The sequence below is a fragment of the Streptomyces alboflavus genome (assembly GCF_000716675.1).
GTDB lineage: Bacteria > Actinomycetota > Actinomycetes > Streptomycetales > Streptomycetaceae > Streptomyces > Streptomyces alboflavus.
Genome location: NZ_JNXT01000050.1, coordinates 1 through 57,097 on the forward strand (window position 1 = coordinate 1; position 57,097 = coordinate 57,097).

Annotated in this window: 55 protein-coding genes (1 of these 55 cut by a window edge); 14 read left to right on the forward strand and 41 right to left on the reverse strand. The window is 72.0% G+C overall.

The features are described 5' to 3' along the window. Positions 1–523: 523 nt before the first annotated feature. From trpM to hisI, 7 genes are all read right to left on the reverse strand, one after another. A complete protein-coding gene (gene trpM / locus OO63_RS47815) occupies positions 524–808 on the reverse strand; it encodes a tryptophan biosynthesis modulator TrpM (RefSeq protein ID WP_380834367.1) in 285 nt (94 codons plus the stop codon). 9 nt (positions 809–817) lie between these two features. Beyond that, positions 818–1,627: an indole-3-glycerol phosphate synthase TrpC gene (trpC, locus tag OO63_RS30465; RefSeq protein ID WP_030361627.1), complete on the reverse strand. Its 810-nt coding sequence runs from the start codon at positions 1,625–1,627 to the stop codon at positions 818–820. 200 nt (positions 1,628–1,827) lie between these two features. Next, complete coding sequence (locus OO63_RS30470) at positions 1,828–2,265, reverse strand: DUF2752 domain-containing protein (protein WP_030361628.1); 438 nt, start codon at positions 2,263–2,265, stop codon at positions 1,828–1,830. Between the two features lie 146 nt (positions 2,266–2,411). After that, complete coding sequence (locus OO63_RS30475) at positions 2,412–2,645, reverse strand: HGxxPAAW family protein (RefSeq protein WP_030361629.1); 234 nt, start codon at positions 2,643–2,645, stop codon at positions 2,412–2,414. Positions 2,646–2,802: 157 nt separating this feature from the next. After that, positions 2,803–3,480: a TIGR02234 family membrane protein gene (locus tag OO63_RS30480; RefSeq protein ID WP_030361630.1), complete on the reverse strand. Its 678-nt coding sequence runs from the start codon at positions 3,478–3,480 to the stop codon at positions 2,803–2,805. A 7-nt stretch (positions 3,481–3,487) separates the two neighbouring features. Beyond that, positions 3,488–5,011: an anthranilate synthase component I gene (locus OO63_RS30485; protein ID WP_030361631.1), complete on the reverse strand. Its 1,524-nt coding sequence runs from the start codon at positions 5,009–5,011 to the stop codon at positions 3,488–3,490. A gap of 11 nt (positions 5,012–5,022) precedes the next feature. Beyond that, complete coding sequence (gene hisI / locus OO63_RS30490; RefSeq protein WP_030361632.1) at positions 5,023–5,406, reverse strand: phosphoribosyl-AMP cyclohydrolase; 384 nt, start codon at positions 5,404–5,406, stop codon at positions 5,023–5,025. 81 nt (positions 5,407–5,487) lie between these two features. Here hisI and OO63_RS30495 point away from each other — a divergent pair, with 81 nt between their 5' ends. After that, on the forward strand, positions 5,488–6,123 hold the full coding sequence (locus OO63_RS30495) for a TIGR03085 family metal-binding protein (RefSeq protein WP_030361633.1): 636 nt from the start codon (positions 5,488–5,490) through the stop codon (positions 6,121–6,123). Between the two features lie 118 nt (positions 6,124–6,241). Here OO63_RS30495 and OO63_RS30500 read toward each other — a convergent pair whose 3' ends face one another. From OO63_RS30500 to hisD, 11 genes are all read right to left on the reverse strand, one after another. Beyond that, entirely contained in the window at positions 6,242–6,433 is a 192-nt protein-coding gene (locus OO63_RS30500) for an antitoxin (protein WP_030361634.1), read from the reverse strand. A gap of 77 nt (positions 6,434–6,510) precedes the next feature. Continuing rightward, the gene (locus OO63_RS30505; RefSeq protein ID WP_030361635.1) at positions 6,511–7,752 is read right to left on the reverse strand and encodes an MFS transporter; all 1,242 of its coding nucleotides are present in this window, start codon (positions 7,750–7,752) and stop codon (positions 6,511–6,513) included. A gap of 12 nt (positions 7,753–7,764) precedes the next feature. Continuing rightward, a complete protein-coding gene (locus tag OO63_RS30510; protein WP_078619472.1) occupies positions 7,765–8,409 on the reverse strand; it encodes an ArsR/SmtB family transcription factor in 645 nt (214 codons plus the stop codon). A gap of 121 nt (positions 8,410–8,530) precedes the next feature. Continuing rightward, positions 8,531–9,286, reverse strand: coding sequence for an imidazole glycerol phosphate synthase subunit HisF (hisF, locus tag OO63_RS30515; protein WP_030361637.1), 756 nt, complete (start codon positions 9,284–9,286; stop codon positions 8,531–8,533). After that, the gene (locus OO63_RS30520; RefSeq protein ID WP_030361638.1) at positions 9,283–9,693 is read right to left on the reverse strand and encodes a Rid family hydrolase; all 411 of its coding nucleotides are present in this window, start codon (positions 9,691–9,693) and stop codon (positions 9,283–9,285) included. The genes hisF and OO63_RS30520 overlap by 4 nt, the downstream gene beginning before the upstream one ends. Next, positions 9,690–10,418 (reverse strand): bifunctional 1-(5-phosphoribosyl)-5-((5-phosphoribosylamino)methylideneamino)imidazole-4-carboxamide isomerase/phosphoribosylanthranilate isomerase PriA, encoded by a 729-nt coding sequence (priA, locus tag OO63_RS30525; RefSeq protein ID WP_030361639.1) that lies wholly within the window; start codon positions 10,416–10,418, stop codon positions 9,690–9,692. Before priA ends, OO63_RS30520 begins: the two co-directional genes overlap by 4 nt. Then, positions 10,415–11,065 (reverse strand): imidazole glycerol phosphate synthase subunit HisH, encoded by a 651-nt coding sequence (gene hisH, locus OO63_RS30530; protein ID WP_380839713.1) that lies wholly within the window; start codon positions 11,063–11,065, stop codon positions 10,415–10,417. Before hisH ends, priA begins: the two co-directional genes overlap by 4 nt. Further along, positions 11,062–11,226, reverse strand: coding sequence for a hypothetical protein (locus OO63_RS46120; protein ID WP_030361641.1), 165 nt, complete (start codon positions 11,224–11,226; stop codon positions 11,062–11,064). The genes hisH and OO63_RS46120 overlap by 4 nt, the downstream gene beginning before the upstream one ends. A gap of 3 nt (positions 11,227–11,229) precedes the next feature. Continuing rightward, positions 11,230–11,823, reverse strand: coding sequence for an imidazoleglycerol-phosphate dehydratase HisB (gene hisB, locus OO63_RS30540; RefSeq protein ID WP_030361642.1), 594 nt, complete (start codon positions 11,821–11,823; stop codon positions 11,230–11,232). Next, on the reverse strand, positions 11,820–12,941 hold the full coding sequence (locus OO63_RS30545) for a histidinol-phosphate transaminase (RefSeq protein WP_030361643.1): 1,122 nt from the start codon (positions 12,939–12,941) through the stop codon (positions 11,820–11,822). Before OO63_RS30545 ends, hisB begins: the two co-directional genes overlap by 4 nt. Beyond that, positions 12,938–14,260 (reverse strand): histidinol dehydrogenase, encoded by a 1,323-nt coding sequence (gene hisD, locus OO63_RS30550; RefSeq protein ID WP_030361644.1) that lies wholly within the window; start codon positions 14,258–14,260, stop codon positions 12,938–12,940. Before hisD ends, OO63_RS30545 begins: the two co-directional genes overlap by 4 nt. Positions 14,261–14,518: 258 nt before the next feature. Between hisD and OO63_RS30555 the strand changes: the two genes are divergently transcribed. From OO63_RS30555 to ybaK, 4 genes are all read left to right on the forward strand, one after another. After that, positions 14,519–16,033: an oxidoreductase gene (locus tag OO63_RS30555; RefSeq protein ID WP_380839728.1), complete on the forward strand. Its 1,515-nt coding sequence runs from the start codon at positions 14,519–14,521 to the stop codon at positions 16,031–16,033. Positions 16,034–16,370: 337 nt separating this feature from the next. Further along, on the forward strand, positions 16,371–17,387 hold the full coding sequence (locus OO63_RS30560) for a hypothetical protein (protein WP_030361646.1): 1,017 nt from the start codon (positions 16,371–16,373) through the stop codon (positions 17,385–17,387). 11 nt (positions 17,388–17,398) lie between these two features. Then, the gene (locus OO63_RS30565) at positions 17,399–18,139 is read left to right on the forward strand and encodes an LON peptidase substrate-binding domain-containing protein (protein WP_030361647.1); all 741 of its coding nucleotides are present in this window, start codon (positions 17,399–17,401) and stop codon (positions 18,137–18,139) included. Positions 18,140–18,221: 82 nt separating this feature from the next. Then, positions 18,222–18,722 carry a Cys-tRNA(Pro) deacylase gene (gene ybaK / locus OO63_RS30570; protein ID WP_030361648.1) on the forward strand — a complete coding sequence of 167 codons (501 nt, stop codon included), beginning with the start codon at positions 18,222–18,224 and terminating at the stop codon, positions 18,720–18,722. A 268-nt stretch (positions 18,723–18,990) separates the two neighbouring features. Here the strand turns inward: ybaK and OO63_RS30575 are convergent, their stop codons facing one another. From OO63_RS30575 to OO63_RS30590, 4 genes are all read right to left on the reverse strand, one after another. Then, positions 18,991–19,665, reverse strand: coding sequence for an ABC transporter permease (locus OO63_RS30575; RefSeq protein ID WP_033264629.1), 675 nt, complete (start codon positions 19,663–19,665; stop codon positions 18,991–18,993). A gap of 55 nt (positions 19,666–19,720) precedes the next feature. Then, entirely contained in the window at positions 19,721–20,542 is an 822-nt protein-coding gene (locus OO63_RS30580; protein WP_030361650.1) for an ABC transporter permease, read from the reverse strand. A 151-nt stretch (positions 20,543–20,693) separates the two neighbouring features. Then, positions 20,694–21,731, reverse strand: a complete 1,038-nt coding sequence (locus OO63_RS30585) for an ABC transporter ATP-binding protein (protein WP_078619468.1) — start codon at positions 21,729–21,731, stop codon at positions 20,694–20,696. 127 nt (positions 21,732–21,858) lie between these two features. Further along, complete coding sequence (locus OO63_RS30590) at positions 21,859–23,073, reverse strand: NYN domain-containing protein (protein WP_030361652.1); 1,215 nt, start codon at positions 23,071–23,073, stop codon at positions 21,859–21,861. A gap of 333 nt (positions 23,074–23,406) precedes the next feature. Here OO63_RS30590 and OO63_RS30595 point away from each other — a divergent pair, with 333 nt between their 5' ends. Beyond that, positions 23,407–23,586, forward strand: a complete 180-nt coding sequence (locus tag OO63_RS30595; protein ID WP_030361653.1) for a hypothetical protein — start codon at positions 23,407–23,409, stop codon at positions 23,584–23,586. Positions 23,587–23,685: 99 nt separating this feature from the next. Here the strand turns inward: OO63_RS30595 and dnaE are convergent, their stop codons facing one another. Beyond that, positions 23,686–27,225, reverse strand: a complete 3,540-nt coding sequence (gene dnaE / locus OO63_RS30600; protein WP_030361654.1) for a DNA polymerase III subunit alpha — start codon at positions 27,223–27,225, stop codon at positions 23,686–23,688. A 217-nt stretch (positions 27,226–27,442) separates the two neighbouring features. On the opposite strand from dnaE, the gene OO63_RS30605 reads away from it, so the two are divergent. The 5 genes from OO63_RS30605 (at position 27,443) to OO63_RS30625 (ending at position 33,896) form a co-directional block, all read left to right on the forward strand. After that, complete coding sequence (locus tag OO63_RS30605; protein WP_030361655.1) at positions 27,443–28,771, forward strand: DUF2252 domain-containing protein; 1,329 nt, start codon at positions 27,443–27,445, stop codon at positions 28,769–28,771. Between the two features lie 72 nt (positions 28,772–28,843). Beyond that, a complete protein-coding gene (locus OO63_RS30610) occupies positions 28,844–29,530 on the forward strand; it encodes a hypothetical protein (protein WP_030361656.1) in 687 nt (228 codons plus the stop codon). Between the two features lie 42 nt (positions 29,531–29,572). After that, a complete protein-coding gene (locus OO63_RS30615; protein ID WP_030361657.1) occupies positions 29,573–30,391 on the forward strand; it encodes a thioredoxin domain-containing protein in 819 nt (272 codons plus the stop codon). A gap of 103 nt (positions 30,392–30,494) precedes the next feature. Beyond that, on the forward strand, positions 30,495–32,189 hold the full coding sequence (locus tag OO63_RS30620; RefSeq protein WP_030361658.1) for an alkaline phosphatase D family protein: 1,695 nt from the start codon (positions 30,495–30,497) through the stop codon (positions 32,187–32,189). A 54-nt stretch (positions 32,190–32,243) separates the two neighbouring features. Continuing rightward, positions 32,244–33,896 carry a serine/threonine-protein kinase gene (locus OO63_RS30625; protein ID WP_030361659.1) on the forward strand — a complete coding sequence of 551 codons (1,653 nt, stop codon included), beginning with the start codon at positions 32,244–32,246 and terminating at the stop codon, positions 33,894–33,896. A gap of 37 nt (positions 33,897–33,933) precedes the next feature. Here the strand turns inward: OO63_RS30625 and OO63_RS30630 are convergent, their stop codons facing one another. Then, a complete protein-coding gene (locus OO63_RS30630; RefSeq protein WP_030361660.1) occupies positions 33,934–34,503 on the reverse strand; it encodes a dienelactone hydrolase family protein in 570 nt (189 codons plus the stop codon). Positions 34,504–34,533: 30 nt separating this feature from the next. Between OO63_RS30630 and OO63_RS30635 the strand changes: the two genes are divergently transcribed. After that, a complete protein-coding gene (locus OO63_RS30635; protein WP_030361661.1) occupies positions 34,534–35,625 on the forward strand; it encodes a mechanosensitive ion channel family protein in 1,092 nt (363 codons plus the stop codon). Between the two features lie 30 nt (positions 35,626–35,655). On the opposite strand, the gene OO63_RS30640 is transcribed toward OO63_RS30635, so the two are convergent. From OO63_RS30640 to OO63_RS30660, 5 genes are all read right to left on the reverse strand, one after another. Beyond that, complete coding sequence (locus OO63_RS30640) at positions 35,656–37,242, reverse strand: Na+/H+ antiporter (RefSeq protein WP_030361662.1); 1,587 nt, start codon at positions 37,240–37,242, stop codon at positions 35,656–35,658. 194 nt (positions 37,243–37,436) lie between these two features. Continuing rightward, the gene (locus tag OO63_RS30645; protein ID WP_234311351.1) at positions 37,437–37,916 is read right to left on the reverse strand and encodes a GNAT family N-acetyltransferase; all 480 of its coding nucleotides are present in this window, start codon (positions 37,914–37,916) and stop codon (positions 37,437–37,439) included. Continuing rightward, positions 37,913–38,854: an RluA family pseudouridine synthase gene (locus OO63_RS30650; protein ID WP_030361664.1), complete on the reverse strand. Its 942-nt coding sequence runs from the start codon at positions 38,852–38,854 to the stop codon at positions 37,913–37,915. The genes OO63_RS30645 and OO63_RS30650 overlap by 4 nt, the downstream gene beginning before the upstream one ends. An 82-nt stretch (positions 38,855–38,936) precedes the next feature. After that, positions 38,937–39,647 (reverse strand): signal peptidase II, encoded by a 711-nt coding sequence (gene lspA / locus OO63_RS30655; RefSeq protein WP_030361665.1) that lies wholly within the window; start codon positions 39,645–39,647, stop codon positions 38,937–38,939. Between the two features lie 78 nt (positions 39,648–39,725). Beyond that, a complete protein-coding gene (locus tag OO63_RS30660; RefSeq protein WP_030361666.1) occupies positions 39,726–40,961 on the reverse strand; it encodes a TraR/DksA family transcriptional regulator in 1,236 nt (411 codons plus the stop codon). Positions 40,962–41,264: 303 nt separating this feature from the next. On the opposite strand from OO63_RS30660, the gene OO63_RS30665 reads away from it, so the two are divergent. Beyond that, a complete protein-coding gene (locus tag OO63_RS30665) occupies positions 41,265–41,456 on the forward strand; it encodes a DUF1059 domain-containing protein (RefSeq protein WP_016643644.1) in 192 nt (63 codons plus the stop codon). Positions 41,457–41,808: 352 nt separating this feature from the next. Next, complete coding sequence (gene ileS, locus OO63_RS30670; RefSeq protein WP_030361667.1) at positions 41,809–44,952, forward strand: isoleucine--tRNA ligase; 3,144 nt, start codon at positions 41,809–41,811, stop codon at positions 44,950–44,952. A gap of 337 nt (positions 44,953–45,289) precedes the next feature. On the opposite strand, the gene OO63_RS30675 is transcribed toward ileS, so the two are convergent. The 12 genes from OO63_RS30675 to OO63_RS30730 all read right to left on the reverse strand — a co-directional run. Then, positions 45,290–46,426 (reverse strand): DivIVA domain-containing protein, encoded by a 1,137-nt coding sequence (locus tag OO63_RS30675; RefSeq protein ID WP_030361668.1) that lies wholly within the window; start codon positions 46,424–46,426, stop codon positions 45,290–45,292. A 55-nt stretch (positions 46,427–46,481) separates the two neighbouring features. Continuing rightward, the gene (locus OO63_RS30680; protein WP_030361669.1) at positions 46,482–46,766 is read right to left on the reverse strand and encodes a YggT family protein; all 285 of its coding nucleotides are present in this window, start codon (positions 46,764–46,766) and stop codon (positions 46,482–46,484) included. Positions 46,767–46,846: 80 nt separating this feature from the next. Beyond that, complete coding sequence (locus OO63_RS30685; protein ID WP_030361670.1) at positions 46,847–47,494, reverse strand: cell division protein SepF; 648 nt, start codon at positions 47,492–47,494, stop codon at positions 46,847–46,849. Between the two features lie 128 nt (positions 47,495–47,622). Further along, complete coding sequence (locus tag OO63_RS30690) at positions 47,623–48,342, reverse strand: YggS family pyridoxal phosphate-dependent enzyme (protein ID WP_030361671.1); 720 nt, start codon at positions 48,340–48,342, stop codon at positions 47,623–47,625. Between the two features lie 6 nt (positions 48,343–48,348). Further along, positions 48,349–49,074, reverse strand: coding sequence for a peptidoglycan editing factor PgeF (pgeF, locus tag OO63_RS30695; RefSeq protein WP_106983467.1), 726 nt, complete (start codon positions 49,072–49,074; stop codon positions 48,349–48,351). Positions 49,075–49,085: 11 nt separating this feature from the next. Then, complete coding sequence (gene ftsZ / locus OO63_RS30700) at positions 49,086–50,312, reverse strand: cell division protein FtsZ (protein ID WP_030361673.1); 1,227 nt, start codon at positions 50,310–50,312, stop codon at positions 49,086–49,088. A 275-nt stretch (positions 50,313–50,587) separates the two neighbouring features. Beyond that, positions 50,588–51,409: a cell division protein FtsQ/DivIB gene (locus OO63_RS30705; protein WP_030361674.1), complete on the reverse strand. Its 822-nt coding sequence runs from the start codon at positions 51,407–51,409 to the stop codon at positions 50,588–50,590. 16 nt (positions 51,410–51,425) lie between these two features. Further along, entirely contained in the window at positions 51,426–52,520 is a 1,095-nt protein-coding gene (gene murG / locus OO63_RS30710) for an undecaprenyldiphospho-muramoylpentapeptide beta-N-acetylglucosaminyltransferase (RefSeq protein ID WP_030361675.1), read from the reverse strand. A 6-nt stretch (positions 52,521–52,526) separates the two neighbouring features. Then, positions 52,527–53,840, reverse strand: a complete 1,314-nt coding sequence (ftsW, locus tag OO63_RS30715; RefSeq protein ID WP_030361676.1) for a putative lipid II flippase FtsW — start codon at positions 53,838–53,840, stop codon at positions 52,527–52,529. 141 nt (positions 53,841–53,981) lie between these two features. Further along, the gene (murD, locus tag OO63_RS30720; protein ID WP_030361677.1) at positions 53,982–55,394 is read right to left on the reverse strand and encodes a UDP-N-acetylmuramoyl-L-alanine--D-glutamate ligase; all 1,413 of its coding nucleotides are present in this window, start codon (positions 55,392–55,394) and stop codon (positions 53,982–53,984) included. Next, positions 55,391–56,461: a phospho-N-acetylmuramoyl-pentapeptide-transferase gene (mraY, locus tag OO63_RS30725; RefSeq protein WP_030361678.1), complete on the reverse strand. Its 1,071-nt coding sequence runs from the start codon at positions 56,459–56,461 to the stop codon at positions 55,391–55,393. Before mraY ends, murD begins: the two co-directional genes overlap by 4 nt. Next, positions 56,458–57,097, reverse strand: the 3' portion of a protein-coding gene (locus tag OO63_RS30730; protein WP_030361679.1) for a UDP-N-acetylmuramoyl-tripeptide--D-alanyl-D-alanine ligase. Its footprint extends 791 nt past the window's final position; 640 of the gene's 1,431 nt are visible here — the last part of the coding sequence; the start codon falls outside the window, past its right edge; its stop codon occupies positions 56,458–56,460. The genes mraY and OO63_RS30730 overlap by 4 nt, the downstream gene beginning before the upstream one ends.

Consider the following 57,097-nt stretch of genomic DNA (forward strand, 5'->3'; position numbering starts at 1 on the left):
AGACGGCATACGAGATTCGCCTTAGTCTCGTGGGCTCGGAGATGTGTATAAGAGACAGGCCCCGGAGTACGGGGAAACCCGTACCCCTCGGCCGCACATACGGGTGCGGGAACAGGCCCACCTGCCCGCCCGTGAAGGTCGGCCCCGGCGTACGGGAAAACCCGTACCCCTCAGCCGCACACGCGGGAGCGGGAACAGGCCCACCCGCCCGCCCGTGCAGGTCGGCCCCGGGCTACGGGAAGACCCGTATCCCCGGCCGCACGCGCGGGTGCGGGAACAGGCACCCACCCGCCCCAGGGGCGAGGGCTCCCGCCCATCCCGGGGGTCCGGGGGCGGAGCACCCGGTTTCGGGAAGGGGCGGGGTTGGGGAAGAAAGATCCGCCGCCGCGGCGAGCAACCCGAACGGCGCGTCCCGGCGGTGCCGAAAGATCCGGTGCCGAAAGATCCGGTGCCGAAAGATCCGGAGCCCAAAGAACCGGTGCCGAAAGATCCGGTGCCGAAGCAACCGCCGCCGAAAGAACCGCTAGCCGTGCCGCAGGCAAAGGCGCGCGTCGTCGCGCGAGCGCCATCGCATGCCGTTCACCTGCCCGGGCTCGTCCCCGATGACGTACCGCACCCGCCGCCCGTGCACACGCCGAGCAGGCGCCCTGCACCCCCGCGGCCGACAGCCACGGGCAAGGCGGGCGTAAGGGTCACGGGCTCCCGAGGGGGCCGCAGGGCCCACCGGCGCCGCCGACCGCACGCACGCCCGCCCGCCGTCCGGGCGCGAGCCCGGCCGGTCGGCGGCGGCGAAGAGGTCGGCGGCCATGGTCGCGGGTCAGCTCCTGCCGTGCCGCAGCGCCGGGTGCGCCCCGGCGGCGACGAGGTCGGACACCGCACCCCGCGGGTCCCGGCCGGTGACGAGGGACTCGCCGACGAGCACGGCGTCGGCGCCGGCGTTGGCGTAGGCGATGAGGTCGTGCGGCCCGCGCACCCCGGACTCGGCGATCTTCACGACGGAGTCGGGCAGCTCGGGCGCGACCCGCTCGAAGGTGTCGCGGTCGACCTTGAGGGTCTTCAGGTCGCGCGCGTTGACGCCGATGACCCGAGCTCCCGCGTCGACGGCCCGCTCGGCCTCGTCCTCGTCGTGGACCTCCACGATCGGGGTGAGGCCGATGGACTCGGCGCGCTCGATCAGCGACTCCAGGGCGGGCTGGTCGAGGGCGGCGACGATCAGCAGGGCGAGGTCGGCGCCGTACGCCCGGGCCTCCCACAGCTGGTACGACGTGACGATGAAGTCCTTGCGGAGCACCGGGATGTCGACCTTGGCGCGGACGGCCTCCAGGTCGGCGAGCGAGCCGCCGAAGCGGCGCTCCTCGGTGAGCACGGAGATGGCGGCGGCGCCACCGGCCTCGTAGTCGGCGGCGAGCCCCGCGGGGTCGGCGATCGCGGCGAGCGCGCCCTTGGACGGGCTGGAGCGCTTGACCTCGCAGATGACCTTGACGCCGTCGCCGCGCAGCGCGGCGGCGGCGTCCTTGGCCGCCGGGGCCTTCGCCACCCGCTCCTTGAGTTCGTCGAGGCTGACGCGCGCCTGCCGCTGTGCGAGGTCGGCGCGGACTCCGTCGATGATCTCGTCGAGCACACTCACGCGAGCGGCCCCCTTCCAGGACAGTTGAATCTACGTTCAAGCAGGTTCAGAGCGGTGTTCAAGCAGTACAGCGCCATTCGGTCCGTCCTCGACGGGCTTTCCCATGGTCACTGCGATGGTATCCGCAGGAGGGCGAAGGGCCCGCATCCGGTTGACGCGGGTCCCACGACCTGGACGTTTGTCAGGCGTGCGGTGGAGCGCTATGGGTGCAGCGCACCGCCGAAAGGCAGGTTCCGTACGAGGGTGAACAGCGCCACCACGACGCCGACACCCCACAGCTGCGCGCGGCCGAGGTCGAGCCGCGGCGGCCTGCCGCGCGCCGTCCCCAGGGCCCAGACGCCCCACACCACCGCGAACAGGCCGAAGCCCACGACGGCCAGCGCGTTAGCGCCGAGGGCCGTCGACAGGTCACCGTGCGCGAAGGCGTGGGCGCTGCGCAGGCCGCCGCAGCCGGGGCAGAAGATGCCCGTGTAGTGCAGGAGCGGGCACGGCGGGTAGTGGCCGGGCTCGTTCGGGTCGACCGTGGCGACGTAGGCGAAGGCCGCGACGACCGAGCCGAGCAGCCCGAGCGGCACGGCCAGGCGCCGCAGCGCCCCGGCCGGGCCCGGGGGCGCGGTGGTCGGCGGTGGTGGGGTCACCCGGACATTGTCTCCCGCCCGAGGGCCGCGCGCCCGCGTGGTACGCCGTCGGAGGGGCGAAGTGGTCCGGCCGGGGGCCCGGGATGCGCGAAGGGGAGCCGGAACGTGTCCGGCTCCCCTTCGCGTACGGATGTCCGCCTGCGCGGTCAGCTCTCGGAGCTCGCCACCCGCGGCGCCCGCTGCGGCTTCTGGCCGAGGCCGGCCAGGCGCATGGCGCCGCCCACGACGCCGCCGACGAGGGTGAGGGCCATGCCCGCCCAGAAGCCGAGCGGGTTGTCCATCACCATGAAGGCGCCCGCGACACAGAAACCGATGAAGGCGATGATGACGCCGGTCCAGGCGGCCGGGGTGTGACCGTGTCCGTGGCTGCTGCCCGCCATGACTTGCTCCTCGTAGCTATGCGTGTGGGGTGGGCGCCGGTCCGGGCGGATCGCCGGTCCCGCGCCACCGTGAGTCGGACGCTCGGCTCCATTGTCCCGTACCCGCGCGTATGCCTTGAGCGCGGGGTCCCGACCCGCCCGGCCCGTCGGACAGGCCCTAGGCCTCGCGGGTGGGGTCCTCGCCGCGGTCGATGGCCTTCCACAGCTCCTCGGGCCGGTCCGGGTCGGGGGCCCGGCGGGGGGCGCGGGGGCGGGGGGAGCCGTCGCGTTCGTAACGGCCGGACATCGCGGGCCAGTTGCGGCCGCAGAACAGGGCGAGCAGTCCGGCGGCGAGGATCAGGGCGCCCGCGGCGACGGCCGCGTAGGGCCAGCCGGTGTGGCTGAGCCCGGCGATCCGGGACGCCGCGTCGCCGGAGGCCTCGGCGGCCTTCTCGTCCAGGGCGGCACTGTCGTTCGCGCCGAGCAGGGCGGCCACGACGATGCCGACGCCGCTGAGCGCGAGCACCAGGGACACGAGCAGACGGCCGGTGCGGCGCACGGCGAAGACGGCGACGAGCGCGGCCAGGCCCACTATCGCGAGGGCCGCGGGCACGCCCGTGACGTCGCCGCCCTTGGCCGTCAGCGGGAAGTCGCCGCCCGCCACGGCCGTGGTGCCGTGCGCCCAGGACTGCCGGGACGCGAGCAGCGCGAGGGCGGCCCCGGCGGCGCCGAGCAGCAGGGCGGCGGCGAGGCTGCGCCGACCGCCGCGGGGTGCGGGGTCGGCGGCCACCTGCGGCGCCCCGTCGGAAGCGGGCGACACGCCGTCGGTACGCGGTGTTGGCACTGCAGAAGTCACCCGTCCACTATCCCTCACGGCTCTCGGCGCCGTGCAGCCGGTTCGCGGTGTGGATGGCGCGCAGCACGGCGGCGGCCTTGTTGCGGCACTCGGTGTCCTCGGCGACGGGGTCGGAGTCGGCCACGACCCCGGCTCCGGCCTGCACGTACGCGGTGCCGTCGCGCAGGAGCGCGGTGCGGATGGCGATGGCGGTGTCGGAGTCGCCCGCGAAGTCCAGATAGCCGACGCAGCCGCCGTACAGGCCGCGCCGGGACGGCTCGAGTTCGTCGATGATCTGCATGGCGCGGGGCTTGGGGGCGCCGGAGAGGGTGCCCGCGGGGAAGCAGGCGGTGAGCACGTCGTAGGCGGTGCGGCCCTCGGCGACACGGCCGGTGACCGTCGAGACGATGTGCATGACGTGGGAGTACTTCTCGATGGACATGAAGTCCACGACCTCCACGGAGCCCGGCTCGCAGACCCGGCCGAGGTCGTTGCGGCCCAGGTCGACGAGCATCAGGTGCTCGGCGCGCTCCTTGGGGTCGGCGAGGAGTTCCTCGGCGAGCGCCTGGTCCTCCTGCGGGGTGGCGCCGCGCGGCCGGGTCCCGGCGATGGGGTGCACCATGGCGCGCCCGTCCTCGACCTTGACCAGCGCCTCCGGCGAGGACCCGACGACGTCGAACGCCTCCCCGTCCCCGTGGGGGAACCGGAACAGGTACATGTACGGCGACGGGTTGGTGGCCCGCAGCACGCGGTAGACGTCCAACGCGCTCGCCCGGCACGGGGTCTCGAAGCGCTGCGACGGCACGACCTGGAAGGCCTCGCCCGCGCGGATGCGCTCCTTGATGTCCTCGACGGCCTCCTGGTACTGCTCGCCGCCCCACAGCGCGGTGTACGGGGGCAGTTCGGAGGGCGGGAGCGCGGCCGGGGGCTGGGAGAGCGGCCGGGAGAGGTCGGCCTCCATGGCGTCGAGGCGGGCGACGGCGTCGGCGTGGGCCTCGTCGACGCCGGTGTCCTGGTCGTTGTGGTTGATGGCGTTGGCGATGAGCAGGACCGAGCCGTCCCAGTGGTCCAGGACGGCGAGGTCGCTGGTCAGGAGCATCGTCAGCTCGGGCAGGCGCAGGTCGTCCCGCTCCCCCGGGCCGATCTTCTCCAGGCGGCGCACGATGTCGTAGCCGAGGTAGCCGACCATGCCGCCGGTGAACGGCGGCAGGCCCTCCGCGCCGGTCAGGTCGCGCGGGGTGTGCAGGGCCTCGACGGTGGCGCGCAGCGCGGCCAGCGGGTCGCCGGAGGTGGGGACGCCGACGGGCGGGGCACCGAGCCAGTGCGCCTGGCCGTCGCGGACGGTCAGGGTGGCGGCGCTGCGGACGCCGACGAAGGAGTACCGGGACCACGAACGGCCGTTCTCCGCGGACTCCAGGAGGAACGTCCCGGGGCGCTCGGCGGCGAGCTTGCGGTAGAGCCCGACCGGTGTGTCGCCGTCCGCGAGGAGTCGGCGGCTGACGGGGATCACCCGGCGGTCGGTCGCGAGCTTGCGGAAGGTCTCCAGATCCATGGGTCCAGACCCTACTGACCCGGCGCCGGGGCGTCGGCCACGGCGAGCACGTCGGCGTCGAAGCAGGTGCGGGTGCCGGTGTGGCAGGCGGCGCCGACCTGGTCGACCTGGACGAGGACGGTGTCCGCGTCGCAGTCGAGGGCGACGGACTTCACGTGCTGGACGTGGCCTGAGGTGTCGCCCTTGACCCAGTACTCCTGGCGGCTGCGGGACCAGTACGTGCAGCGGCCCGTCGTCAGGGTGCGGTGCAGCGCCTCGTCGTCCATCCAGCCGAGCATCAGCACCTCACCGGTGTCGTACTGCTGGGCGATGGCGGGGACCAGGCCGTCGGCGCTGCGCTTGAGGCGCGCGGCGATCTCCGGGTCGAGGCTGCTGGGCTGCGGCGATGCGGTCATGGGGCCATTGTGCCGCCCGCTCGGCGCTCACCCGGCGGACGTCCACTGTCCGGACCGGGCACCCGGTCGTAGGCTGGCTCCATGTCGACCCATGCCAAGCGTGAACGACTCCTCCTCGCCGATCTGTTGGAAGCCGCCGGGCCGGACGCACCGACCCTCTGCGACGGCTGGAACACCCGCGACCTCGCGGCCCACGTGGTGGTGCGCGAGCGGCGGGCGGACGCGGCGGGCGGAATCCTGATCAAGCAGCTCGCCTCGCGCCTGGAGCGGGTGCAGGCGGAGTTCGCCGCGAAGCCGTACGAGGAGCTGATCCAGCTGATCCGTACGGGCCCGCCGCGGTTCTCGCCGTTCAACCTGAAGCAGGTCGACGAGGCCTCGAACGCCGTGGAGTTCTACGTCCACGCCGAGGACGTGCGGCGCGCGCAGCCCGACTGGACGCCGCGCGAACTCGACCCCGTCTTCGCCGAGGCCCTGTGGTCCCGCCTGGAGCGGATGGCGCGCGTCGTCGGCCGCAAGGCCCCGGTGGGCCTGGTCCTGCGCCGCCCCGACGGCCAGACCGCGGTGGCCCACCGCGGCACGCCCGTGGTGACGGCGACGGGTGAGCCCGCCGAGCTCCTGATGTTCGCCTTCGGCCGCCAGGAGGCGGCGGAGGTGGAGCTGGAGGGCGACAAGGACGCGATCGCGCGGCTGCACGAGACGAAGCAGCTCGGGCTCTGACCGTCAGGTCCCGGGTCCGGCGACCGTCAGGTCCGGCCCCTGATCCGGCCCGGAACCGGGACGGCCGCGGCAGGCGCTGTGAGCGACTGCCGCGGCCGTGGTCCCTGTCCGTCCCGCGTCACCGCTGGGGCGGTTCCTCCGGGCGGTCGGCGCCGAGCTGCTGCTTGAGCTTGTCCTGGGCCGTGTCGACCTGGCCGCTGTACTTGCCCTGGGTCTTGTCGTCGACAAAGTCACCGGCCTTGTCGACGCCCTGTCCAGCCTTGTCCTCGTGACCCTTGAGCATCTGCTTCAGCTTGTCCATTACAGACATAGCCGGCCTCCTCGCTTTCGTCGGTCACTTCCAGCATGGGCTCGGAATACGCAGCGCGCATCCGCAAGCTCCCGCAGTCACCTCGGCAGCTCGGCCCCGCGCAGCCACCGCAGCCCCACCGAGCCGCCCACGGCGGTCACCACGGCCCCCGCCACGAACACGGGAGCGACGCCCCACAGCCCGATGGCGACCCCGGTGAGCGGGTAGCACAGCGGCGGCACCCCGAGCGTGAGCAGGCTCGCCACCGACGTGACCCGCCCCAGGTACGCGGGCTCGGTGACCGTCTGCAGGAGCGCGCCGCCGAGGGCACCGCCGAGGCCGAGCAGCAGTCCGACCAGGAGTGCCGCGAGCACCGCCCCCGCGACCGACGGCACGAGCGCGAGGGCCGCGAGCGCCGCCGCCCCCGGCAGCGCCGTCCACGACAGGACGGCCCCGGCCCGCCGCACCCGCCCGCGCACGGCCACGCCGAGCGCCGCGAGCCCCGCCCCGACGCCGAAGCCGGAGACGATCCACCCCATGCCGGTGGCGCCCCAGCCGCGCTCGTCGGCGAGGAGCACGATGCCGACGTTGCCCGGCCCGGCGAAGCCCATCTCGGTCACCGCGACGACGACCATCAGCGGGGCGAGCACCTTGTGCCCGCGCACGTACCGCAGGCCGCCGATGAGCTGCCGCCCGGCGGGCTCCGCAGTGCCCGCCCGGTCGTCGGCGGGCAGTTCGCGCACCCGCACGGCAAGGAGGAGCGGCAGCGAGAGCGCGAACAGCAGCCCCGCCACGGCGAATCCCGCCGCGGGTCCGCCGAGCGCGACGGCCACGCCGCCCGCGGGGGCGGCCGTCACCGTCGCCACCCGCTGGGCGAGCACCTTCATCCCCTGTACCCGGGCCAGCTCCCCGGGCGCGGTGAGCCGCGGCGGCAGCGCCCCGACGCTCGGCAGGAACAGCGCGTCCACCACGCCGAAGAGCAGCGCCGCCACCACGAGCAGCCAGACCGCGGGCGTCGACGCCAGCAGGACCGCGGCCAGGGCGAGGGTCACCACGCACCGCGCGGCGTCGCTGCCGAGCACCACGCGGCGCGGCCCGAAGCGGTCGGCGACGACTCCCCCGCCGAGCATCAGGGCGGCGCGCGGCACGGCTCCCGCGGCGAGCACGAGGCCGGTCTGCGTGGCGTTGCCGCCGCGGGCGGCCGCCCAGGACAGGGCGGCGAAGTAGACGCTGTCGCCGATCATCGACGCGGTGTACGCGGCGAGCCAGCGCAGGACGTTGCCGTCGCGGTGGGCGGGTTTCCCGGTGGCCGGGGCGGTGCGCGTCCGTGTGACGGTCACGGGCCGCGCTCCTCAGGTCCGGAACGGGAAGCTGTAGAGGTGCAGCGCGACGTTCTCGCGCCCTTCGTCGTCGCCCGCCTCGTGCGCCGTGTTGCCGGAGGCGGCGTACTTCTGGACGACGGCGCGCAACTCGCCGGACAGCGCGGCGAGTTCGGCCGCGGTGAGCCGGAGCAGGAAGTCGGAGCCGTCGGCCGCGGCCTGCCACTCGGGGCTCCAGGCAGGCTGTTCGTCGAGGTAGCGCAGGTAGGCGTCGGTGCGCTGGTCGACGATCGCGCGGGCCACGGCAGTGTGCGCGGCGAGCTTCTCGGGGGCGTCCTCGAAGTCCCTGCGGTGCAGGCTCAGGCCCTGCTGTGCGGGCTGCCACCAGCGCTCCCTGCCGTCGCCGCGGGTGGCGCCGGGCGCCTCTTCGATGAGGCCGTGCTCGGCGAGTTTGCGCAGGTGGTAGCTGACCAGGGAGACGGCTCCGTCGACCTCTTCGGCGAGCTGTGAGGCCGTCGCCCTGCGGCGTACGTACAGCGAGCGGTACAGCTTCAGGCGCAGCGGGTGGCCGAAGGCCTTCAGCGTGCCGAGGTCGGTGATGCGGCGGTCCTCGGGCCGGTCGCCCGCGCTCCGCGGCTCCTGCTCGGGCCGGTCGTCCTGTTCGGGCTTGTCGCTCATGCTCGGCACGCTAGGCAGGAAAGGAAAGTTGCGCAATCATTTTTGCGCAACTTTCCTTTCGCATCTGTACGCGAGCAGGCCCCGGCCACCCTGAGGTGGACCGGGGCCTGGTGGCGCGGAGCTACCGGACGGGGTGTCCCGCCGACCGCAGCGTCTCCTTGACCTCGCCGATGCGCAGATCGCCGAAGTGGAAGACGGAGGCGGCGAGCACCGCGTCCGCGCCCGCCGCGACGGCGGGCGGGAAGTGCTCGAGGCGGCCCGCGCCGCCCGAGGCGATGACGGGGACGCTGACGTGCTTGCGGACCGCCTCGATCATCTCGATGTCGTAGCCGTCCTTCGTGCCGTCGGCGTCCATCGAGTTCAGCAGGATCTCGCCCGCGCCGAGCTCGGCCGCGCGGTGCGCCCACTCCACGGCGTCGATCCCGGCCGACTTGCGGCCGCCGTGGGTGGTGACCTCGAAGGAGCCCGACGCCGTGCGCCTGGCGTCCACGGACAGGACGAGCACCTGGCGCCCGAAGCGCTCGGCGATCTCGCGGATCAGGTCGGGCCGTGCGAGGGCGGCGGTGTTCACGCCGACCTTGTCCGCGCCGGCCCGCAGGAGCTTGTCGACGTCCTCGGCCGTCCGCACGCCGCCGCCGACGGTGAGCGGGATGAAGACCTGCTCGGCGGTGCGGCGGACCACGTCGTACGTCGTCTCGCGGTCGCCGGAGGACGCCGTGATGTCCAGGAACGTCAGCTCGTCGGCGCCCTCGGCGTCGTACACCTTGGCCATCTCGACGGGGTCGCCCGCGTCGCGCAGGTTCTGGAAGTTGACGCCCTTGACGACGCGGCCCTTGTCCACGTCCAGGCAGGGGATGACCCGTACGGCGAGCGTCATGCGGCGTCCCCCTCTCCGACGGGCCCGTACGCCTCCACCTCGACCTCGACGACCAGGCTCGGGTCGACGAAGCCGGCGACGACGAGCATGGACGCGGCCGGACGGACGGCGTCGAACAGCTGCTTGTGGGCGCGGCCGACGTCCTCCACGTCCCGGGCGTGCGTCAGGTACATCCGGGTGCGCACCACGTGCTCGGGGCCGAGGCCGACCTCCTTCAGGGCGTCGAGGGCGACCTGGAAGGCATTGAGCGCCTGCTGGTAGGGCGTGCCCGCTTCGATCGTGCCGTCCACCACGGACGCGCAGCCCGACACCAGGACCAGGCCGCCCGGCAGCGCGACGGCGCGCGAGGAGCCGATGGACTCCTCCCACGGCCCGCCCGCACCCACCCTGCGGATGGCGCCGGTCATGCCGACGCCACCGCCGCGAGGGCCTCCTCCAGCGTGAACGCCTTCGCGTACAGCGCCTTGCCGACGATCGCGCCCTCGACGCCCTGCGGCACCAGCTCGGCGATGGCCCGCAGGTCGTCCAGGGACGAGACGCCGCCGGAGGCGACGACGGGGCGGTCGGTGGCCGCGCACACGTTCTTCAGGAGCTCCAGGTTCGGGCCCTGGAGCGTGCCGTCCTTGGCGATGTCGGTGACCACGTAGCGCGCGCAGCCCTCGGCGTTCAGGCGCTCCAGGGTCTCGTACAGGTCGCCGCCGTCGCGGGTCCAGCCGCGGCCGCGCAGGGTGGTGCCCCGCACGTCGAGGCCCACCGCGATCTTGTCGCCGTGCTCGGCGATGACCTTGACGACCCACTCGGGGGTCTCCAGGGCGGCGGTGCCCAGGTTGACGCGGGTGCAGCCGGTGGCGAGGGCGGCGGCGAGGGTGTCGTCGTCACGGATGCCGCCGGACAGCTCGACCTTGATGTCCATGGCGGCGGCGACCTCGGCGATCAGGGCGCGGTTGTCGCCGGTGCCGAACGCGGCGTCCAGGTCGACCAGGTGCAGCCACTCGGCGCCCGACCGCTGCCAGGCCAGGGCGGCCTCCAGCGGGGACCCGTAGGAGGTCTCCGAGCCGGACTCGCCGTGGACGAGGCGCACGGCCTGGCCGTCGCGGACGTCGACGGCGGGGAGGAGTTCGAGAGTGCTCACAGGGTTCCGATCCAGTTGGTGAGGAGCTGGGCTCCGGCGTCGCCGGACTTCTCGGGGTGGAACTGGGTGGCCCACAGGGCGCCGTTCTCCACGGCCGCGACGAACGGCTCGCCGTGCGTGGCCCAGGTGACGAGCGGGGCGCGCAGGGCCGGGTTCACCGTCTCCAGGGACCAGTCGTGGACCGCGTAGGAGTGCACGAAGTAGTAGCGCTCGTCGGCGCCGAGGCCCTTGAAGAGCTCGGAGCCCGCGGGGGCGTCGACGGTGTTCCAGCCCATGTGCGGGACGATGTCGGCCTTCAGCGGCTCGACCGTGCCGGGCCACTCGTCCAGGCCCTCGGTCTCGACGCCGTGCTCGATGCCGCGCGCGAAGAGGATCTGCATGCCTACGCAGATGCCCATGACGGGCCGCCCGCCGGACAGGCGGCGGCCCACGATCCAGTCGCCGCGCGCCGCCGTCAGGCCCTTCATGCAGGCCTCGAAGGCGCCGACGCCCGGCACCAGGAGGCCGTCGGCGTTCATGGCCTTGTCGTAGTCACCGGTGATCTCGACGTCGGCGCCCGCGCGGGCCAGGGCCCGCTCCGCGGAGCGGACGTTGCCGAAGCCGTAGTCGAAGACGACGACGCGCTTACGTGCGGGGGCGGAGGTCAATTCCACACCTCCAGCCGGACGACGCCCGCGATCAGGCACATGCCCGCGCCGATGGAGAGCAGCGTGATCAGGCTCTTGGACTGCTTCTGCTTGACGAAGGAGTAGACGCCGCCGAGGAGGAAGAGCCCGACGAAGAACAGCAGGGTGGAGGTACCGCTCATGGCTTACAGCGCGCCCTTCGTGGAGGGGAGGATGCCGGCCGCGCGCGGGTCCCGCTCGCTGGCGTAGCGCAGCGCCCGGGCGAGGGCCTTGAACTGGCACTCCACGATGTGGTGCGCGTTGCGTCCGTAGGGCACGTGGATGTGCAGGGCGACCTGGGCCTGGGCGACGAAGGACTCGAAGATGTGCCGGGTCATCGTCGTGTCGTACGCGCCGATCATCGGCGCCATGTTCTCCGGCTCGGTGTGCACCAGGTAAGGGCGGCCGGAGAGGTCGACGGTCACCTGGGCGAGGGACTCGTCGAGGGGGACCGTGCAGTTGCCGAAGCGGTAGATGCCGACCTTGTCGCCGAGCGCCTGCTTGAAGGCGGCGCCGAGGGCGAGGGCGGTGTCCTCGATGGTGTGGTGCGAGTCGATGTGCAGGTCGCCGTCGGTCTTGACCGTGAGGTCGAACAGGCCGTGGCGGCCGAGCTGGTCGAGCATGTGGTCGTAGAAGCCGACGCCGGTCGACACGTCGACCTTGCCGGTGCCGTCGAGGTCGATCTCGACGAGGACCGAGGTCTCCTTGGTGGTCCGCTCGACTCTGCCAACGCGGCTCATGCGCTCTGCTCCTTCTTCAGTTCGCGTACCGCATCGAGGAACGCGTCGTTTTCGGCGGGGGTTCCCGCGGACACCCGCAGCCACCCCGGCACTCCGTTGTCGCGGACGAGGACGCCGCGGTCGAGGATCCGCTGCCAGGCCGCGTGGGTGGCGCCCGGGCCCTCGAACCGCCCGAACTGCACGAAGTTGGCGTCGGACTCGGTCACCTCGAAGCCGATCGTCCGCAGCTCGGTGACCAGGCGGTCGCGCTCGGCCTTCAGCTGCTCGACGTATCCGAGGAGGGTGTCGGTGTGCTCCAGGGCGGCCAGGGCGGTCGCCTGGGTGACGGCCGAGAGGTGGTACGGCAGGCGCACCAGCTGGACCGCGTCGACGACCGCGGGGTCGGCGGCGAGGTAGCCGAGGCGCAGTCCGGCCGCGCCGAACGCCTTCGACATCGTGCGCGAGACGACCAGGTGCGGGCGGCCTGCGAGCAGCGGGAGCAGCGAGGCGCCGTGGCTGAACTCCACGTACGCCTCGTCGACCACGACGATCGAGGGCTTGGCCGCCTGCGCGGCGTCGTACAGCGCCACGACCGTCTCGGCGGAGACGGCGTTGCCCGTGGGGTTGTTGGGGGTGGTGATGAAGACGACGTCGGGGGCGTTCTCGGCGATGGCGCGGGCCGCCGCCTCCGGGTCGATGGTGAAGTCCTCGCGGCGGGGGCCCGAGATCCAGCCGGTGCCGGTGCCGCGGGCGATCAGGCCGTGCATCGAGTACGAGGGCTCGAAGCCGATGGCCGTACGGCCCGGGCCGCCGAAGGTCTGCAGGAGCTGCTGGATGACCTCGTTCGAGCCGTTGGCCGCCCACACGTGGGCGCGCGTCACCTCGTGGCCGCCGGTGCGGGTGAGGTAGCGGGCGAGCTCGGTGCGCAGCTCCACCGCGTCCCGGTCGGGGTAGCGGTTCAGGTCGCGGGCGGCCTCGCGGACGCGCTCGGCGATGCGCTCGACCAGCGGCTCGGGCAGCGGGTAGGGGTTCTCGTTGGTGTTCAGGCGGACGGGGACGTCCAGCTGGGGCGCGCCGTACGGGGACTTGCCGCGCAGCTCGTCCCGGACGGGGAGGTCGTCGATGCTCACGTCGCTCACTGGCCGGGCACCTTCCATCCGAACCTCGCCTTGACGGCGGCGCCGTGCGCGGGCAGGTCCTCGGCCTCCGCGAGCGTCACCACGTGGTGGGCGACGTCGGCCAGGGCCTCGCGGGTGTAGTCCACGATGTGGATGCCGCGCAGGAACGACTGGACGGACAGGCCAGAGGAGTGGCACGCGCAACCGCCCGTGGGCAGCACGTGGTTGGAGCCCGCGCAGTAGTCGCCGAGGGAGACCGGCGCCCAGGGGCCGACGAAGATCGCGCCCGCGTTCTTGACGCGGTCGGCGACGGCGGCGGCGTCGCGGGTCTGGATCTCCAGGTGCTCGGCGCCGTACGCGTCGACGACCCGCAGGCCCTCGTCCGGGCCGTCGACCAGGACGATCGCGGACTGCCTGCCCGCGAGGGCCGGGGCGATCCGGTCCTCGACGTGCTTGGTCGCGGCGACCTGCGGCTCAAGCTCCTTGGCCACGGCGTCCGCGAGGTCGGTGGAGTCGGTGACCAGGACGGCGGCGGCCAGCGGGTCGTGCTCGGCCTGGCTGATCAGGTCCGAGGCGACGTGCACCGGGTCGGCGGTGTCGTCGGCGAGGATCGCGATCTCGGTCGGTCCTGCCTCGGTGTCGATGCCGATGCGGCCGGTGAAGTACCGCTTGGCGGCGGCGACCCAGATGTTGCCGGGGCCCGTGACCATGTTGGCCGGGGCGCAGCTGTCCGTGCCGTACGCGAACATCGCTACGGCCTGGGCGCCGCCGACCGCGTACACCTCGTCGATGCCGAGGAGCGCGCAGGCCGCGAGGATCGTCGGGTGCGGCAGGCCCCCGAAGTCGGCCTGGGGCGGGGACGCGAGCGCCATGGAGGCGACGCCGGCCTCCTGCGCGGGCACGGCGTTCATGATCACGGAGGACGGGTAGACGGAGCGGCCGCCGGGGGCGTACAGGCCGACGCGCTCGACCGGCACCCACTTCTCGGTGACCGAGCCGCCGGGGACGACCTGGGTGGTGTGCGGGGCGCGGCGCTGGGCGCGGTGGACGGTGCGGGCGCGGCGGATGGACTCCTCCAGGGCCGCGCGGACGTCCGGGGCGAGGCCGGCGAGGGCCTCGGTGAGCGCGGCGGCGGGCACGCGGACGTGCTCCAGCTTCACGCCGTCGAACTTCTCCGCGTACTCGATCAGCGCCGCGTCGCCGCGATGATGCACGTCCTCGCAGATCGGCCGCACCTTCTCCAGGGCGGCAGCGACATCGAAGTCGGCACGGGGCAGCAGGGCGCGCAGGGCGTTGCCCTCGGGGAGGGCGTCGCCGCGCAGATCGATTCGAGAGATCACATGGCCAATTCTCTCAGACGGCCATCGGCGGTCGGCCGCCCGTATCAGTGGCTGATACAGGCCCCCGGACCCGGACGTTCCACCCGGCGAATTAACGGAGGGCCGTGTTCACCACTAGCGTTCAGGCGGTCACGGAGCGGGCATGAACAGGTGTACGAGACACGAGTGCGCCGGCGAACACACGGGAGGACACCAGCAGTGGTCGACGACACCGGCATCGGGGACCCGCCGGACGGGCTGACCGCAGCGGAGATCGGCATGTGGCAGGCGTTCCGCAACGGCAGCGTGTACGACCTGCGGTCGGGGGACGCGGCCGAGGACGACCCGCACGGCGGGTATCCCTGGGGCCCCGAGCGCAGCGTCCGGGCCCGCATCGTGTGCTGGCTGCTGCTCGACGGCCCGCCCGCGCTCGCGGGCCGCGTGTCGTCGCTGAAGCTGGCCGGGGTGCAGATCACGGACGTGCTCGACCTGGCGGGCGGCACGGTCGTGCCGTACACGGAGCTGAAGGGCTGCCGGTTCGAGAAGGAGATCCTGCTGCCCGAGGCGCGCTTCACCACGCTGCGCCTGGTCGACTGCTCCATCCCGCGCCTGGAGGCCGCCCGCCTGCACACCGAGGGCGACCTGCACCTGCCGCGCTGCCGCCTGCACAACGGCATGCGGCTCACCGACGCCCACATCGGCACGGACCTGCTGCTCAACCAGGCCGTGGTCTACCGCGACCGGCGCGGCCGCTCGATCATGGGCGACGGCATGACGGTCGGCCAGGACCTCCAGGCCGAGATGCTGGAGTCGCACGGCGAGCTGAGCCTGCGCGGCGCGAAGGTCGGCGTCAGCCTGAGCCTGCGCGGCAGCCGCCTCGCCAACCCCTACAGCCGCCGCGCCTTGAACGCACCCCAGCTGACCGTCGAGCGCACGCTGTACCTGACCCCGGCGGGCGTCGGCAATCCCCCGCAGACCAGCGGCACGACGCCCGCGCGGGGCACCCGCGTGCAGCGCTTCGAGTGCGAGGGTGGCATCCGCCTGGACGACGGCCGCTTCGGCGACGCGGTGGATTTCGGCCAGGCCCGGTTCACGCTGCAGAACGACCAGGAGGTGTCGCTGCGCCGCGTCCAGACACCCGAGCTGCGCTTCCTGTCCGAGGCGCCCCGGCGCGGCAAGATCGTGCTGTCCGGCGCACGGGTGGTCAACCTGATGGACCGCGCCTCCAGCTGGCCGGGACCCGGCAACCTGCAGATGGGCGGCTTCACCTACGAGAACCTCATCCCGCAGGGCAGCTTCCCGCTGTCGCGGCGCCTCGCGTGGGTGGCGGCGGCCACCGCCGAGTACAACCCCGAGCCGTACGAGAAGCTCGCCACCGTCCTGCGCAACGGCGGCGAGGACGCCGACGCCCGCGAGGTCCTGCTCGCCAAGCAGCGCCGCCGCCGCGAGACCCTGCCCCCCGCCGCCAAGCTCTGGGGCTACGCCCAGGACTGGACGGTGGCCTACGGCTACCGCCCAGGACGGGCCGCACTGTGGATGGCCGTCCTGTGGGCGGCGAGCGCCATCGCCTTCTCCCGCGCCGACCACCCCCCGCTCAAACCCGGCGAACACCCCAACTGGAACCCCTCCCTCTTCGCCCTCGACCTCCTCCTGCCCGTCATCAACCTCGGCCAGGACAGCTACTGGCAACTCCGCGGCGGCTGGCAGTGGCTCGCCGCCGCCCTGATCCTCCTCGGCTGGATCCTGGCGACGACGGTGGCGGCGGGGGCGACGCGGCTGCTGCGGCGGAGCTGAGGGGGCGGGGCCCAGGAGGGACGGGGTGGGCCGGGGCCCGGGCCCAGGAGGGACGGGGTGGGCCGGGGCCCGGGGTGAGCCGCCGCCCGCTGCCGACCGGGTGCGCGCCGGAGCCGGGCCGGGGGTGTGCGCCGTGCGGGCGCCCGCGCTTCGCGGCTGAACCGTTATCCGGCGGGGGGCAACCATCGGCCCATCTCGCCCGTCAACACACGCGACCAGCAAGAGACCCGCTCGCGGACCACGAGCGGGCCGCAGCACCGACCACGACACCGGCCACGGCGACCGGCGCCCCGCCCCACGCAGCGGCGCCGGCCGGGGCGCGAAGGGGGACAGCCAGATGCCGCTGCTTCGCGCCTTCGTCCGCACCGCCCGCATGATCCGGCACACCCCGCGCCTGGCCGACGGCCTGACCCCCGACGACGAAGTGCTGCTCGACGTGCCGGACGACCGGCTCGGGCCCGCCCTGGTCGCGGCCGGACGCGGCGAGTACGGCCCGGCCGCCAAGCTGCTCGCCACCACCCGCGAGGCCGCCGAGTGGGAGAACCGCGACCGGTACGCGACCCGCCTCGCCGCCTTCGCCCGCTCCCGCCCCGAGTGGTTCGACGACTGGCTTTCCGCCACCCCGCACGACCCGGATGCACTGCTCCTCAAGGCCGAGCTCGCCGTCGTCCGCGGCTGGGAGTCGCCCGCACGCGCGGAGCTCCTCCGCGAGGTCAGCCCGCTGCTCACGGCCGCTGCCGACGCCGACCCGCGCGACCCGGTGCCCTGGCGCATCGCGCTCGACCACGCCCGCGGCACCCACGCCTCGCACACCGAGTTCGAGGAGCTGTGGGCCCAGGCGGTGCGCCGCTCCTCGTACCACTACGGCTGCCACGCCTCGGCCCTGATGTACCTGTCGGCGGACTGGTACGGCTCGCACACCGAGTGCTTCCACTTCGCGGAGCGGGCGGCGGCCGACGCGCTGCCCGGCTCGCTGATACAGGCACTGCCGGTGCGCGCCGCGTTCGCCTACCTCACCAGCGCCGCCGGGAACCTGCCGCGCGAGCGCCTCGACAAGGCGGCCGACCTGGCCATCGCCCTGTCGGGTGAGTACGCCGCCGCCGACCCCTGGCCGGCCGAGGTCCGCAACCTCCTCATGTACGTCCTGATCCGCCTGGAGCGCTGGCACGACGCCCTCGACCAGCTCCGCCTGATCGGCCCGTACGCGACGTCCTTCCCCTGGGACCGCCTGTCCGACGACCCGCTCGGACAGTTCCTGGAGCTGAGGGACGGGGTGCGCATAGAGGTCGCCGCACGGACGCCGCTGCGCCCGCGGCAGGGCGACGCGGACGGCCGGGGTGCCGACGGCCGTTAGGCTTTCGGATCGTGACGACCGTCCGGCTTCCGCTCTTCCCGCTCAACTCGGTGCTGTTCCCGGGGCTCGTGCTGCCCCTGAACGTCTTCGAGGAGCGTTATCGCGCCATGATGCGCGAACTCCTGAAGGTTCCCGACGACGAGCAGCGGCAGTTCGCGGTCGTGGCGATCCGTGACGGCCGGGAAGTGGCGCCGAGCGCGCCGGGCCTGCCCGATCAGACCTCCCAGCCCGAGCAGGGCCCCGCCGCGGGCTTCGGCGACGACCCGCTGAAGGCGTTCCACGAGGTGGGCTGCGTCGCGGACGCGGCGACCATCCGGGAGCGCGAGGACGGCGGCTTCGAGGTCCTCGCCACCGGCACGACCCGGGTGCGGCTGCTCTCGGTGGACGCCTCCGGGCCCTACCTCGTCGGCGAGCTCGAAACCCTCGACGAGCAGCCCGGCGAGGAGGCGGGCGCGCTCGCCGAGGGCGTCCTGCGCGCCTTCCGCTCGTACCAGAAGCGGCTCGCGGGCGCCCGCGAACGCTCCCTGTCGACCAGCGCGGAACTCCCCGACGAGCCATCGGTCGTGTCCTACCTGGTCGCGGCCGCCGCCGTCCTGGACACCCCCACCAAGCAGGAGCTCCTCGAAGCCCCCGACACGGCGGCCCGGCTGCGCGCCGAGCTGAAATTGCTGCGCGCCGAGACCGCGATCATCCGTAATCTGCCGTCGTTGCCCGCGACGGAACTGACGCGCGGCACGACCAGCCTCAACTGAGGCGCGGCCGGAACCCCTCCCGTACGAACCCGTACGAGTCCGCACGAAACCGTACGAACCGCGGAAGTTGGCGAGCAGCAGCGTGGCGAAGAAGCAGAAGAAGACGCAGGCGGGCGGGACCCCCGCGACGGTCGCCCTCACCACGGCGGGCACCGCCTTCACCGTGCACTCCTACGACCACGACCCCTCCCACCCCTCGTACGGTCAGGAGGCCGCCGAGGCCATGGGCGTCTCCCCCGACCGCGTCTTCAAGACCCTGGTCGCCGACGTCGACGGCGAGCTGACCGTGGCCGTCGTCCCGGTCGCGGGCACCCTCGACCTGAAGGCCCTCGCCACCGCCGTCGGCGGCAAGCGCGCCACCATGGCCGACCCGGCGGCGGCCGAGCGCACCACCGGGTACGTCCGCGGCGGCATCTCCCCCCTCGGCCAGCGCAAACGCCTGCGCACCGTCCTGGACGACTCGGCCTCCGCCCACCCCACGATCTGCGTCTCGGCCGGCCGCCGCGGCCTGGAGGTCGAGCTGTCCCCCGCCGACCTGGCCGCCCTCACCTCCGCGACGCTCGCCCCGATCGGGCGTGCATGACCCCTCGACGCGGGTCCCGTCCTCGACTAGGACCACACCCATGTCGAAGAAAACACGCAAGCGGAAGTGGCGCGTAAGGAAGGGCAAGTCCAACCACGGCAGGCGCCCGGCGTAACAGGGGCTGCTCCCCTCAAACGCCGGACGGGCTGGATTTTCCAGCCCGTCCGGCGTTTGAGGACGAGGCGCGGAGCGCCGATCAGCGGGGGTCCGGGGGCGGCAGCCCCCGGTTTCGGGAAGGGGCGGGATTGGGGAAAGCCCCGCAGGGCCCCTACACCCGCTCGTACGAAGAGAACGGCTCCGGATCCCGCGGCCCGAACAACCCCGTGAGCACCAGCTGCGCGACCATCGCGGCGACGGGCCACGCAAGCAGCACCCCCTTCGCCTTCAACTCCATGGGCGCGTCGAAGACAACCCCCGCCCCCACGGACCGCGCGTGCGCCGCCACATCCGTCTCGGGCCCGACCCAGACGCCCACCTTCCAGGCGAGCACGGCCCCGAGCAGCCCGCCCGCGGCGAGCCCGACGACGAGCGGGATCCCGCCCCGCCGCCGCACGAGGAAGACGACGACCGCGCTGACGAGGCCGAAGGCGAGGCCGAGGAGAGCGAACGTTCCGTCGACCCCGATGGCCTGCTCGCCCTCGGTGTCCTTGAGGTAGACGTTCGTCTTGTCGGCGATGAGCGGCACGGTGGGCGCGAGCCACAGCCACAGCAGCCCGAGCAGCACTCCACTGGCCGCGACGGCGACCGCGATCACCACGGCGTCCCGCACGTCGGCCTTCAGATCGGTCGGCACGGGCGCTCCGCCCTCCTCGTGCGCCAGCTCGGCCGCGTACCCCGATGACCGCGCTGGTTCCCGCCAGGGGTTGTCGGGGCCGGACGAGTCGGCGTTGCCGTCTTCGGGGCGGTCGTGCGGCGGTTGGGAGGGTGTCAGCGGTGCGGTCACGCACACATGGTGCCAGCTCCGCCTGAGAACCGCGCCACCGGACGGCGGATCGGCGTCAGCGGACGGCGGCCCGCCGGTAGGCCCAGGTGGCGACGGCCAGGGAGGCCACGCCGACGCCCGCGCAGACCGCGAGATCGAGGGCGACGACGCCCCAGTCGGGGTCGGAGCCGAAGGTCCGGGCGAGGGCCTCCACGCCGTACGTGGAGGGCAGCAGATCGCGGGCGTACTGCAGGAACTCGGGCATCCGCTCGGCCGGGAGCACCCCGAGCAGGAGCGCCGCGGACATGCCCATCTGACCGAGCAGGGTGGCGAGTTCGGGCCGCGGCGCGAGCAGCCCGAGGGCGGCGCCGAGCCCGGCGAGGGCGGCGCCGGAGAGCGGGATCACGGCGGCGAGCACCCACAGGTGCGTCAGCGGCAGGCCGAAGAGCCCGCAGCCGACGACGGCCGTGACGATGGTGCCGGGCACGGTGAAGGAGGCGTACGCGGCGGCGGCACCGAGGACGACGGCGGCGGGCGGCACGGGCAGCGTGGCGTAGTGGTCGAGGCCGCCGTCGCCGCGGAGCTGGCCGAAGTACTGGGCGAGCAGGTTCAGCGCGACGAACGCGACCACGAGGACGGAGGACCCGGCGACGACGGCGTGGGCCTCACCGCCGCCGTCCACGACGCCCCGCATCAGGATCATGATGCCGACGGACTGGAAGGTGGCGACGAAGAGCAGCGGGATCCGCGCGACGCGGGCCCGCGACAGCTGTGCCCGGTAGACGGCGCCCAGGGCCGGCAGGAGCCGCGCCCGGGCCCCGAGCGGCGCCGCGACGTCCGGCACCGGTACGACGCCCTCCTCGGCGCGCACGACGGCTTCCAGGGGAACGGCACTCAACGGACAACCTTCCTGCCGACGTCGTGGCGCTTGCGGGCGAAGCCCACCCTGCTTCGTCCGCCGCCCTCGCGGTTCGGGGTGACGGACGGACGGGTGGAAGAGGTCCGCCGCGCGGCGGCGGCACCGAAGACCCCGCCGCGGAGAGGAGCTGTCACGCCTTCACCAGCCCGTCTCCGCCTCGCCCGCCCAGGGCGAGATACACATCTTCCAGGCTGGGCGTGGCCAGCGTGAAATCGTCCAGCGCCGCGAAGGCGCCCCCGCCGGTGACGGCCGCGACGGCCGCCCGCGCCTCCTCGGGCGCGAGCCGCAGCGTCCACTTGCGCCCGGACTCGACCGCGGAGGACCGCAGCGCGGCGACCTCGGGCACGTCGACGGGCGCCCGCTCGCGCCAGACGAGCTCCACCCGGACCTCCCCGGCGACCTGCTCCTTGAGCCCGGCGGGCGTGTCGCAGGCGATGACCCGGCCGTGGTCGAGCACGGCGACGCGGTCGAGCACGGTCTCGGCCTCGATGACGTTGTGGGTGACGAGCAGGACGGTGGTGCCGCGCTCGGCCCGGCGCCGGTCGACGGCGCCCCACACGGCGCGCCGCGCCACCGGGTCCATGCCGGTCGTCGGCTCGTCGAGCACGAGCAGGCGCCGCTCCCCCACCAGGGCGGTGGCGAAGCAGGCGAGCCGGCGCTGGCCGCCGGAGAGCTTCTTCAGGGGCCTCGACGCGAGGGCGGTGAGCCCCAGCTCGTCCAGGACGTCGTCGCGCTCGGTCCGCGCGCGTGCGGTCTCCAGGCCGCGCAGGCGCGCGGTGGTCTCGACGGCGAGGGAGACGGTCAGCTCGTCCAGGGCGGTGGACTCCTGGCCCAGATAGGCGAGGAGCCGGGCGGCCCGCTCCGGGTGGCGCACGATGTCGTGGCCGAGGACGTGGACGCTGCCGCTGTCGGGCCGCATCAGACCGGTCAGCTGGCGTACGAGGGTGGACTTGCCGGCGCCGTTGGGGCCGAGGAGGCCGAAGATCTCGCCGCGGCCGACGTCGATGTCGAGGCCGTCGCTGGCACGGACCTCGGGTGTCGCGGGCCTGCCGCGCCTGCCGCGGGCGGCGGGATAGACCTTGACCAGGTCCCGCACGACGCAGACGGCATCGCTGCCGTGCCCCTGCCGGAGCCCCTGTCGGACTGCCTGTGCCGCGCGCGTACTCACGAAGGACGAGGGTACGGGGTCCCGTGTCCGGTAGGGCGCGCGGGGCGGCTCTCGCACCCCCCGCGCCCACCGAAGAGGGGACCCCCGGCACCCGGGAGGGGACCCCCGCCTCCCGCCGGAGCGGGCCTCACTCCCCGGCCGGAGCGTGCTCGGCGGCGGTCCGCACGTCGATCTCGCGCCAGAAGCCCGCCCGGATCGCGTACCGGTCGTGCTCGTCGATCTGGTCGTCCTTGTGGGCGAGCAGCCCGAACCGGGCGGCGTAGCGCAGCAGCTCGCCGTCGATGCGGTGCGGGATGCGCGGGTACATCGCGCCGAGCTTCTGGAGGTTGTGCTGCTCGGGCAGGCGTCCCATCCAGCGGCGGGCGAAGACCTGGCCGACCTCGAAGGGGTCGCCGCCGACGGTGGTGATGTCCTCCTCCCGGTCGGCCCAGCGCTGCTCGGCCGTGGTGAGCTGGGCGAGGGTGGGCAGCGCCGCGGCCTCCGGGGGCTCGGCGGGGGTGCCGGGGCGGTCCACCCAGCCCTTGTCGGAGGACCAGCGCAGGGTGGCGTTCGCCGGTTCCTTGGGGTGGTGGACGCCGGGGGCGCGCAGGGCCGCGAGGTCCTTGGGGGTGGGCACGCCCTTGGTGGCCGCGTGCCGGTCCCCGTTCTCCTGGGCGCGGGGGGCCGCGGCGGGATGCGGGGCGGCCGTGGCCTGCTCGGGGGTCGCGGTGAGCGCGGACTCGGGCAGCGGGGCGGAGAGGATCGCGGCGATCTCGGGGCGGGGGGCGGGCTGCGGGGCGCAGACGCCGGTCAGTTCCTTGGCGCGGACGGCCTTGGTGATCCAGACGCGGTCGAGGACGCGGCGCTCGTCGGCCTCGGCCACCAGGTCCTCGGACTGGTTGTAGTCGCCGTCGGCGGCCTGCACGGCCCAGAGGTGGACGGCGACGCCGTGTTCCTTGGCGGCCATCATGCCGGGCAGCAGATCGCCGTCGCCGGTGACGAGCACGACGTCGGAGCAGGCGCGGTTGCGGGCCAGCTCGGTCAGCTCGGCGTGCATGGCGGCGTCCACGCCCTTCTGCGCCCAGCGGCCGTCGCTGCGGGTCAGGGCGCCCAGGCGGACGGTGACGCGGGGCATCACGCGGAGCCTGCGGTGCTCCGGCTGGGGTACGCGGTCGGGGGCGCCGTCGAACCAGTAGATCCGCAGCAGCGGGCGCTCCGTGTCGGCCTCGGCGCGCTCCCGCAGACCCTGGATGAGGGCGGTGTGGTCGACGGTGATCCGGGACCGGGACGGCTCTCCCGCGAGGAGGCTCGCGGCGGCTCCCAGCAGATACCCGGCGTCCACCAGGACGATGCAGCGGTCCACGCCATCCACCCTCTTCCCTGGAAGATTCCTGGAGGTGCCCGAAGATCCCACAGATCCCGGGCGGGGATCCGGCGTTTTCGCGGATCGGAAGATCCCGCGGATCCTGGAGGTCACTTCGGGTTTCCTTCGAGTCTGCCCGACCTCGGGGAGGTTAAAGGGCCGAACTCGATCTTCGGCGTGGCGTATCCGCCCGAACGCGCTGCGTGGCTCCTTTCGAGTGCCTTGGCGAGTGCCCCTATGACGCACGGTAATTATCCGAAATGCGCCCTTTGCCGACCTATGTGAGTCTGGTCGCGTCCTGGCCCCTCGATCACCCTCAGGAGGAAGATCACTATGGCCAAGAACAAGAACCGCAAGCAGGGCGGCCAGCAGAACCGCGCCTCGCAGGCCGAGCAGGCACAGGAGCAGGCCAAGTCGTCCGCCTCCGAGGCCCAGTCGGCCATGCAGTCGCAGGCTCAGGGCAGCCCCGCTGATGTTGCCCGTAAGCACCAGCGCCGCTTCGGCCACAACTGACGCCCGCACAGGCACACATGAGGGGCGCACCCGGTCCGGGTGCGCCCCTTGGCCATGCGGTTCCCGCGGTGCGCGCCGCTCGCGCCGCCGGTGGTGGGGTCAGCCCGCCAGGCAGGACGGGCCGAGCAGCACCTTGAGGTCGCCGAAGAGCGCCGGGTCGGGCTTCACGCGGTGCCGGTCGAGCCGGAGCACGGTGGTCTTCTGGGCGCCCTGGAGCTTGATCCGCACCTCGCTGTTGCCCCGGTGGTGGCTGAGGATCTCGCCGAGGCGCGTGACCATCGGCGGGCTCACCTTCACGGTCGGGATGGTGATGAGCACGGGGGCGTTGGTCCCGGCGTTCGACAGGTCGGGGACCTGCATCTCCATGGCGACGAGGCGGGGGACGTCCTCACGCTTGTCGAGCCGTCCCTTGACGAACACCACGGCGTCCTCGACGAGTTGCGTGGACACCAACTGGTACGTCGCCGGGAAGAACATGCACTCGATGGAGCCCGCGAGGTCCTCCACGGTGGCGATCGCCCACGCGTTGCCCTGCTTGGTCATCTTGCGCTGGAGCCCGGAGATGATGCCGCCGATGGTGACGACCGCGCCGTCGGAGAAGTCGCCGCCGGTCAACTGCCCGATGCCCGCGTCGGCCTTGTCCGAGAGCACGTGCTCCAGGCCGAACAGCGGGTGGTCGGAGACGTACAGGCCGAGCATCTCCCGCTCCTGGGCGAGCAGATACGTCTTGTCCCACTCGTCGTCGGAGAACTCCACGTCGAGGCCGAACCCGGGCTCGTCGGAGTCGTCCTCGCCCATCCCGCCGAAGAGGTCGAACTGCCCCTCGGCCTCCTTGCGCTTGACCGCCACCACGTTGTCGATCATCGGCTCGTACTGCGCGGTGAGGCCCTTGCGGGTGTGCCCCATCGTGTCGAACGCGCCCGCCTTGATCAGCGACTCCGTCGTGCGCTTGTTGCACGCGGCCGCCTCCACCTTGTCCAGGTAGTCCGGGAACGAGGCGAACTTCCCCTTCGCCTTCCGCGACCGGATGATCGACTCCACCACGTTCGTGCCGACGTTGCGCACCGCCTCCAGGCCGAACAGGATCACGTCGTCGCCCTGGGCGGCGAAGTTGTGCACCGACTCGTTCACGTTCGGCGGCAGGACCTTGATGCCCATGCGGCGGCACTCGTTCAGATACACCGCCGACTTGTCCTTGTCGTCCTTCACGGACGTGAGGAGCGCGGCCATGTACTCGGCCGGGTAGTTCGCCTTCAGATACGCGGTCCAGTAGGTGACCAGGCCGTACGCGGATGAGTGCGCCTTGTTGAACGCGTATCCGGCGAAGGGCACCAGGACGTCCCACAGGGCCTGGATCGCGGCGTCCGAGTAGCCCTTGTTCTTGGCGCCCGCCTGGAAGAGGACGAAGTTCTTCTCCAGCTCCTCGGGCTTCTTCTTGCCCATCACGCGGCGCAGGATGTCGGCCTCGCCGAGGGAGTAGCCGGCGATGATCTGGGCGGCCTTCTGCACCTGCTCCTGGTACACGATGAGGCCGTAGGTGAGGCCCAGCGTCTCCTTCAGGGGCTCTTCGAGCTCCGGGTGGATCGGCGTGATCTCCTGGCGGCCGTTCTTGCGCTCGGCGTAGTTCGTGTGCGAGTTCATGCCCATCGGGCCCGGCCGGTAGAGGGCCGAGACGGCGGAAATGTCCTCGAAGTTGTCGGGCTGCATCTGGCGGAGCAGCGAGCGCATCGGGCCGCCGTCGAACTGGAAGACGCCGAGGGTGTCACCGCGGCAGAGCAGTTCGAAGGTCTTGGGGTCGTCGAGCGGAAGGCTGAGCATCTCCAGGTCGATGCCCTTGTTGGCCTTCACCATCTTGACGGCGTCGTCCATGATCGTGAGGTTGCGCAGGCCCAGGAAGTCCATCTTGAGCAGGCCGAGCGACTCGCACTGCGGGTAGTCCCACTGTGTGATCGTGACGCCGTCGGTGTGCCGCACCCAGATCGGCGCGTGGTCCACGATCGGCTCGCTGGACATGATCACGCCGGCCGCGTGCACACCCATCTGCCGGACCAGGCCCTCCACGCCCTTGGCGGTGTCGATGACCTTCTTGACGTCCGGCTCGTTCTCGTACATCCCCCGGATCTCGCCCGCCTCGCTGTAGCGCGGGTGGGTGGGGTTGGTGATGCCGTCGAGGTCGATGCCCTTGCCGAGGACGTCGGCGGGCATGGCCTTGGTGAGCCGGTCGCCCATGGCGTAGGGGTAGCCGAGGACGCGCGCGGAGTCCTTGATGGCGTTCTTCGCCTTGATCTTGCCGTACGTACCGATCATGGCGACCTTGTCCTCGCCGTACTTCTCGGTCACGTACCGGATCACTTCGACGCGCCTGCGCTCGTCGAAGTCGATGTCGACGTCGGGCATGGAGACGCGCTCGGGGTTGAGGAACCGCTCGAAGATCAGTCCGTGCGTGATCGGGTCGAGGTCGGTGATGCCCATGGCGTACGCGACGATCGAGCCCGCCGCGGAGCCTCGGCCGGGGCCGACCGCGATGCCGTTGTTCTTGGCCCACATGATGAAGTCGGCGACCACGAGGAAGTACCCGGGGAACCCCATCTGGATGATGATGTCCATCTCGTACTCGGCCTGCTTCTGGCGGTCCTCGGGGACACCGCCCGGGTAGCGGCGGTTCATGCCGACCCGGACCTCCTCCTGGAACCAGGTGACCTCGGTGAAGCCGTCCGGGATGTCGAACTTCGGCATGAGGTCGCGCTTCTCGAACATGCCGGTCGTGTCGATCTGCTCCGCCACGAGGAGCGTGTTGGCGCACCCCTCCTGCCAGGCGTCGGAGGAATCGACGGCGTACATCTCGTCCGTCGACTTCAGGTAATAACCCGTCCCGTCGAATCGGAAGCGGTCCGGATCCGAAAGGTTCTTGCCCGTCTGAATGCACAGCAGCGCGTCGTGCGCCGTCGCCTCGTGCGCGTATGTGTAATGCGAGTCATTCGTCACCAGCGGCGGAATGCCCAGCTTCTTGCCGACCCGCAGCAGGTCCTCACGGACCCGGCGCTCGATGTCGATGCCGTGATCCATCAGCTCCAGGAAATACCGGTCCTTGCCGAAGATGTCCTGGTATTCCGAAGCCGCCTTCACCGCCTCGTCGAACTGCCCGAGACGCAGTCGCGTCTGCAGCTCACCCGAAGGGCACCCGGTCGAGGCGATCAGCCCCTCCGACCACTGGGAGATCGTCTCCTTGTCCATCCGGGGCCACTTCTGCAGCCAGCCCTCGGCGTACGCGTCCGAGGACAGGCGGAACAGGTTGTGCAGGCCGGTCTGGTTCGCCGCCCAGATCGTCTTGTGCGTATAACCACCCGAACCGGACACGTCGTCGCGCTTCTGGTGCGGCTGGCCCCACTGGATCTTCCGCTTGTTGCGCCGCGACTCCGGCGCCACGTACGCCTCGATCCCGATGATCGGCGTGACCCCCGCCTTCTTCGCCGAATGGAAGAAGTCGTACGCCCCGTGCAGGTTGCCGTGGTCGGACATCGCGATGTGCGTCATGCCCATCTCGTTGCACGCGTTGAACATGTCCTTCAGCCGCGCGGCACCGTCCAGCAGCGAGTACTGGGTGTGGACGTGCAGGTGCGTGAAGGGCGGCTTCGACACGACGTTGGCCTCCGGGGGAGCTCTGCGGGTGGCGTGGGTGGACAGCGTGGAAGTCTAATCCGCGCGACTGACATCGAGGGCTCATACCGTGGCGCGCAGCGCCTCGATGAGGGGTGGTGGCCGGGTGGCGGGAGGGCGGGCACTCGGGAGTACGGTCGGGCGTTGAGAAGAGGGCGGACGACCGTCCCCCATGTCATGCACCAGGAGGCACCCCGCGATGTCGGTCCCGCAGCCCACCGCCGACCAGCGCGGCGAGGAGATCCTCGCCGTCTTCGACACCGCGTTCGGCGAGCTGCTCGCCGCCGACCCCGCCGCGTTCCGGGTGAAGTTCCGGAAGATGGCGGCCTCGGCCTTCGCGTTCTACCGCGGCACGGCGTGCCTCTTCTACCACGACCTGGGCCGCGACCAGCACGCCGGTCCGTACGTGGACGACCGCACCGGCCGGGTCTGGATCCACGGCGACCTGCACGCCGAGAACTTCGGCACGTACATGGACTCCCAGGGCCGCCTGATCTTCAACGTCAACGACTTCGACGAGGCGTACGTCGGCCCCTTCACCTGGGACCTGAAGCGCCTCGCGGCCTCCCTGGCCCTGATCGGGTACACGAAGGCGCTGAGCGACGAGCAGATCACGTCCCTGGTGCGCACGTACGCCGCGGCGTACCGCGAGCGGGTCCACGACCTCGCGACGGGCGCCAAGAGCGACGAGGTGCCGCCCTTCACCCTCGACACGGCCCAGGGCCCGCTCCTGGACGCCCTGCGCGCCGCCCGCTCCCTGACCCGCTTCGAGCTCCTGGACTCGATGACGGAGATCCGTGACTTCGAGCGCCGCTTCGCGCCGGGCGGCGGCTCCATCGAGCTGGACGCGGCCACGCGGTACAAGGTCCTGGCGGCCTTCGACGGCTATCTGGAGACGCTGCCCGAGTCGTCCCTGGCCCGCCCCGACTCCTACCGCGTGAAGGACGTCGTGGGCCGTCGCGGCATCGGCATCGGCTCCGCCGGGCTGCCGTCGTACAACATCCTCCTGGAGGGCAACAGCGACGCCCTGGAGAACGACGTCGTCATCTATCTGAAGCAGGCCCAGACCCCGGCCGTCTCCCGGCACATCACGGACCCCGCGGTCCGCGGCTACTTCCAGCACGAGGGCCACCGCACGGTCATCTCGCAGCGGGCCCTCCAGGCGCACGCCGACCCCTGGCTCGGCTGGACCGAGCTGGACGGCGCGGGCCAGCTCGTCGCCGAGGTCTCGCCGTACGCGGTCGACCTGGACTGGTCGGACATCGACGACCTGGACGAGATCTCCTCCGTGGTGGCCGACCTGGGCCGGGCCACGGCCACGATGCACGCGGCCGCGGACGACGAGAGCGGCCACTCGGAGCTGGTGCCGTTCTCCACGGAGCGGGCCATCGACGCCGCCATCGCGGCCGACGAGGGCGGCTTCGGCGACCTCCTGGTGGACTTCGCGCACGAGTACGGCGCGCGGGCCCGCGCGGACCACCAGATCTTCGTCGACCTGTTCCGCAATGGCCGGATCCCCGGCCTTTAGCGGCCCGCCATGTGATTCATAGGGACCCTTTAGGGGTCCCTTATGACAGCTCATGGCACACTCGCTTGCGCGATGGACATATCCGGGACCCAGATCAGAGTGGTGCGCGCGGCACTGTTCACGGCACTCGTCGTGATGCTGTCCGCCGCGTCGCACATTCTGCTGTCCCGGGCCCCGCTGCCGCTCACCACCTGCCTCGCCGTCACGGCCGGCGTGTACGTGATCGCGTACGCCCTGGCGGGCCGCGAGCGCGGGTTCGGCCGCATCGCCGCCCTGCTGATCCCGCTTGAGCTGGCCGCCGACACCGTCTTCACGTCGGGCCAGCACGTCTGTTACGGCCAATCGGGCGGCCCCGTCACGGGCCCCTTGCGGTCCTTCGGCGTGGACGTGCTGTGCGGCGGCACCAGCGTCGGCACCCCGCTGGCACGGATGGCGGGCGGCGAGAGCCACGGCGCCGCCGCCCTGCTCGCCGACGGCGGCCCGGCCACGGCCTGGCTGCTGCTCGGCGCGCACGTCGGCGTCGGGCTGCTCGCGGCGGCCTGGCTCGGGCGGATGGAGCGGGCCGTGGCGGGGCTCCTGCGGGCCGCGGCCGCGGCGACGTTCCGGCCGCTGCTGCTCGCGGTCGCCGCGGTGACCCGGCGGATCGAGCCGGTGCGCAGGCTGCCGCACCCCGCCCGCCGGACGCCGGTCGTGCGCACCCGGCTGCTCGTGCACTGCGTGGGACGGCGTGGACCGCCGTGCTCGGCCCTCTTCGCCTGAGCACAGCCGACCGTCCCCCTGTCACACCCACGGAGAACCACCATGAGCAAGCGCAACAGCCAGGCCGCGAAGCAGGCCGCCCGCGAGCGGATCCGCGCCCAGCAGGAAGCCGAGCGCAAGCGCGAGAAGCGCAAGCGGTCCATCATCGTCGGCACGTCCATCGTCGGCGTCCTCGCCCTCGCGGGCGGCGTCTCGTACGCCGTCATGCAGAGCAACAAGCCCGACTACTGGGACGACGCCAAGAACCAGAAGCTCGTCAAGCCCGCGAACACCTCCGGCAAGGACGGCACGACCGTCGTCGTCGGCAAGGCGAGCGCCAAGAAGACCCTGAAGGTCTACGAGGACCCGCGCTGCCCGATCTGCGCGAGCTTCGAGCAGGCCGTCGGCCCGACGGTCGAGAAGGACATCAAGGACGGCAAGTACAAGGTCCAGTTCGTCGGCGCGACGTTCCTGGACAACAACATCCCGGGCGAGGGCTCCCGCAACGCGATGAGCGCGCTCGGCGCCGCCCTGAACGTCTCCCCTGACGCCTTCCTCGCCTACAAGAAGGCGCTGTACTCGGCGGACAACCACCCGAGCGAGCAGGACGACAAGTTCAAGGACGACTCGTACCTGCTGGAGGTCGCGAACGAGGTGCCCGCGCTCAAGAAGAGCGACGCCTTCAAGAAGGCCGTCAAGGACGGCACGTACGACCGCTGGGCCCTGGCCATGGGGCAGGCGTTCCAGGACGACAAGGACGGCGTCGAGGGCACCCCCGCGTTCGTCATGGACGGCAAGCAGCTCAAGGGCTCCGACGGCAAGAACGCGCCGATGTCAGTCGCGGACTTCAACAAGGCCGTGGACGCCGCGCTGAAGGCCTGATCCAGAGTTATCACGCAAGCGCAGTAGGCGTGTTGCGGAAGAGCGGGCGAACTTTCGGTGGTCGCCCGCTCTTCGCCGTTACCGGTCCGTAGGGTAGCCCCTCGTGACCAGTCGAAGAGACAACTACCCCGCGCCCGCTGAGGACTCCGGCACACCGTCCGCCGCCCTCACGCCGCGCCGCCGCACCGTCGTCAAGGCCGCGGCCGCCACCGCCGCCCTCGCCGCCCCGCTCGCGGCGGCCCTGCCCGCCCGCGCCGCCACGGGACCGGCCTTCCTGCACGGCGTCGCCTCCGGTGACCCGCTGCCCGACGGCGTCCTGCTGTGGACGCGGATCACGCCGACGCCCGAGGCCGTGCCCGGATCCGGCAAGGGGCCGGACACCGAGGTGCGCTGGGAGATAGCCGAGGACAAGGGCTTCAGCAAGGTCGTGGGCCGCGGCTCGACCGTCGCGAAGGCGGCGGGCGACCACACCGTCAAGGCCGATGTAAGGGGCCTGCGCCAGGCGACCACCTATTACTACCGCTTCTCCGTAGGCAGCGATTCGCCGGTGCGCTCCCCCGTGGGCCGCACCCGGACCGCCCCCGCCCACGAGGCCGCCGCGCCCGGCATCCGCTTCGGCGTCGTGTCGTGCTCCAACTGGGAGGCCGGGTACTTCTCCGCGTACCGCCACCTCGCCGCCCGCACCGAGCTGGACGCGGTCCTGCACCTCGGCGACTACCTGTACGAGTACGCGTCCGGCGGCTTCGCCTCGTCCGGCGACGTCGTGCGCGAGCACCAGCCGAAGCACGAGATCCTCACCCTCGCCGACTACCGGACCCGGCACGGCGCCCACAAGACCGACGCCGACGCGCAGGCCATGCACGGCACCCACCCGGTCATCGCGATCTGGGACGACCACGAGGTCGCCAACGACGCCTGGTCGGGCGGCGCGGAGAACCACAGCCCGGAGACCGAGGGCCCCTGGGCCGCGCGCGTGGCCGCCGCCAAGCAGGCGTACTTCGAGTGGATGCCGGTGCGCCCGGCCACCGAGGGCACCGTCTACCGGCGCCTGCGCTTCGGCAAGCTCGCCGACCTGCACCTGCTCGACCTGCGCTCGTTCCGCTCGCAGCAGGCGAAGGTCGGCAGCGGCGACGCCGACTCGCCGGACCGCACGATCACGGGCCGCGCCCAACTGGACTGGCTGAAGGCGGGCCTTGCCGCGTCGGACGCCGCGTGGAAGCTGGTCGGCACGTCGGTGATGATCTCGCCGGTCGCGTTCGGCTCGCTGCCCGCGTACCTCCTGAAGCCCCTCGCGAAGCTGCTCGGCCTGCCCGAGGGCGGCCTCGCCGTCAACACCGACCAGTGGGACGGCTACACCCACGACCGCAAGGAACTCATCGGGCACCTGCGGGACAAGAACATCCGGAACACCGTCTTCCTCACCGGTGACATCCACATGGCGTGGGCCAACGACGTGCCGGTGACCGCTGCCACGTACCCGGCGTCGCCGTCCGCGGCCACGGAGTTCGTCGTCACGTCCGTGACGTCCGACAACGTCGACGACTTCCTGAACGTCCCGCCGCAGACCCTGTCCCTGGTCGGCGTCGCCGCAGTCAAGGCCGCCAACCGCCATGTGAAGTGGCTGGACATGGACTCCCACGGGTACGGCGTCCTGGACGTCACGGCGGAGCGCTCGCAGATGGACTACTTCATCGTCTCCGACCGCACGGACCCCAAGGCGACGTCGAAGTGGGCGCGTTCGTACCGCACACTCACCGGCACCCAGAAGGTGGAGCGGGTGCAGTCGCCGGTGCGCTGAAAAGCCCAATGAGTTGGGCCGACAGACGCCCGTACACCCCCTACGCTGTCGGCCATGAGCGGCCAGGGGGACGTGATCGACGGGCGCTTCGAGCTGCTACGGCGGCTCGGCAGCGGAGGCATGGGCACGGTGTGGCGGGCCCGCGACACCGTGCTGCACCGCGAGGTGGCACTGAAGGAGGTACGGCCGCCGGGCCCCGAGCCCGCCGGTGACACCTCACGGCTGCTGCGGGAGCGGGTGCTGCGCGAGGCGCGCGCCCTGGCCCGGCTCAACCATCCGCACGTCGTGACGATCCATCACATCGCCGATGTCGAGCCGCACCCGTGGCTGGTGATGGAGCTGCTCCCGGGCCGCACCCTCCAGGACTTCCTGGAGCAGCGCACCCTGCCGCCCCGGGAGGCCGCCCGCATGGGCCGCGAGGTCCTCTCGGCGCTGCGGGCCGCCCACGCGGCGGGCATCCTGCACCGCGACATCAAGCCCGCCAACATCCTGCTCCGCGAGCCGCCCCCGGACCGCCAGGGCGAGGTGCCGCCCGTCGTCCTCACCGACTTCGGCATCGCCGCGCTCCAGGGCTCCACGCAGCTCACCGCCACCGGCGAGCTGATCGGCTCGCCCGAGTACATCGCGCCGGAGCGCGTCCGCGGCACCGGCGAGGGCCCGGCCGCCGACCTGTGGTCCCTGGGTCTCGTCCTGTACGTGGCCGTGGAGGGCGTCAGTCCGCTGCGCCGTTCGTCCACCCTGGCCACGCTGGCCGCGGTGCTCGACGAGCCGGTGCCGCCGCCGGTGCGCTCGGGACCGCTGGCCCCTGTCCTGGAGGCGCTGCTGGTGCGGGACCCGGCGCTGCGGCCCGATGTGGAGCGCCTGGACGCGATGCTCGCGGCGGTCGCCGACGGGGTCGCGTGGCAGCCCACCCAGACGGCGGCCCGCCCGCCCGTACCGCCCACGCAGACCGCGTCCCGTCCCCCCTTGCCGCCCACCGCGCCACCCCCGCCTCCCGGCGCCCCGGGCCACACCCATCCGCAGCCCGCGTACGACCCGGCTCCCGGCGGCGCGCCCAGGGCCGACCACCAGAGCGCGGCCCGGCGCCGCACGCCCGTGCTCGCCGCCGCGATGGTGGCCCTGGTCCTTGTGGCAGGCGTGGCCCTGGCGTTCGCGCTGCGCGACGGCGGGAACGGCGAGGCGGGGGACAAGGGCGGCGGCCGGACCGGCGGGGCGGCCTCCGAGGGGTCGCGCACGACGGGACCGGCCGAGCGGCCCACCGGCGAGGCGAGCGCCAAGCCGCGCGAGTCCACGGCGGGCCCCGCCTCCTCGGCCCCGAGCTCGCCGACCACGCAGGCCCCGTCCACCGCGTCCACCACGTCGTCCGCGCCGCCCACGTCCGGCCGCTGGATCGCCCAGCTGCACTCCGAGCCGGGCTCGTCGTCCGCCGCGACCCGCGACCGCAAGCTGGCCGCCGTCCGCAGGACCGTCCCGGAGGCCCAGTACCTGCGCAGCGACGACTACGCCTCGCTGCGCCCGGGGTACTGGGTGTTCTACGCGCCGGGCCCGTTCCCGAACGGCCAGTCGGCGCTGCGGTTCTGCGCGGAGCGCGGCCGTACGTCGGACAGGAGCTGTGTGGGGCGCTATCTCAGCGACGAGGCCGCGGACCTCGGCCTGCAGTGCAAGCCGCCCGCGAGCAGGCCGGTGGGCCGCTGCGTGCGGGGCTGAGCGGGGACCGGCCGGGGTCGGCCGGTCGCCGCGCCGGCTACAGGCTCTCCAGGAACCCGAGCGCCGTGCGCCAGGTCGCCTCCGCCGCCTCGGCGTCGTAGTCGTCGAGGTCCGGGTCGGTGTACAGGTGCCCGGCGCCCGCGTACCGGTAGACCTCCACGTCGGCGCCCGCGCGGCCCATCTGGAGGTACCAGGCGCTGAGCCAGTCGTCCGTCTCGAAGGCGTCGGGCTCGGCGACGTGCAGCTGTACGGGGAGCTCGTCCACGGACGCGTTCTCCGCGATGTCCGAGGTGCCGTGCAGGAGCAGCAGTCCGCGGGCCTTGGCGTCGCCGAGGGCGAGGGTCTGCGCGGTGGCGGCGCCGAGCGAGAAGCCCGCGTAGACGAGGCCACGGTCGGAGTAGGGCGCTGCGGCGAGGACCGCGCGCTTGAGCACTTCGTCGTTGCCCAGCTCGTCCTTGTAGGCAAGCCCTTCCTCGACGGTCTCGAAGGTGCGTCCTTCGAAGAGGTCCGGGGTCCACACCTCGTGCCCGGCCGCGCGCAGCCGGTCGGCCGCCGCGCGCACCGCGGGCCGCAGCCCGTACGTCGAATGGAAAAGCATGATGTTCATGGGGCCATCGTGCCACCTACCCTCGAAGGCATGGAGAACGTGCTGCGTCCGTTGATCGTGGTCGGCGGCTCGGTCGTGCTCACGCTCGCGGTCGGCTGGGTGGCCGACTGGGTGTTGCGCCGGGCCGCCGACCGACGGCCCGAGCAACCGCTGTGGGAGCTGCTGCGCCGCTGCCGGCTGCCGTTGCAACTGGTCCTGTGCGCGGCGATGCTGCGCGGGTCCTACGCCCAGGCGGAGATCGCCGAGGACCATTCGGTGGCCATCGGCAGAGCGCTCACGCTGGTCCTCATCGCCTCGGTGGCCTGGCTGGCGGTGCGGATCTCGGCGGCCGTGGTGGAGTCGTCGTACGCGCGCTACGCCTCCGCGCACCGCGACCCGGCCCGGGTCCGGCGGGTGCGCACGCAGGTCACGCTGATCCAGCGCGTGGTCGCGGCGATCGTCGGCGTGGTGGCCGTCGCCGCGATGCTGCTCACGTTCCCGGCGATGCAGGCGGCCGGGGCCTCGCTGCTCGCGTCGGCGGGGATCCTCGGCATCGTGGCGGGCGTGGCCGCGCAGTCCACGCTCGCGAACCTCTTCGCGGGGCTGCAGATCGCCTTCGGCGACATGGTGCGGATCGGGGACACGGTGGTGGTGGACGGCGAGTGGGGTGTCGTCGACGAGATCACGCTGACGTTCCTGACGGTGCGCACCTGGGACGAGCGCCGGATCACGATGCCGGTGTCGTACTTCACCTCGAAGCCGTTCGAGAACTGGTCGCGCGGCGGCGCCCAGATGACCGGCACCGTCTTCCTCCAGCTCGACCACAGCGCCCCCATGGCTCAGATGCGCGAGAAGCTGCACGAGATCCTGCGCGAGTGCGCCGCCTGGGACGGCCGCGACTGGGGTCTCGCGGTCACGGACACGACGCCGAACACCGTGCAGGTACGGGCCCTGGTCACGGCCAAGGACGCCGACGACATCTGGACGGTGCGCGTCACGGTCCGCGAGCAGCTGGTCGCCTGGCTGACCGAGCACCATCCGTACGCGCTGCCGCGGGTCAACACGGCCTGGGCGGTGGAGCCGCCGGACGGGGACCATCCGCATCCGGTGACGCCGCACGTGCCGCGGACGGGCCGGGGCTGAGGCGGCGGGGCCGCGCGTCCCGGCGGGGCGTCAGCGCAGGCTGCGTACGTCCAGGTGGTGCAGGACCCGGTCCACGATCTCCGGGTCGTAGCCGGGTTCGCTGCGCGCGGCGAGGACCTCGTGGCGGGCGGCCGACATCATCTCGCGCTGGATGCGCTGGACGGCCTTGATCCGGTCGACGCGGGTGGCGTACCGCTCGCGCCGCTCGTCGTCCAGGATGTCGGGGCTGATCCGGGCGCCGATGTCGAAGGCGCCGCGCAGCAGCCGCTCGGCGACCTCCTCGGGCAGCTCCTCGACCTCCTCGATCTCCTTCAGGCGCGCCTTGGCGGCCTTCGCGGCGCGCACGGCGAGCTCGCGCTCCAGGGCCCGCTCGGCATCGGTGTCGGCGCGGACGCCGAGCTTCTTGACCAGCCACGGCAGGGTCAGGCCCTGGGCGATCAGGGTCGCGATGATCACGCAGAAGGCGATGAAGATGATCTCGTCACGGGCGGGGAACGGAGCCCCGTCGTCGGTCTTGAGCGGAATGGCGAGGGCCAGCGCGACCGACGCCACGCCGCGCATGCCGGACCACCACATGACGACGGTCTCGCGCCAGCTGGTCGGGATCTCCTCGCCGTAGTCACGGCGCTTGTGCAGCCGCTTGGCCAGCCAGGTGGCGGGCAGCAGCCACATCAGGCGTACGCCGACGACCACCGCCACGATGGCGGCGCCCCAGCCGACCATCTCCCACTCACGCCCGTCGGCGGTGCCGAAGACGTTGTGCAGTTCGAGGCCGATGAGGCCGAACGCGACGCCGGTGACGAGAGTGTCGACGATCTCCCAGAAGGACTGCCCGGTGATCCGGCCGAGCACGTCGTCGGCGTCGACGGCGTTCTCGGCGAGGTAGAGGGCCGTGGTGAGGACGGCGAGGACGCCGGAGCCGAGGAGTTCCTCGGCGAGGACGTAGGCGACGAACGGCACGAGCAGCGTCAGGCCGGTCTGCAGGGTCGCGTCGCCGAGGAGGCCCATGAGCTTGTTGGAGAGCCAGCCGAGCGCGAGGCCGACGGCGACGGCGACGACGGCGGAGAGCACGAGCTGGCCGACGGCCGAGGGCCAGGAGAAGGTGCCGCTGACGGCGGCGGCGATGGCGACGTGGTACAGCACGATCGCGGTGACGTCGTTGAAGAGCCCCTCGCCCTCCAGGATCGACACCAGGCGGCGCGGCAGTCCGAGCGACCCCGCGACGGCGGTCGCGGCCACCGGGTCCGGCGGGGCGACGAGCGCGCCGAGCGCGACGGCCGCGGCGAGCGGCAGCCCCGGCACGACGGCGTTGGCCACGGCAGCGACGGCCGCCGTGGTCACGAACACGAGCGCCACGGCGAGCAGCATGATGGGCCGGATGTTGGCCGCGAACTGCCGCCAGGACGTGCGCTGCACGGACGCGTAGAGCAGCGGCGGCAGGACCAGCGGAAGGATCAGCTCGGGCGCGATCTCGACGTTCGGAACGAACGAAAGGAACGCGAGGACGCCCCCGAACAGCGTCATGAGCACCGGCGCGGGCAGCCCGATCCGGTCCCCCAACGGCACGGTGACCAGGGCCCCCAGCAACAACAGGAGCAGCAACGCCAGTTGATCCACGGGTGCCCTCCGAGGGGTGCGGCCGAGACGATCAGAGCCTCAACCTTGCCACGGAGTGCAATATTCGCCGCAAATCACCCACGCGTCGCGAGGGCGCGGGGCGGTACCGGAGCGCCCCGAAGGGGCGCGGGGAACTGCGCGACCAGCCACAACGAGCCCGCAGCCGAACCACAACGCGGCGCACCCCCGAACGGCTAGCGCAGCGCCTTCCGCATGGCCCGATGCGGAATCCCGGCATCCGGAAACTCCGGCCCATACGCCACATACCCGAGCCGCTCATAGAACCCGAGCGCATGCGTCTGCGCGTGCAGATCGACGGCACCGAGCCCGCGCTCACGGGCGGCGTCCTCAATGGCCCGCACCAGCTCCGCCCCGACCCCGAGCCCCCGCGCGGAGCGCAGCACAGCCAGCCTGCCCAGGCCCCCCACGGTGGCGTCCCCGCCGTTCTTGACGGCGGCCGCCGCCCCCGTGAGCAACCGGCCCGTGCCGAGCGGGGCGCCGTCCGCGCCGCGCACCGCGAGGACGTGCACGGCCCCCACGTCGTACTCGTCGTATTCCAGGTCCTCAGGAACGCCCTGCTCGGCGACGAACACCTCTTTGCGTACGGCGAAGCACGCGTCCAGGTCCGACCGGCCCTCCGCGACCCGGCAGCGCACGCCGCCCGCGGCGGTCACGCGCTCTCCGCCCGCACCCGGTCGAGCGCGAGCTGCAGGTCGTCGGGGTAGTCGCTGGCGAACTCGACCCACTGCCCGTCCCCGGGGTGCTCGAAGCCGAGCCGCACGGCGTGCAGCCACTGGCGGGTGAGCCCGAGCCGCTTGGCGAGCGTGGGGTCGGCGCCGTACGTCAGGTCGCCCACGCAGGGGTGCCGGTGCGCCGACATGTGGACCCGGATCTGGTGGGTCCGGCCGGTCTCCAGCTTGATGTCGAGCAGGGAGGCCGCGCGGAAGGCCTCCATGAGGTCGTAGTGCGTGACGGAGGGCTTGCCCTCGGCCGTGACCGCCCACTTGTAGTCGTGGTTGGGGTGGCGGCCGATGGGGGCGTCGATGGTGCCGCTCATGGGGTCGGGGTGGCCCTGCACCAGCGCGTTGTACCGCTTGTCGACCGTGCGCTCCTTGAACTGGCGCTTCAGCGACGTGTACGCCCGCTCCGACTTGGCGACGACCATCAGGCCCGACGTGCCGACGTCCAGGCGGTGCACGATGCCCTGGCGCTCGGCGGCGCCGGACGTCGAGATGCGGTACCCGGCGGCGGCGAGGCCGCCGATCACGGTGGTGCCGGTCCAGCCGGGGCTGGGGTGCGCGGCCACACCGACCGGCTTGGTGATCACGACGATGTCGTCGTCGTCGTGCACGATCTCCATGCCCTCGACGGGCTCGGCGACGATCTGCACCGGAGCGGGCGCCTGCGGCATCTCCACTTCCAGCCAGGCGCCGCCGTGCACCCGCTCGGACTTGCCGACCACCGAGCCGTCGACCGCGACCTTCCCCGCCGCGGCGAGCTCGGCGGCCTTCGTGCGGGAGAAGCCGAACATGCGCGAGATGGCGGCGTCGACGCGCTCGCCCTCCAGGCCGTCCGGTACGGGCAGGGTACGGATCTCGGGAATCGTGCTCACCCCACGAGTATGCAGGAGGGCTACGACACCGCCGTACCGAACGCCTGACGCGAAGGCCCGCTCAGTCCTCGCGGGAGCCCGCTCAGTCCTTGTGGACGGTGCCGTCCGGGTCGAGCCCGCGGAAGGAGAGCAGCACGATCAGGATGCCGCCGCAGACGATCGCGGAGTCGGCGAGGTTGAAGACCGCGAAGCCCTTCGGGGCGATGAAGTCGACCACCGCTCCCTTGAACACGCCGGGCGAGCGGAAGATCCGGTCGGTGAGGTTGCCGAGCGCGCCGCCGAGCAGCAGGCCGAGGGCGATCGCCCAGGGCAGGCTGTACAGCTTGCGCGCGAGGCGGGCGATCACCACGATCACGGCCGCGGCGATCACGGTGAAGATGATGGTGTAGGCCTCGCCCATGCCGAAGGCGGCGCCCGCGTTCCGGATCGCGTTGAAGCGCAGCAGGTCACCGACCACGTCGATCGGCTCGTGGTGCTCCAGCTTGGCGACCACGATCATCTTGCTGATGAGGTCCAGGGCGTACGCGAACAGGGCCACCCCGAAGAGCACGGCGATCTTGCGCCGCCCCTTGGACTGCGGCCCGGGCTCGGGCTCGGCGTCGGCCTCGGCGTCCGCCGGGGCCTGCGGCTCCGGCGTCGGCTCCGCCTCCGGCTTCGGCTCGCCCGCGGCGCGCTGTCCGTCCTCGGAGCCAGGGCGCCGGCCGTCCTCGGAGCCGGATGCGGACTGCTCAGGACCGGCCCCCTCCGCCTCAGGGATGTCCGGCGTACCGATGATGCGCTCCGCCTCTGCCACGTGAGTCCCTCAACCTAGGTGCCTGACTGGGGACGAGGGTACGACACCGGGGCCGTGGCCCAGGCGCCCAGGCCACGCTCAGTAGCGCCGTTCCTGCTTCTGCTTGCACTCCACGCACAGGGTGGCCCGCGGGAACGCCTGCATGCGGGCCTTGCCGATGGGGTTGCCGCAGTTCTCGCAGAGGCCGTAGGTCCCCGCGTCCAGGCGCTCCAGGGCGCGCTCGGTCTGCTCCAGCATCTCCCGGGCGTTCGCGGCGAGAGCCATCTCGTGCTCGCGCGTGATGTTCTTCGTGCCGGTGTCCGCCTGGTCGTCGCCCGCGCCGTCCCCGGAGTCCCGCATCAGCCCGGCGAGTCCGGCCTCGGACGCCTCGATCTCGGACCGCAGCCGCATGGTCTCGGACATCAGCTCGGTCCGTGCCTCGGCGACCTCCGCCGGGGTCCACGGGTCCTCGCCCGGGCGCACCGCGAGCTCGCCGGGTGTCGCCGCGGCCCGCGCCTTGGGCACCGCGCCCGCCTTCGCCGCCGCCGTCGCCGTGCCCGGAGTCTTCTTCGCAACCACTGTCGTGGCTCCCGTCGTCTCCGCGGCCTGAGCCGCACCCTCGGCCGCGGACGCGGCCGTCTTCTTGGCCGTACGTTTCCTGGCTCCCGAGCCCTTCGCGGCGCCCGTCGCCTTCTTGGACGCACCCGACCCGCCGTCCGCCTCCGTCGTGGCGGCGGAGTTCTCGGCGGCGGCCTGCTCGGGTGCGGCTGTCGTGGCCGACGCCTTCGTGGCCGACGCCTGCTTCGAGGCCGTCTTCTTCGCAGTCGTCTTCTTCGCGGCCGTCTTCTTCGGAGTCGTCTTCTTGGCAACGGTCTTCTTGGCGGCCGCGTTCCTGGAGGTGCCCGCGGTCTCCTTGTCGACAGCCTTCTTGGCGGCAGTCGTGCCAGTGGCAGTCTTGCCAGTGGCTGCCTTGGCGGTGGCTGCCTTGGCGGTGGCTGCCTTCTCCTCGGCGGCCTTCTTCGCCGACGTCGTGGCGGACGTCTTCTTGGCCGGGGTCGTGGCGGCTGCCTTCTTGGCCGAGGCCGTGGCCGACGTCTTCTTCACCGGAGCCGCGGCCGACGCCTTCTTCTTCGCCGCCGCCTTGGCAGGAGCCTTCGCCGCCGCCTTGGTCGTGGTCTTCTTCGGCGCCGCCGAACCCGCGGCCGCCGTCTTGCCCGCACGCACGGTCTTGACGGTGCGGGCCGCCTTGCCGCCCGCTTCCCCCGCCGCCCCGGCCCCCGCGGCTGTGGATCTGCTCGACGCCGACTGCTGTACGGCGGTCTTCTTCGCCACCATGGCCGCGGCCCCTTCACATATTGTGATCTTGCACGCGAATCGTGCTGGGACGATAAATCGACTCCAGGCCCGCGGCAACGGGGCACGCCGCCCGATTCGCCCGCCCCCGGGGGTCGCGCGGTGAGCCTGCCTGCGTTGTGCCCAGCTCCCCGCCGCGTAATCCGCCCGACGTACCGGGCCGGGATCCGGACCCCGCCCATGTCGCCATTCGGGTCAGCACCCGCCGCATCGGCGATATCGGGCACGAACCTGTTTTCCACTGAAATTCAGACATAAACTGGGACGAGAGTCAGGAGACGCACCATGCGCAAGACAGCCGACTGCCGGGAATTCCCGAGCGAGACCCACTGCACCCTCGCCATCTCCGGCGAAGAGGAAGAAGTGGTCCGCGCCGCCAGCGAACACGCCGTGTCCGTCCACGGGCACACGGACAGCCCGGAGCTGCGGAAGATGGTCCGCGACTCCCTCAGGGACGAGGTCCCCCAGCACGCCTGAGGCGCGTGCCCGAATAACCGGTCGGCCGCCCCCGCCCCGGCGCCGTACACTGGCCGGAGCGAGACGTGTGGATGGGGACGAGTAGCGGCGTACGCAGCCATGAGCGACCCGGGGACGGTGTGAGCCCGGGGGCGAGCGCGACGTGAAGATCACCCCGGAGCCGCCGGAAGAAAGCCGCAGGCCGGCCCCCATCGGGGACGGCAAGGGCGAGTAGACCCGGCATCGCGACCCCAATGAGGGGGCCCTGTGGCGCCAGCGCCGGAGGGCCAAGGAGGGTGGTACCGCGGGAGCGCAGCGATGCGCCTCTCGTCCCTCCGACGGAAGGGAAGAACGTCCGCCGGAGGAAAAGCGAATGACGCCGCCGCAGTACCGCCAGGTGCCCGCCCAGGTCGACCTGCCCGCTCTTGAGCACGCCGTGCTCGACTTCTGGGAGCAGCAGAAGATCTTCGCCAAGAGCCTCGAGCAGTCCGAGGGCCGCCCCGAGTGGGTGTTCTACGAGGGCCCGCCCACGGCCAACGGCATGCCCGGCGCGCACCACATCGAGGCCCGCGTCTTCAAGGACGTGTTCCCGCGCTTCCGCACGATGCGCGGCTACCACGTCGCCCGCAAGGCCGGCTGGGACTGCCACGGCCTGCCCGTGGAGCTGGCGGTCGAGAAGGAACTCGGCTTCAACGGCAAGAAGGACATCGAGGCGTACGGCATCGCCGAGTTCAACGCCAAGTGCCGCGAGTCGGTGACCCGCCACACGGACGCCTTCGCCGACCTGACGACCCGCATGGGGTACTGGACGGACCTCGACGGCGCCTACCGGACGATGAACCCGGAGTACATCGAGTCCGTCTGGTGGTCCCTCAAGGAGATCTTCGACAAGGGCCTCCTCGTCCAGGACCACCGCGTCGCCCCCTGGTGCCCCCGCTGCGGCACGGGCCTGTCCGACCACGAGCTGGCGCAGGGGTACGAGACGGTCGTCGACCCGTCCGTCTACGTCCGCTTCCCGCTGACCGGCGGCCCCCTCGCGGGCGAGGCCGCGCTCCTGGTGTGGACGACCACCCCGTGGACGCTGGTGTCCAACACGGCGGTCGCCGCGCACCCGGACGTCACCTACGTAGTGGCGACCGACGGCAAGGAGAAGCTGGTCGTCGCCGAGCCCCTGGTGGAGAAGGCCCTCGGCGAGGGCTGGGAGACCACGGGGCAGACGTTCACCGGCGCCGAGATGGAGCGCTGGACGTACCAGCGCCCCTTCGAGCTCGTGGAGTTCCCGGCAGAGGCGCACTACGTGGTCAACGCCGACTACGTGACCACCGAGGACGGCACCGGCCTCGTCCACCAGTCCCCCGCCTTCGGTGAGGACGACCTCAAGGTCTGCCGGTCCTACGGCCTGCCGGTCGTGAACCCCGTCCGCCCGGACGGCACCTTCGAGGAGGACGTCCCGCTCGTGGGCGGCGTCTTCTTCAAGAAGGCCGACGAGTCCCTCACCAAGGACCTCGACGACCGCGGCCTGCTGTTCCGCCACATCGCGTACGAGCACAGCTACCCGCACTGCTGGCGCTGCCACACCGCGCTCCTCTACTACGCCCAGCCGTCCTGGTACATCCGCACCACGGCTGTCAAGGACCGGCTCCTCGCGGAGAACGAGAAGACCAACTGGTTCCCGGACTCGGTCAAGCACGGCCGTTTCGGCGACTGGCTGACCAACAACGTGGACTGGGCGCTGTCCCGCAACCGCTACTGGGGCACACCGCTGCCCATCTGGCGCTGCGAGGAGAACCACCTCACCTGTGTCGACTCCCGCGCCGAGCTGACCGAGCTGACGGGCACCGACCAGTCGGACCTCGACCCGCACCGCCCGTTCATCGACGACGTCACGTTCACCTGCACCCACGAGGGCTGCTCCCTCGAAGCGGTGCGCGTGCCCGAGGTCATCGACGCCTGGTACGACTCGGGTTCGATGCCGTTCGCGCAGTGGGGCTACCCCCACAAGAACAAGGAACTCTTCGAGAGCCGCTACCCCGCGCAGTTCATCTCGGAGGCCATCGACCAGACCCGCGGCTGGTTCTACACGCTGATGGCCGTCGGCACCCTGGTCTTCGACAAGTCGAGTTACGAGAACGTCGTCTGCCTCGGCCACATCCTCGCCGAGGACGGCCGCAAGATGTCCAAGCACCTCGGCAACACCCTGGACCCGATCCCGCTCATGGACCGGCACGGCGCCGACGCGGTCCGCTGGTTCATGGCGGCCGGCGGCTCCCCGTGGGCGGCCCGCCGCGTGGGCCACGGCACCATCCAGGAGGTCGTCCGCAAGACCCTCCTGACGTACTGGAACACGGTCGCCTTCCAGGCGCTCTACGCCCGTACGTCGAAGTGGGCCCCCTCGGACACCGACCCGGCGCCCGCCGACCGCCCGCTGCTCGACCGCTGGCTGCTCAGCGAGCTGCACGCGCTCACCGACCAGGTGACCGAGGCCCTGGACGCCTACGACACCCAGCGCGCCGGAAAGCTCCTGTCCACGTTCGTCGACAACCTCTCCAACTGGTACGTCCGCCGTTCGAGGCGCCGCTTCTGGCAGGGCGACGCGGCCGCGCTGCGCACCCTGCACGAGGTCGTCGAGACGATCACGCGGCTGCTCGCCCCGCTGACGCCGTTCATCGCGGAGCGCGTCTGGCAGGACCTGGTCGTGCCGGTCACGCCCGACGCCCCGGAGTCGGTGCACCTGGCGACCTGGCCGGAGGCGGACCTGTCGGCGATCGACCCCGAGCTGTCCAAGCAGATGGTGCTCGTGCGCCGCCTGGTCGAGCTGGGCCGTGCCTCGCGCGCCGAGTCCGGCGTCAAGACCCGTCAGCCGCTGTCCCGCGCGCTGGTCGCGGCCGCCGGGTTCGAGACGCTGGGCGCCGAGCTGCGGGCCCAGATCACCGAGGAGCTGAACGTCTCCTCCCTCGCCTCCCTCTCGGAGGTCGGCGGCTCCCTGGTCGACACCACCGCCAAGGCCAACTTCCGTGCCCTCGGCAAGCGGTTCGGCAAGGGCGTGCAGGCGGTGGCCAAGGCCGTCGCGGAGGCCGACGCGGCCGCGCTGTCCCTCGCCCTGCGCGAGGGCAACGCCTCCGTGGAGGTCGACGGGGAGACGGTGACGCTCGCCCCGGACGAGGTCATCATCACCGAGACCCCGCGCGAGGGCTGGTCGGTGGCGTCCGACTCCGGCGCCACGGTCGCCCTCGACCTGGAGCTCACCGACGAGCTGCGCCGCGCGGGCCTGGCCCGGGACGCGATCCGCCTGATCCAGGAGGCCCGCAAGAACAGCGGCCTGGACGTCGCGGACCGGATCGCCCTGCGCTGGACGTCCGCCGACCCGGCCGTCGTCACGGCCCTGACCGACCACACCGCCCTCATCGCGGACGAGGTCCTGGCGACGGACTTCGCCGAGGGCGAGGCCGACGAGACCTACGGCGAGACGTTCAAGGACGACTCCGTGAACCTCGCCTTCCGTCTCCGCAAGGCCTAGCGACAACGCCGAAGGCCCGGGTCCACCAAAGATCTTGGTGGACCCGGGCCTTCGGCGTTGCGTGCCCGCGCACAAACGTCGGAACGTTTCTGCGGCGCACCCTCGGCCGACGTGAGCGTGACTCAGCCCGTCCGGCGCTTGAGGACGAGGCCGGAGGCCGATCTGCGGCCACCGACGCACTCGGCGAAAGCCACCGGCCTGCGGCCCCCCGTCGCACTCCGCCAAAGCCACCGCCGCCCGCGGCGACCCGGCGGGCACAGCAAAAGGGCGAGGCCCCCGGATTCCCGGGGGCCTCGCCCTGTACAGCCTGCCGACGCCTAGGGCGTGGTGAAGCCCGTCAGTTGTCGTCCTCGTCGATGAGGAATCCCCGCATCGGGGACGGAGCCTGCTGCATCGGCTGCTGACCCTGCGGCCGCACCGGCGCCATCGGCTGCGTCATCGCGGGCGACATCTGCTGCTGCCCGCCGTAGGACGGCGCGCCCGCGGGCTGGTTGCCACCCATCGACTGGTTGCCGCCGTAGGACGGGGCACCCGCGCCGGCCGAGGCCATGGAGGGCGCCGGGGACGGCGGAAGCGACGCGGTCGCCGGGGTCCGCGGCGGGGCCAGCGAGTCGTCGGCCTGGGTCTCCAGCTGACGCAGCTGCGACTCCAGGTAGGACTTCAGCCGCGTGCGGTACTCGCGCTCGAAGCCGCGCAGGTCCTCGACCTTGCGCTCAAGGGTGGCGCGGGCGGACTCCAGGGAGCCCATCGCGACGCGGTGCTTCTCCTGCGCGTCCCGCTCCAGGGCGTCGGCCTTGGCGCGGGCGTCCCGCTCCAGGCCCTCGGCGCGCGAACGGGCCTCGCCCACGATCTTGTTGGCCTCGGAACGGGCCTCCGCGATCGCCTGGTCGGCGGTCTGCTGCGCGAGCGAGAGCACACGGGCGGCGCTGTCGCCGCCGGGGCCCTGGCCGGGCTGCGGAAGCTGCGGGCCGTGACCGCCCATCGGGCCGCCCATGGGGCCACCCATCTGACCCTGCATCTGGCCCTGGCCCATCGGACCGGGACCCTGACCCATCGGTCCTGGACCCTGCGGGCCGCCCTGCGGACCGTGGCCACCGGGGCCCGGGGGAAGCTGCGGAGCGCCGCCCGGCAGCTGGGGCGGGCCGCCCATCGGGTGCTGCTGCTGCGGCGGCACCGGCTGCGGGCCAGATATTGCGGCGGGCACGGGGGCGCCGGGACCGCGCTGGTCCTGCGGCCCGTCGGGGCCACCGGGACCGCCGGGGCCCTTGCGCATGCCGCCCTGCTGCTGGTTCTGCGCGGCGGCACGCGTGGCCGCGGCCAGCTTGGCGCGCAGGTCCTCGTTCTCGCGGAGCAGACGGGTCAGCTCGGCCTCGACCTCATCTAGGAAGGCATCGACCTCGTCCTCGTCATAGCCTTCTCGGAGACGGACGGTCGTGAACTGCTTGTTCCGCACGTCCTCGGGGGTCAGCGGCATCTCTTCACCTCAACGTAGTCGTCGGCATTCGGCAAGAACGTAGTTGACATCGCGCTCACAGCCGGCTCACGACGGAGATCAGGATGTAGACGATGATCATCAGCACGAAGAAGGACAGGTCGAGCGCCACGCCCCCGAGACGCAGCGGCGGAATGAACCGCCGCAGAAGCTTGAGCGGTGGATCGGTGACAGTGTAGGTGGCCTCCAGAACGACCACCATCGCCTTGCCGGGTTGCCATGAGCGGGCGAACTGGAAGACGTAGTCCATGACCAGCCGGAAGATCAGCACGATCAGGAAACACATCAGAGCGATGTAGATCACTTGCAAGACCACGCCCATGTTCGTGTTTCCCTCTCCCCTGTCCTCAGTCGAGTCCGTGCTGTGTCGATCCGATGACTGCTGTCTACTGCACTTGCGTCTCAGCTCTGGTTGAAGAACCCGCCCTCTGCGATGCGGGCCTTGTCCTCCGCCGTGACATCGACGTTAGCAGGCGACAACAGGAACACCTTCTGCGTCACTCGCTCGATACTGCCATGCAGCCCGAAGACGAGACCGGCGGCAAAGTCGACAAGTCGCTTCGCATCCGTGTCGTCCATCTCCGTCAAGTTCATGATCACCGGGGTGCCTTCGCGGAAGTGTTCCCCGATGGTACGGGCTTCGTTGTAGGTCCGGGGGTGAAGTGTGGTGATGCGGTAGGGCTCACGCTCGGACACGACCTTGGGCATGATCACCGGTGCGTTCTTCTCCAGGCTCTGGCGTTCAGGTGTGATGGATGCCACGGGGGCGATTCGCGCCGGACGTCCCGATTCAGCGGGAAGCGAAGCGGCGCGCGGCGCCGGTTCGCGGGGGGCGGGCGGCTGCACCACTCGTACCGATTCGTCCCGGTCCAAGTCCCGGTCCGCGAGGTGGGACTGGTGGGACTGGTGCGACGGCTCGTGCCGTCGGCGGTCGCGCTCGGGCTCCGGCTCGGGCTCGAAATCGTCGTCGGGGTCGAAGCCCCGACCGTCGTAACCGTCGTCCTCCACGAGGCCGAGGTAGACCGCCATCTTGCGCATCGCGCCGGCCATGCTCTGAGTCCTCCGCTCTGTGGTGGATCGAAAGGTCCGTCGTCATCAACTGCCCGCGATCCACGTGGTCTCCCGCCGAACTGCGGGAATGACCATATTTTCTGCTGTGGTCCGACTTCCTGGCGACGTTACCCGAGCCCGCGTCGGACTCCGAGTACCGCCGTACCGACGCGCACATGTGTCGCTCCGGCCGCCACGGCCTGTTCGAGGTCCGCACTCATCCCTGCCGACACCATGTTCGCAGCCGGATGGGCCACGCGCAGGGCAGTCGACAAATCCATCAGCCGCTCGAACGCCGCCTGTTGCCGTCCCGCGTATTCCCCGGTGAGCGGCGCGACGGTCATCAGGCCGTCGAGCCGCAGCCCGGGGGCGTCGGCCACGCGTGCGGCCAACTCCTCGATCCCGCCGGGGCCCACGCCACCGCGGTCCCCCCGTCCGTCGGCCTCCGCGTCCAGGGCGACCTGGAGCAGACAGCCGACCTCGCGCCCGGCGCGCACAGCGGCCGTGGACAGCGCCGTGACCAGCTTGGGCCGGTCCACCGACTGAACCACGTCCGCGTAACCGACCACGGAGCGCACCTTGTTGGTCTGCAGCTGGCCCACGAAGTGCCAGCTGAGCGGGAGGTCCGCGCAGTCCGCGGCCTTCGGCGCCGCGTCCTGGTCACGGTTCTCGGCGACATGACGCACACCGAGTTCCGAGAGAAACCGCACATCGCTCGCGGGGTAGGTCTTGGTGACCACGATCAGGGTCAGTTCCTCGCGCTTGCGGCCCGCCGCCGCGCAGGCCGCCGTGATGCGCTCTTCCACATTCGCCAGATTTGCGGCGAGTTCCGCCTTACGGTCCGTCATGCCCCATCAGTCCAACCACACATAGCCCGCGAGCCGACCGGTCGTGCGGTCGCGGCGGTACGAGAAGTGATCGCCCGACTCCCGTGTGCACACCGGCGACTGCTCCCGGTCGCGCACGCCGAGCCGGTCGAGCTGTGCGTGCACTCCCGCGGTCACGTCGACCGCGGGGGTGCCCCAGCTCGTCTCGGCGTACGCCGCGGGTTCCACGGCGGCGACGTCGGCGCGCATGTCCGCGGGTACTTCGTAACAACGGCCGCAGACGGCGGGCCCGGTGCGGGCCACGATCCGGTCCGGGCGCGCGCCGAGGGCCACCATGGCCTCGACGGCCGCGGGCACCACCCCGGCGACCATTCCGGGCCGGCCCGCGTGCGCGGCCGCGGCGACTCCCGCGACCGGGTCGGCGAGCAGCACCGGGGTGCAGTCGGCGGTGAGGACGGCGAGGGCGACACCGCGCCGGGCGGTGACGACCGCGTCGACCGCCGGGATCTCCTCGCGGTCCGCCCAGGGGCCGTCGACCACGGCGACGTCCCGGCCGTGCACCTGGTTCATCCAGACCACGCGCGCGGGGTCGATGCCGAGGTTCTTGGCGACGGCCGCGCGGTTGTGGCGTACGGCTTCGGGGTCGTCGCCGACCGCTCCGCCGAGGTTGAGCTCCTCGTACGGAACGGCGCTCACTCCGCCCCACCGGTCGGTGAAGGCGAAGTGGGCGCCGCTCGCGGTGCTCGTCTCCAAGCGCTGGTCTATCACTTCAGGAAGTCCGGCACGTCCAGCTCTTCGGCCTGGCTGTCCTGGTGCAGACGGGTCGGGGGGACCTGCGGCGGGGTCGCCGACGAGGCCGGGGGCTCGCTCGCCTGGACCGGCTCGGGCTGCTCGGCCGCGGGGGCGTCGTCGCGCGGGGTGACGCTGCCGAGGCCGCCGAACGCCGGGGCCGGACGGGACGGTTCGGGCTGCCGGGCCGGGGGCGCCGGCTCCTCGCGCTTGGCGGACGCCGAGCCGAGGACGTTGTCCCGCTTGGACGGGGGCTGGCCGCCGTCGAAGCCGGCCGCGATGACGGTGACCCGGACCTCGTCGCCGAGCGCGTCGTCGATGACCGCGCCGAAGATGATGTTGGCCTCGGGGTGCGCGGCCTCGCTGACCAGTTGCGCCGCCTCGTTGATCTCGAACAGGCCGAGGTCGGAGCCGCCGGAGATGGAGAGCAGGACGCCCCGGGCGCCGTCGATGGACGCCTCGAGGAGCGGCGAGGAGATCGCCATCTCGGCCGCGGCCACCGCACGGTCGTCGCCGCGGGCCGAGCCGATGCCCATGAGCGCCGAACCCGCCTCGGACATGACCGACTTGACGTCGGCGAAGTCGAGGTTGATCAGGCCGGGCGTGGTGATGAGGTCGGTGATGCCCTGCACACCGGAGAGGAGCACCTGGTCGGCCGACTTGAAGGCGTCGAGCACGCTGACCTGGCGGTCCGAGATGGACAGGAGCCGGTCGTTGGGGATGACGATGAGGGTGTCGACCTCTTCGCGGAGCTCGGCGATGCCGTCCTCCGCCTGGTTCGCGCGGCGACGGCCCTCGAAGGTGAACGGCCTGGTGACCACACCGATCGTCAGGGCGCCGAGGGAACGCGCGATGTTGGCGACCACGGGCGCGCCGCCCGTGCCGGTGCCGCCGCCCTCACCGGCCGTCACGAAGACCATGTCGGCCCCCTTGAGGACCTCCTCGATCTCCTCGCGGTGGTCCTCGGCGGCCTTGCGGCCGACGGCCGGGTTGGCTCCTGCGCCGAGTCCGCGGGTGAGTTCACGGCCCACGTCGAGCTTGACGTCGGCGTCGCTCATCAACAGGGCTTGCGCGTCGGTGTTGATGGCGATGAACTCGACGCCCTTGAGACCGACCTCGATCATCCGGTTGATGGCATTGACACCACCGCCGCCGACACCGATGACTTTGATGACTGCGAGGTAGTTCTGCGGTGCTGCCACGTCGAAGGCCTCTCGCCTCGAGTTACGTGTCGCCGTCTCGCGCTTGAGCGATACGACGACTGATGCCGAATGGGACGGTCCGAACGCCGACCCGAACCCTAACGCTGAAGTTTAGGGTTACCAGTGTGTCTGTTCCCTGGACTCTTCCGAACAGGACACTAAGTCGACAAGTGGCGCACGTTCAACGAACACGCCGAACCTCCCGTTTTTCTTTTCACCCTATGTGATCAGGCTTAAGCCTGCCCATCCAGGGTGCTGGCCTGCGCTGATGTACGTCAACTCGCCGATGACGCAGGGGCGGTGGGGACGCTCACATCGAAGTGCCGTGCCTTCGGAACTGCTTTCATGAGCCCGGCGAGCGCCTCGGCCTTTGCCCGGCCCTTGTCCCCGCTCCCCCACATCACCGTGCGGTCGTCGCGCAACCGCAGCGAGATGGAGTCGTACGAACGGACCTTGACGGTCCGGGTGTCCGCCGCGACCGCGCCGGGCAGGGCGGCGACCACACGGACGGCCTCGCGGCGCAGCCGGGCCGCGTCGAAGCGGCGCAGGCTCGCGGCGGCGCTGCCGGAGGGGTCCGTGGCCATTTCGAGGAGGGGGGTGCCCTTCGGTGCCTTCTCGACCGTGGCGAAACGAACACCCTTCGCGTCCACTTCGATGAACTTTCCGCCCTTTTCGATGAGCAGAACCGGCGTGCGCTCCGTCACTTTCAGTGCGATTCCATGGGGCCAGGAGCGGACGACATCAACCGAGTCAATTCGGGGCAATTTTCTCCGAAGCCGCTCTTCGATGGCTCCGGAATCGACCGAAATCAGCGGTTCCCCGACCGGTACGCCCGCGATCTCGCGCACCTCGTGCGGCTTGAGGACCACCGTCCCGGACGTCGTCACCCGCTCCACCCGCAGCCACGGCGAGCCGTAGAACACCCAGGCGCCGCCCCCGGCGAGCACGGCGAGGACGAGCACCAGGACGATCAGGAGGCGCACCCGCGGTGCCCGCAGCGCCCGCGGAAGGCGCGGGCGGCGGGGGCGGGACGGGCGGGACGGGGCAGACCCGGCCCCCCGCCGTTCGGCGGTCGTCGGTCCGGCCCGTCCGGCCACAGTCCCCTGCCTTCTCTCACGCGTTGCGGCGTGACGCAATCGCCTCGTACACCATGTTGACGAGGAGGTCGTCGGCGTCCCTGCGGCCGAACTCCGATGCGGCACGGGACATCTCGTACAGCCGGTGCGGGTCGGCGAGCACGGGCAGGACGTTGCCCTGGACCCACTCGGGGGTGAGCTCCGCGTCGTCGACCAGCAGGCCGCCGCCCGCCTTGACCACCGGCTGGGCGTTCAGCCGCTGTTCGCCGTTGCCGATGGGCAGCGGGACATAGGCGGCCGGCAGCCCGACGGCGGACAGCTCGGCGACGGTCATCGCGCCCGCGCGGCAGAGCATCATGTCGGCCGCGGCGTACGCGAGGTCCATCCGGTCCACGTACGGTACCGGGATGTAGGGGGGCATCCCGGGCATGTTCTCCACGTACGGCATTTCGTTCTTCGGGCCGACCGCGTGCAGGATCTGGATGCCCGCGCGCTGGAGGACCGGGGCGACCTGCTGGACGACCTCGTTCAGGCGCCGGGCGCCCTGCGAGCCGCCGGAGACGAGCAGCGTCGGCAGGTTCGGGTCGAGGTTGAAGGCCGCGCGGGCCTCCGGGCGGACCCGGGCCCGGTCGAGCAGCGCGATGGTGCGGCGCAGCGGGATGCCGATGTAGCGCGAGCCGCGCAGCTTGCTGTCGGGCGTGGAGACCGCGACCCCGGAGGCGTACCGCGAGCCGATCTTGTTGGCGAGGCCGGGGCGCGCGTTGGCCTCGTGCACCACGATCGGCACACCCGCGCGCTTGGCCGCCAGATAGCCGGGCAGCGCCACATAGCCGCCGAAGCCCACCACGCAGTCGGCCTTGGTGCGCTCCAGGATCTGCTCGGCCGCCTTGATGGTGCCGCGCAGCCGCCCGGGCACGGTGATCAGCTCGGGGGTGGGCTTGCGCGGCAGCGGCACGGCGGGGATGAGGGCGAGTTCATAGCCCCGCTCGGGTACGAGTCGGGTCTCGAGGCCGCGCTCCGTGCCCAGGGCCGTGATCCCCACGGTCGGGTCCTGCCTGCGCAGGGCGTCCGCGAGGGCGAGCGCGGGCTCGATGTGGCCGGCGGTCCCCCCACCGGCGAGTACGACATGCACCGAAATTCACCGCTCTCCGGACGAACGCGCCTTGACGCGCCGTCGCATCGTGTTCCATCTCACCCGAGGCTGCCGCATGGCCAGGGCCGCCTTCGCCGCGGGGTCCTCACGCGCGAAGGCGATCAGGAGTCCCACGGCGAACATGGTCGGCAGCAGGGCTGAGCCTCCGTAGGAGAACAGCGGAAGCGGGACACCGGCGATCGGCAGCAGACCGAGCACCGCACCGACGTTGATCACGGCCTGGGCCGTGATCCAGGTGGTCACGCCTCCCGCTGCGTACCTCACGAAGGGGTCCTCCGTGCGTCCGGCCACGCGGATACCCGCATAGCCTAGAGCCGCGAACAGGGCGAGCACCGACAGCGTCCCCGCAAGACCGAGTTCCTCCCCGGTGATGGCGAAGATGAAGTCGGTGTGCGGTTCGGGCAGTTGACCCCATTTTTCCACACTCGCGCCGAGGCCGGAACCGAAGAATCCGCCGGAGGCCAGGGCGTAGATGCCGTGTACGGCCTGCCAGCACTGGTCGCCGGGTCCGGGGTCGGTCGCGCCGATGCAGGCGAGCCGGGCCATCCGGTTCGGGCTGGTCTTGATGAGGATCACACCGAGGACGGCCGCGATGCTCAGGACCCCCGCGAACAGCCGGGTCGGGGCGCCCGCGAGCCAGAGCAGGCCGAACAGGATCGCGGTGAGGATGATGGCCGTGCCCATGTCGCCGCCCAGCATGATCAGGCCGAGCAGCATGAAGGTGACGGGGACCAGCGGCACCAGCATGTGCTTCCACTGGGTGAGCAGCCGCTTGTCCTGTTTGCGGGCCAGCAGGTCCGCGCCCCAGAGCACAAGGGCGAGCTTGCCGAACTCACTGGGCTGGAGCTGGAAAGGGCCCCCCAAATAGATCCAGTTCTGATTGCCGTTGACGCTGCGCCCTATCCCGGGGATCTGGACCAGGACCATCAGGAAGACGGATGCGGCGAGGATCGGGTACGACAGCGCCCGGTGCAGCTTGACCGGCATCCGCATGGCGATCAGCAGCAGGGCGGAACCGAGGACCGCGGCGACGAACTGCTTGCGGAAGAAGTAGGAGGCGGGCAGGTTCAGCTGCAGCGCCTGGATCATCGACGCGGAGTAGACCATCACCAGGCCGAGCGCCGTGATCAGCAGGCTGCTGCCGAGGATCAGGTAGTACGCGGTCAGCGGCCGGTCCCAGGCCTTGCGGGCCCGGTCGTAGAGCCGCCGCAGCGCACTCTCGCGGGCCACCGGCGTGGCCCGCGGCCGCACCGGTCGCTTCGGGGTGCGCGGGGTGCGCACGGAGGCGCGCCCGGCCATCAGCGGCACCCCGCGCCCGCGCGGGCGCTTCCCCCGCCGGCGCGCGGCCGGCCACGAAACCCCCGCCACGACGGCGTTCCCACGGCTGCCACGTGCCCTCCTTCGGGTGCCGGGCGCCCCCGGACCACGCTGGGCCCGCCGTCAGGCGCTCGCGCCGAGTTCGCGGACGGCTGCCGCGAACGCGTCACCACGCTTGTTGTAGTTGGTGAACATGTCCATCGACGCACACGCGGGCGCCATCAGGACGGTGTCCCCCGGCCGCGCGAGCCGCGCGGCCTGCCGTACGGCCTCGGACATCGCCCCAGTGTCCGTCCGGTCGAGGTCCACGACGGGTACTTCCGGCGCGTGTCGCGCGAGCGCTTCGCGGATCAGCGCGCGGTCGGCGCCGATCAGGACGACCCCCCGCAGCCGCCCCGCCGCGCCCGCGACCAGCTCGTCGAAGGTGGCGCCCTTGGCGAGGCCACCGGCGATCCAGACGATCGACTCGTACGCCGCCAACGACGCCTGCGTGGCGTGGGTGTTGGTGGCCTTGGAGTCGTCGATGTAGGCGACGCCGTCGACGTCGGCCACGTGCTCGATGCGGTGGGCGTCCGGCCGGAAGGCGCGCAGGCCCTCACGGACCGCCGTGGCGGGCACGCCGTAGGCACGCGCGAGGCCGGCGGCGGCCAGGGCGTTGGCGATGTTGTGCGGCGCGGGCGGGCGCACGTCGGAGACCTCTGCGAGCTCCTGGGCCTGCTTCTGGCGGTCCGGCACGAAGGCACGGTCGACCAGGATGCCGTCCACGACGCCCAGTTGCGAGGGGGCGGGCGCGGCCAGCGTGAAACCGATGGCGCGGCAGCCCTCCTCGACGTCGGCCTCGCGGACCAGGTCCTCCGTGGCCTTGTCGGCGACGTTGTAGACGCAGGCGACCTGGTTGCCCTCGTAGATGCGGCCCTTGTCGGCGGCGTACGCCTCCATGGAGCCGTGCCAGTCGAGGTGGTCGGGCGCCAGGTTCAGGACGGCCGCCGAGTGGGCGCGCAGGGAGGGCGCCCAGTGCAGCTGGTAGGAGGACAGCTCGACGGCGAGGACGTCGTACGCGTCGTCGCCCTCCAGGACCACGTCCACGATGGGCGTGCCGATGTTGCCGACGGCCGCCGTGCGCAGACCGGCCGCGGCCAGGATCGACGCGAGCATCTGCGTGGTCGTGGTCTTGCCGTTGGTGCCGGTGATGGCGAGCCAGGGCGCGGCGTCGGGGCCGCGCAGGCGCCAGGCGATCTCGACGTCGCCGACGACGTCGACACCCGCCTCGGCGGCGGCCGTGAACAGCGGCGACGAGGGCTTCCAGCCGGGCGAGGTGACGACGAGGTCGGTGCCCTCGGGGAGCGTCTCGGCGTCCCCGAGGCGTACGGAGATGCCGGTTCCGGCGAGTTCCGCGGCGCGTGTCCGCTGGGCGTCCCCGTCGCCGCCGTCCACGACCGTCACCACCGCGCCGAGGCCCGCGAGCGCGCGGGCGGCGCTGAGGCCGCTCACGCCGAGCCCGGCGACGGTGACGTTCCTGCCCTGCCAGCTGGTCACTTGGTGGCCGCCCACCCTGCGTAGAAGAGTCCGAGTCCGACGATCACGCACATGCCCTGGATGATCCAGAAGCGGACCACCACAAGGACTTCGGACCACCCCTTGAGTTCGAAGTGGTGCTGGAGTGGCGCCATCCGGAAGACGCGTTTGCCGGTGAGGCGGAAGGAGCCGACCTGGATGACCACGGACATGGTGATAAGGACGAAGAGGCCGCCGAGGAGCGCGAGGAGCAGCTCCGTGCGGGAGCAGATCGCGAGTCCGGCGAGCGCGCCGCCGAGGGCCAGCGAGCCGGTGTCACCCATGAAGATCTTCGCGGGCGAGGTGTTCCACCACAGGAAGCCGAAGCAGGCGCCCATCAGCGCGGAGGCCACGACCGCCAGGTCGAGTGGGTCTCTGACCTCGAAACACGCCTCGGGGTTGGTGAGGGTGTTGGCGTTGGCGCAGGACTCCTGGTACTGCCAGACGCCGATGAAGGTGTAGGCGCCGAAGACCATCACGGAGGCGCCGGTGGCGAGACCGTCGAGGCCGTCGGTGAGGTTCACGCCGTTCGACATGGCGAGGATCATGAACAGCGCCCAGACCACGAACAGGACCGGGCCGATCGACCAGCCGAAGTCCGTGACGAACGACAGCTTGGTGGAGGCCGGGGTCTGGTTGCGGTTGTCGGGCCAGTTCAGCGCGAGCACGGCGAAGCCGATGCCGACGATCAGCTGGCCCGCCATCTTGGCCTTGGCGCGCAGACCGAGCGAGCGCTGCTTGACGATCTTGATGTAGTCGTCGAGGAAGCCGACCAGGCCCATGCCCGCCATCAGGAAGAGCACCAGCAGGCCGGAGAGCGTGAACTCCCCGCCGGTGATGAACTTCGTCATGAAGTACGCGATGAGCGTGGCCAGGATGAAGGCGATGCCACCCATCGTCGGCGTACCGCGCTTGCTGTGGTGCTCGCGCGGGCCGTCGTCCCGGATGAACTGGCCGTAGCCCTTGCGGGCCAGGAGCTTGATCAGCAGGGGCGTACCGACCAGGGTCAGGAAGAGCCCGATCACACCCGCGAAGAGGATCTGCCTCATCGGCCGGCGACCTGCCCCTCCGAAGAAACGGCGGCGTCATCGAGCAGGGCCAGGGCGACCCGCTCGAGACCCACCGATCTGGACGCCTTCACCAGCACGACGTCTCCTGGGCGCAGCTCGCTGCGCAGCAGGTCGATCGCCGCCTGTGCGTCGGACACGTGCACCGACTCCTCACCCCACGAACCCTCGTTGTATGCGCCCAGTTGGAGCCAGGACGCTTCCCTGCCCCCGACTGCCACGAGCTTGTTCACGTTCAGCCGGACGGCAAGGCGTCCGACCGCGTCGTGCTCGGCGAGCCCGTCGTCACCGAGCTCGGCCATGTGACCGAGCACCGCCCACGTGCGCCCGCCCTCGGCCTGCGCGGCTCTGCCCATGGCCGCGAGCGCGCGCAGGGCGGCTCGCATGGACTCGGGGTTCGCGTTGTAGGCGTCGTTGACGACCGTCACGCCGTCCGGGCGCTCGGTGACCTCCATCCGCCAGCGGGACAGCGTGCCCGCCTCGGAGAGCGCGAGGGCGATCTCGTCCACGGACATGCCCAGCTCATGGGCGACGGCGGCCGCGGCGAGCGCGTTCGACACGTGGTGCTCACCGTACAGGCGCAGCCGCACGTCGCTGCACCCGGTGGGTGTGGTGAGC

What these genes read in the sequence shown, in the direction of transcription:
- OO63_RS30610 (WP_030361656.1), top strand. Translation starts at nt 28,844, where the DNA reads ATGGACATATCCGGGACCCAGATCAGAGTGGTGCGCGCGGCACTGTTC.
- hisI (WP_030361632.1), bottom strand. Translation starts at nt 5,406, where the DNA reads ATGACCGCATCGCCGCAGCCCAGCAGCCTCGACCCGGAGATCGCCGCG.
- OO63_RS30555 (WP_380839728.1), top strand. Translation starts at nt 14,519, where the DNA reads ATGTGGCAGGCGTTCCGCAACGGCAGCGTGTACGACCTGCGGTCGGGG.
- OO63_RS46120 (WP_030361641.1), bottom strand. Translation starts at nt 11,226, where the DNA reads ATGAGCGGTACCTCCACCCTGCTGTTCTTCGTCGGGCTCTTCCTCCTC.
- mraY (WP_030361678.1), bottom strand. Translation starts at nt 56,461, where the DNA reads ATGAGGCAGATCCTCTTCGCGGGTGTGATCGGGCTCTTCCTGACCCTG.
- OO63_RS30630 (WP_030361660.1), bottom strand. Translation starts at nt 34,503, where the DNA reads ATGAACATCATGCTTTTCCATTCGACGTACGGGCTGCGGCCCGCGGTG.
- hisB (WP_030361642.1), bottom strand. Translation starts at nt 11,823, where the DNA reads ATGAGCCGCGTTGGCAGAGTCGAGCGGACCACCAAGGAGACCTCGGTC.
- OO63_RS30665 (WP_016643644.1), top strand. Translation starts at nt 41,265, where the DNA reads ATGCGCAAGACAGCCGACTGCCGGGAATTCCCGAGCGAGACCCACTGC.
- OO63_RS30605 (WP_030361655.1), top strand. Translation starts at nt 27,443, where the DNA reads ATGTCGGTCCCGCAGCCCACCGCCGACCAGCGCGGCGAGGAGATCCTC.
- OO63_RS30495 (WP_030361633.1), top strand. Translation starts at nt 5,488, where the DNA reads ATGTCGACCCATGCCAAGCGTGAACGACTCCTCCTCGCCGATCTGTTG.
- OO63_RS30475 (WP_030361629.1), bottom strand. Translation starts at nt 2,645, where the DNA reads ATGGCGGGCAGCAGCCACGGACACGGTCACACCCCGGCCGCCTGGACC.
- OO63_RS30595 (WP_030361653.1), top strand. Translation starts at nt 23,407, where the DNA reads ATGGCCAAGAACAAGAACCGCAAGCAGGGCGGCCAGCAGAACCGCGCC.
- OO63_RS30520 (WP_030361638.1), bottom strand. Translation starts at nt 9,693, where the DNA reads ATGACCGGCGCCATCCGCAGGGTGGGTGCGGGCGGGCCGTGGGAGGAG.
- OO63_RS30690 (WP_030361671.1), bottom strand. Translation starts at nt 48,342, where the DNA reads ATGACGGACCGTAAGGCGGAACTCGCCGCAAATCTGGCGAATGTGGAA.
- ftsW (WP_030361676.1), bottom strand. Translation starts at nt 53,840, where the DNA reads ATGGCCGGGCGCGCCTCCGTGCGCACCCCGCGCACCCCGAAGCGACCG.
- OO63_RS30485 (WP_030361631.1), bottom strand. Translation starts at nt 5,011, where the DNA reads ATGGATCTGGAGACCTTCCGCAAGCTCGCGACCGACCGCCGGGTGATC.
- OO63_RS30615 (WP_030361657.1), top strand. Translation starts at nt 29,573, where the DNA reads ATGAGCAAGCGCAACAGCCAGGCCGCGAAGCAGGCCGCCCGCGAGCGG.
- OO63_RS30500 (WP_030361634.1), bottom strand. Translation starts at nt 6,433, where the DNA reads ATGTCTGTAATGGACAAGCTGAAGCAGATGCTCAAGGGTCACGAGGAC.
- OO63_RS30685 (WP_030361670.1), bottom strand. Translation starts at nt 47,494, where the DNA reads ATGGCCGGCGCGATGCGCAAGATGGCGGTCTACCTCGGCCTCGTGGAG.
- OO63_RS30625 (WP_030361659.1), top strand. Translation starts at nt 32,244, where the DNA reads ATGAGCGGCCAGGGGGACGTGATCGACGGGCGCTTCGAGCTGCTACGG.
- ileS (WP_030361667.1), top strand. Translation starts at nt 41,809, where the DNA reads ATGACGCCGCCGCAGTACCGCCAGGTGCCCGCCCAGGTCGACCTGCCC.
- OO63_RS30660 (WP_030361666.1), bottom strand. Translation starts at nt 40,961, where the DNA reads ATGGTGGCGAAGAAGACCGCCGTACAGCAGTCGGCGTCGAGCAGATCC.
- OO63_RS30510 (WP_078619472.1), bottom strand. Translation starts at nt 8,409, where the DNA reads ATGAGCGACAAGCCCGAACAGGACGACCGGCCCGAGCAGGAGCCGCGG.
- OO63_RS30560 (WP_030361646.1), top strand. Translation starts at nt 16,371, where the DNA reads ATGCCGCTGCTTCGCGCCTTCGTCCGCACCGCCCGCATGATCCGGCAC.
- OO63_RS30680 (WP_030361669.1), bottom strand. Translation starts at nt 46,766, where the DNA reads ATGGGCGTGGTCTTGCAAGTGATCTACATCGCTCTGATGTGTTTCCTG.
- OO63_RS30675 (WP_030361668.1), bottom strand. Translation starts at nt 46,426, where the DNA reads ATGCCGCTGACCCCCGAGGACGTGCGGAACAAGCAGTTCACGACCGTC.
- hisF (WP_030361637.1), bottom strand. Translation starts at nt 9,286, where the DNA reads ATGACGCTCGCCGTACGGGTCATCCCCTGCCTGGACGTGGACAAGGGC.
- OO63_RS30635 (WP_030361661.1), top strand. Translation starts at nt 34,534, where the DNA reads ATGGAGAACGTGCTGCGTCCGTTGATCGTGGTCGGCGGCTCGGTCGTG.
- trpM (WP_380834367.1), bottom strand. Translation starts at nt 808, where the DNA reads ATGGCCGCCGACCTCTTCGCCGCCGCCGACCGGCCGGGCTCGCGCCCG.